The sequence below is a fragment of the Luteitalea sp. genome (assembly GCF_022842525.1).
GTDB lineage: Bacteria > Acidobacteriota > Vicinamibacteria > Vicinamibacterales > Vicinamibacteraceae > Luteitalea.
Window position 1 is genome coordinate 1 of record NZ_JALHPM010000029.1, and the last position, 49,189, is coordinate 49,189.

The window sequence follows — 49,189 nt, forward strand, 5'->3', positions numbered from 1 at the left end:
CCGTCACCACGTGTGCACCCCACGGGTCGCACGTCCCGCCCCTGTTCCGCGGCATCACCCTGATCCGCGCGAACGCACCCACGCCGTCGGTTTCCAATCCTCGGCGTTCACAGGAGAGCACCATGTCCAAGCACAGCTCAGCAGTGGTGTCCGTGAAGATCGTGCCCAGCACCGCGAGTACGCCCGCCGGGAAACTCGCCGATGCGGAGGTGGTCTTCGAAGCTGACGCGGGTCCATTCAAGGGACTCAAGCTCGTTGGCTTCGCCGTTTGGGAACGACGTGGCGGAGGGCGCAACGTGACGTTCCCGGCCCGCGTGTACTCGGTCAACGGAGAACGCCGGAGCTTCGCACTGCTTCGCCCCTCGAATGGAGAGGCGAGCACTCAGGAGGCGATTCGGGACCTGATCCTCGACGCGTACAGCGCCACCGAGGTTGTCCAGGCCTGACGTCTTCAGGCATCCCAGGTGACACGCCCACCAGCCTGTCACCTGGACCCTGCCGCCGCGTCCACGCCGCCGTTCACCGGACGGCTCGTGGACAGGCGGTCCTCGCATCCACAGTCAGCTAGCTGAGGACTACGCCATGGAGACCGCGTCACCCACCGTCATCCGTCGTCCTGAACTCGTGGCGTCGCAGACTGTCCCGACGCCGGAGGGCAACCGCACGCTGACGGTGGCCGCGGTGTACCACCTGTCGGAGGCCGGCAGGAAGGCGTCGCTGCTCCAGAGCGGCAATGGCCACACGGTGCAGCGGTTGCAGGTGTCGGTACCGGCGAACCGCCTGCACCTGGTCGCGGTGAGTGCCCGTGGCGAGGCGCGGCTCAGACTGAGCCCACGGTTCGAGGTCGATGAGGACCAGCGGATCCGACGCATCGAGGAACCGCCGTCCTACGATGCGCCGCCCACCATCGACCAACTGTTCAAGGACGCGGCCCGCAACCACGAGTTGGAGCGCGCCTATCTGGCCGAGCGCTCCGCTCGGCGGTCGACGCGTCGCGACGCCGAACGCACGTGGCGCAACGAGGTGGCGGCGGGGTTTCTGGCCGATCCGGCCCAGCGCGCCATGGTGCATCCTTCGCCCTCGCCGACGCGGTGCGTCCTGGTTACGTCCCAGGGCCGCGTGCAGTTCGATGCGCATGACGAGGACATTCCGGCGCGGGATGTGCCGGCCGAAGCGCACCGTCGTTTCCGCGCCGACCTGCAGCAGGCCCGCGTGCGCACGCAAACGGAGCGGACCGAGGGGCTGCGCCTTCACGACGCGCGCAAGGAGGCGATCGCGGCATGGGCGGCGGCTCATGGGTCACCCGAGCAACGCGCCCGGCACGCGGTCGGCCTGCTGCCCATGGACGAAGCTATCGAGGCGATGACCGACGAGGCTTTTGCGCCGCTCGCGGTGTATCAGCGCTACGTTCGGGACGGCGGGCTCTGCCTGCAAGTTTTCCTTCGGCAGTCGCCGAGCTACGCCGGCGCCGTGGTCACGCCGGCCGACTTCAGGTGCACCGGACGCAAGGCCGTGACCGCGACCGCCGCGCAATGGGGCCGTTTGCAGGAGATGCAGGCCGCCGTGCCAGCTGCGAGCATCACCTTGCACGTCCGCGAGCTGACCTGGCTGGCCGATCCGAAAGCGCCGCGCCTCATCCAGCACACGCTGGTCGTCACCCAGATCGCCGGCGCTCTGGTGCTTCGCCGCGAGTACCACGCGCCGAATACAGAGGAGACCTACTGACATGCAGCGCACCGCATGACCAACGCGTAAGAACAAGCTCTCACACCGTTCGGGTCTGTTGCTCTTCCTGTGGCTGCCCTGGCCACCCCTCCACGTGTCGTTCCGCGACGTGGAGCCCGTCTCCCCCTCAACCGCCCACCGGGCACTGACAAGGAGCACACCATGAACGGAGCATTCGTGTCGGCAGTTTCCGCGTACACCGCCCATCGGGAATGGGCCACCAGGCCTCCCGACGAACGGTACTCCAGCGTGTCGGCGCTCTATGACGCCGCACGCAGCCGCCGCGCCCGCATCGGCGCGCGCGCGGTCGACACGGCGAATCTCAGGACCGAGGCCGTGGCCACTGATGCGCTCGTCCTCAACGACGCATTCGGCGTGCGACTCGGCCTGACGCACTGGAGCTTCGAGCAACTCGCCGGCATCGCCGGAGCCCCGCCGAAGTACCTCCGCAGCCTGCCCGCGGCGATCGCCTCCGACGCGATCAACTACGGGCTCAGGCGTCAGGCCCGCGACGAGCATCAGCTCTTCGTCGAGCACGACGACCCGCGGACCGTGCATGCGATCACCTCCACGAGGTACGCACGCGTCCACCACGACGAGCTGGCCGGCCGGGTGCTCGACCTCATGTCCGCACATCCGGCTTGGCATCTGCCGCTCGGCTACAAGGACGGCGTCTTCGGTGCCGAACGGGTTCCGTCCGGTGCCTATCTGGGAGATCGGGACATGTTTCTCTTCCTCGTCGACGGCAATCGCGACCTCGAGGACCCGAGCGACTCCACCCAGGCCGGCCTGTTCCGCGGGTTCATCCTTCGGAACAGCGACGTGGGCGCCGCCGCCTTGACCCTCGATCTGTTCCTGTTTCGTGCCGTGTGCGCGAATCATCTGATCTGGGGATTCCAGCACGTGGCCGGCTTCCGGCGCCGGCACGTGGGTGCGTCGATCCAGGAAGCGTGGACGTCCTCGCTGGAGGAGGTCCGTGCGGCACTCGACGCCGACCCGTCCGCCGATCGCACCCTGCTCCTGCGGGCCACGACCCAGGAGCTCGGTCCGACGCGCGAGGCGGTGATCGACACCGTCGCCCAGCGGGTCGACTTGTCGGTCAAGCAGGCCACCGAGGCGTACCTCGTGGCGGAGCAGTACGAGTCGAACCCCCGCTCGGTCTGGGGCTACGTCCAGGGGCTGACGCGTGTCAGCCAGCGGACGCCCTGGCAGGATGGACGCTTCGCACTCGACCGCGCCGCCGGCCGCCTCCTGGCGCTCGCGCACTGAACTGGTTGTCGCCGTGCGGGGATCCCCCGCACGGCTGTCGCCAGACGCCACACGTTCGATCCCGTCGAACGCCCTCGCACGCGGCCTCGCCGCATGCCGTGACCTCCGCTCACCAGAGCCAGGTGTTCCCCAAACGCCCGAGGTGTCGCCATGCGTCAGGTCACTCGTCCTGCATTCACGTCCACGTCATCCCGTGACGACGGTCCCCGTCGTCACGGGTGCGGCCCTCGCGCGTCCAGCGGACCGCGAGGCGCTGCGTCTGCGAAAGGAACCTGCCATGACTGCACGAGCACTCGCCGCACCGGCTGCGGCGCCCACCCATCGTGTCCGCGAACTGATCTGCACGTACCGTCCGCTCCGGGATGCCGAGGGGCGTGTCGTCGGGACCTCCACGCGCATCTTGAGCGCCCCCAGCATGGCGGCCACGGCCTTGGCGCCCCTGATCGCCGACCAGGTCGTCGAGGTGTTCGGGGTGGCGTGCCTCTCCGCGCGCTTCAGGCTACTGGCGTGGCACCTCGTCTCACGGGGCACGCGGTCGAGCACGCCGGTCTCGCTCCCGGACGTCTTCGTGCCGGCGTGTCTCACACCAGGCACGACGTGCCTGATCGTGGTGCACAACCATCCGAGCGGGGACCCGACGCCGAGTTGGGACGACGTGGCGCTCACCAAGCGACTGCAGGCCGCCGGCGACATCCTCGACCTGCCACTGCTGGATCACCTGATCGTCGGCGACGGCGACCGCTACTACAGCTTCCGCGAGGCCGGGCAGATCGATGCCCGCCCCTTGTGGCCGCTCACACCCTGACGCCGGAGTTCACCGGCCATCACGTCTCGCGATCGTACGGCGCCGCTCGGCCCCGTCAAGCCTCGGCGCGATGCGCCGACCCCGTTGGGGCTATCGGGCTTGACGAGCGCCTGCGCGTCGCCAGCCCTGGCACTTACGTGATGGCAGGCAGAACTGCTCAGCACACGCACACCGAAAGGAGAGACTCCATGCGCACGACCGCAATCACGCCGCACATCACCGTGGCTATCGGCCAGCAGGTGCGGCAGTACCACGCCTACATCACGGCCGCGCCCGCCACGCTCGACGCACCCGCGACGATGACGCTCTATCGGTCCTCGGTCAGCGACCTGGCGGGTTTCGCCAACGACCCGGAGGCGTTCGGGTCACGTCGCTCGACCGCCAGCGCGCGCCTGGTCCTCATCGACGCCATCGAACTCGCCTGGCAGCGCGCTCGCTACACCGAAGCCGGGCACCAGCTCACGACGCCTGACGAGGTCCTCGTCAGCCTCAGCACGCTGCAGCTCTGGCTGTGGCAGCGCCTCAAGGCGCCGCTCGTTCCGGATCCCGACCTCGCCCGCGCCAGTTGATTCACCGCTCCGTCCGGACTGACGGCATCGCAAGGAGAAGACTCACATGGAAAGCACAGTGCGCACCACCGTCCGCATCCTGCCGAACGATCGCAACGTCCCGCCTGGGAAGCTCGCCGACGCCGAAGTGCATTTCACCGGCGGCGAGCTGGATGGCCTGAAGCTGATTGGCTTCGCTGTCTGGCAGCGGCGCGACGGGAACGGCCGCAATGTCACGTTCCCCGCGCGCCAGTTCACCGTTCACGGCGAGCGTCGCAGCTTCTCGCTGCTACGCCCCGTTATGGACCCCAACGCACAGAACCGCATCCGCGATGCCGTGCTGCGCGCCTACGGGGAGCTGGAAGGAGAGGTCAGCGAGGCCAACGCCTCGTAGGCCGTTTCAGCCACACGGTCCCAGACGCTGCCTCTTGGCAGCGTCTGGGCAGCGGTTCTCATCGTCAACGAGGAGTCAGAGCCATGAGAGTGAGGAGCATTAGGAATATGGGCCAAGCGCCTGCACCATCACTGGCGCTGCCAGAGACCAGCATCCTGCCCGCGAGCCTGTCGGAGCGAGATGCGGCACGCTACATCGGCATGAGCGCCGCCTGGCTGAAGAAGTCTAGGACGCGTCGTTTTCGATCTAGGGCCGACGCACCGCGGTACGTAAAAGCGGGTGCGCGACGAATTGTCTATCGCCGTGTTGACCTGGACGAGTGGCAACTCTGCCACACGACATCCGTTGGTAGCAGCGCTGCGAGTTAATGCCCTGGCGACATACATTGTGAGGGCAGTCATGCCACGCGCCATGCAGCCGGCGGCTCCAGATTGCGCCAGCGGGTCGCGTCGTGCGGCAGCCGGCGTGGACACCCCGGACGATTTTGACGAGCGCGGCCGCAATCGACGGCAGCGAGAGCACGTAGTCCACGACTCCCGTGTCGATCGCGGACTGTCGGCGGTCCACTCCAGGACCACGGCTCCGGTCTTACGGGGCGGCCGGGGGCGGCGACTCCGTCATTCCGTAGCGCACCACGATCCCGAGGCGCTTCAGGCGCCGCGCTAGCGCAAGCCGATCCTCTTCCGTCGTAGACAAGCCAACAAGAACGTTGCGGAAGTCGCGCAGGTCGATGCGATGTCCGTGCCTGTTCACCCACTCGATCGTGATGCCGATATCTCCGGTGCCCTCAAGGAACACCGGCATTCGAGGCCATCGTCCACGAAGGGGTATACGTCTGGATGTGACTGCGTGTGGTACCGCACACGACGTTGTCAGGTTCCCGTCCGAGTTCCGACCTATATCTGCAGCCTTTAGGACCACTCGCGTCCGAATATGGGGGATGTTCAAAGGCTCCGGCCCCAACTCAGCTACGAACCTACCTCGGGAAATGGCGTCGTTCAGGATCGCCACGAGCACGTTCTTGTCCTTCTCGTCGAACCACGGCTGGGCCACGCCGACGAACTGGCGGAGCAAGTTCGTGTCTGTCTGCCGGGACCGTATCGAGAAATGTGACGGCTCGTTGAGGATTCGTGCCCACTTCGCAATGGTCCGCCGGGCTCGCACCAACTTGCGAACTCTACTGCCGCGTTGAGCTGCGGCAGCCCAGTACGTCAAGCCAGTGGGCTGCACGCGGCCGTCCAAGGCTCTCAGCAACTCGCCAGAAGTACGGAGTTGTCCATGGGCTCGCAGGTAGCGGTTACGAGGCATGCCCGAGAAGAAGCAAACGATCAACAAGACCTGCTCGATCGTCTGTCGGCACAGATTACCTGCAGCAAGCTCGAACGCACCTGGGAACACCTCAAGTGAGGAGTTGTCGAGGTACCACGCGGCCTGCCTCAGTGCAGCTACCGGATCTTGCAGCATGGACATCCGAACACCTCAGGGCGACTCAGCACGAACGCGGCATTTTCAGGGCGAATGGGAGCGGCGCTACCTGAGGCCGTCGTCCTGTGAAGCCGCGACACTCAGAGTTAGAACAGGTCGGTAGACTCGTGCGGGTTCGTCTCCACGCTTGTCGGCGCACCCGGATTGCCTCCCTCGACGGTGCTGTCTGGAAGTCCGCGAGGCATGGGAGGTCACGCCACAATTCATCGGCGCTGGCGGTTCGGAGCGCCGCGTGTCGTCGGAGAACCTGCCCGAGCCGAACTTTCTGGCCGAGGAAATCGCCGACCACTTGCGGAGCGCCCGGAGCAGACTGAGAGTCCTGGCTGACCTGCAACAGCGAATGAGACCCGGCTAGTTGGCACCCCCTCTATCGCTTGTGGCCATTCGAAGTAGCCCTGCTCCGCCGCCTCAGCGTCCGCGGGAAGAGGCACCCAACACGGTCCCGACATCGGCTCACTCGGCGCAGTTCGCCCGCTCGTCGCGATCGCCCTCAGGGCGCCCGGCCAGCCGGCGCCGCCGTTGAAGGCACCAGACACCGTCATCGCGCAGAGCGCCCAGGAAATGGAAGCAGGCTCAGTCCTTGAATCCAAGGTTCGAGCCCGTGCCCGATACCGCACGCGGCTGGTTTCCGAACACCGCGTCGGAGGGGGCACAGCTCCGGAATGAGCCGAGTCACAAGGAGGTATCAGCGATTACCTACAAAGAGCGTAGTCCCGAGATCTTCTGCTGCGCCCGACCCGGCGTGCGGCTTCCTCCTCCGCACCCCTAATGCACCCCCAAGCGTCGAGGCCTTCCTAGCCTCGCCTGTTGATAGTCCATAACTTATTGTATTATAAGAACTTAAATGGTACGCCCGGCAGGGCTCGAACCTGCGACCCCCGGCTTAGAAGGCCGGTGCTCTATCCAGCTGAGCTACGGGCGCGCGCTTGCCGATTATCGCACCGCCGCCGGGCCGCCGCGACGTCGGCCCGGCGCGGGCGAGCTGACGCTGACGGCCCGTTCGGAGAACGGGCCCTACCCCGTGTCCCTTGTCCGTTCGAATCCCCGTCCCCCGTCCCTCGCCGCCCTTGTGACTTCTCCCCTTGTCCCTCGTCCCCTGACTAGATGGACCCGGCTTCCACCATGTAGTTGTTCGCGGTGCACATCGCCGAGTCGTCCGACGCGAGGAACAGCGCCATCCGCGCCACGTACACCGGCTCCAGCGGGTCGGGCAGGCACTGCGCCGCGAGCTGCGCCGCCAGCTTCTCCGGCGTCACCCACAGCTGCTGCTGCCGTTCGGTCATCGTCCAGCCCGGCACCACTGTGTTGACGCGGATGCGATGTGGGCCGAGATCGCGCGCCATGCCGCGCGTCAGGCCGTGTACGGCCGCCTTGGCCGTGGTGTAGACGGGGAAGCCGCCGCCGGCGCGCCACCACGAGTCCGATCCGAGGTTGATGATCGACCCGCCGCCCGCGGCAATCATGCCGGGCGCCACCGCCTGGATGGCGAAGAACATGTGCCGCAGGTTGGTGGCGATGCGCTCGTCGTAGAACGCCGGCGTGACGTCTTCCCACCGATGCCGGTCGTCACGCGCGGCGTTGTTGACCAGCACGCGCGCCGGGCCGTGCGCCTCGGCCACCGCGGCGACGGCACGTCGCAGCGCGTCGATGTCGCGAAGGTCGCAGGGCTCGAACCGGACCTGCGCGCCGGTCGCCTGCAGGTCGGCGGCGAGACGAGCGCCGTGCGCCTCGTCGAAATCGAGGAAGGCGACGCGCGAGCCCTGGCCGGCAAAGGCCCGCACGATCTCCATGCCGATGCCGGACGCGCCGCCGGTGACGAGGACGGCGGCATCCCGCAGGCTGGGATAGGTGGCAAACGCAGAAGGCGAAGACGGCATCATCGTCCTAGTGTGACGCCAACCTCGAGCGTCGTGCCCCACGGGTCCTGGACGGCGATGCCGTCCTCGAGGGCCGTGACAGGGTGGCCAGCGGCATCGAGCCTGGCCGCGAGCGCGCCCAGGCTGGCGGCATCGGGAAGTTCCAGCGTCCACGCGAGCAACTGCGCGTCGTCGGGCCGCGGTGGGTCGGCCGTCGGTCCGGCCCACGTATTGGTGCCGAGATGGTGGTGGTAGCCGCCGGCCGCGAGAAAGAGTGCGCCCGGGTAGCGGCGTGTGGTGCGATCGAACCCGACCGCCTCGGCGTAGAACGCGTCGGCTCGCGCGAGGTCGCCGACGTGCAGGTGCACGTGTCCCATCACGGTGCCCGGGGGCAGGCCCGTCCACGCGGCGCCGCCGGCCTCGCGAACGAGTCCCCTGACGTCGACCGGGTCGGTGGCCATGCGCAGCTCGCGCCCGAGCCGCGTCCACGTCTCGCGCGGCCGATCGGCGTAGACCTCGATGCCCAGGCCATCGGGGTCGGTCAGGTAGAACGCCTCGCTGACGAGATGGTCGCCCGCGCCCGCCCGCTCGCCCACCTCGGAGAGATGGCGAACGAACCCGCCGAGCGTCGCCCGCGTCGGCACCAGGATGGCGAAGTGGAACAACCCGAGATGGGCGCGGACGGTCGCCGGCACCGCCCCGCGCCGTTCACGCAATTCGATCAGGATCCGATCGTCGTCCTGCGGCGCCAGGGCCGCCGCCCGCATGGTCCTCGTCACGACGCGGAGCCCGAGGACGTCCCGATAGAAGGTGGTGGACCGGTCGATGTCGGCGACCTGCAGCCGCACGGGGCCGAGCCGCGTGGCCTCCGGCAACCGCTCGCCCGCGGGCGGCAGTCCGTAGCTGCCCGGCGTGGCCGGGTGCACGCCTTCGGTGTCGCCGTGCGGACCGTCGTTGGTGGCGCCCATGCTCGAATCGTAGCGCACGGTGCACGGCCGGTTCCGCCTTCGCGAACGCTTCGGCGGACAGGTCGGAGCGCCGGCCCTGCCGTTCAGAGAACCGGCCCTACCCGTCGGCGGTGGCGTCCGCGAGAAACCTGGTGCAGTGCGCGCGCAGCGCGGGGAAGAACTCGGCGACATCCTCCGACAGCGCGTCGTAGTCGCGGGCCAGCTCCTCGGCAGCCGTCCCGATGCCGGCGGCCACCCGCGCCCGTCGCGCGAGGCCCCGCAGGGCGCGCTCGATGTTGGCGATGTCGGCATAGCCGGCCAGCCAGTCGCCGCGCGTCATGGCCCGCACCAGCGGGTGCACATCGGCGGGCAGGCGCGCCAGGTGACGGTCGAGCGTGTCGTAGACGTCCTCGGCGAATGCCGGCAACGTGCCCTGCCCATGCGTGGCCCACTCCCGGGCCAGCACGTGGTCGTAGTAGACGTCGACGATGACGCCCGACAGTCGCCCGTAGCGTGCCGCGATCCGCTGCTTGCTCCGCCGGACCACGGCGTGGCTGTCGGAGAACGAGTCGATGGTGCGATGCAGGCGGATGCCGGTCCGCAGGCGTGGCGTCACGCCCGGATGATCGTAGCGTTCCACTCGCCCCTTCACCACGTCGCCCAGCAGGTTGCCGAGGCGAAGGTCGTCCTCGTTGTCCGAGAGCAGGAAGTGGGCGAGGAAGTTCATCTAGGGTCGGACGGCCGGTCGGCGCAGGACGTCCCGCACGGTGCGCAGCAGGAGGCGTCCCTTGAACGGCTTCTGCAGGAAGGCGATGCCATCGCGCATGATGCCCTGCCGCAGGACGGTGTCGGCAGTGTAGCCCGACATGAACAGCGCCCGGACGTCCGGCCGCACGGCCCCGACCCGCTGCACGAGCTCGCGCCCGCCCAGTCGCGGCATGACGACGTCGGTGAGGACGAGGTCGATCTGTCCCTCGTGCGCGGCGGCGATCTCCAGCGCCTCCTCGCCGTCGAACGCGGCCAGCACCGTGTAGCCGTGCTGCTCGAGCAGCGTGCGGGTGAGGCTGCGCACCGCCTCCTCGTCCTCGGCCAGCAGGACCACACGCGGTGCCTCGGCGCGGAGGTCCTCGTCGTCGGCCTCGCGTCCCCACGAGAAGGGTTCGTCGTCCACGTTGCTGACGCGCGGAAAGTAGAGCTTGAACGACGAGCCATGCCCGGGCTCGCTGTAGAGCAGCACCTGGCCGCCCGCGGCGCGCACCATGTCGCGCACGACCGACAGGCCGAGGCCGGTGCCGTGCCCGTCGGCCTTGGTGGAGAAGAACGGCTCGAAGATGCGCTGGCTGATCTCGGGCGGAATGCCGGAGCCGGTGTCGGTGACCGTGACGAGCACGTAGTCGCCCGCCGGCAACTGCTCGTGGTCGTCGGCATGCCAGCCGGCATCGAGCGACGAGACGGTGGTCTCGATGGTCAGCGTGCCGCCCCGCGGCATGGCGTCGCGGGCGTTGAGCACCAGGTTGAGCAGGATCTGCTCGAACTGGCCGGTGTCGACGCGAATCTGGGCGCGGCTGACGTGCGTCAGCCGACGCAACGTGATGTTGGGCGGCAGCACCTGCGACAGCAGGGCTTCGATGCTCGTGAGCAGATCACTGACGTTGGCGGCCTGCGGGCGCGGCACACGGTTCCGGCTGAAGGAGAGCAGTTGCCGGGTGATGCCCGCGGTGCGGTCCCCGGCCTGCTTCAACTCCTCGACCAGGCCGCGGTTGGGATCGCTGGCCGGCAGCTGCGACAGCAGCAACTCGGCGTACCCGGTCACCACCGTCATCATGTTGTTGACGTCGTGCGCCACGCCACCGGCCAGACGTCCGACCGCCTCCAGCTTCTGCGCCTGCTGCGACCGCAACTCGGCCTCGCGTGCCGCATCCTCCTGCTCGCGGCGCTGTGACACGTCGCGGAACACCAGCACGGCGCCCCGCACGTCGGCGCCATCGGCGATGGGCGCGGCGCTGTGTTCCACCAGCCGCGTCTGCCCCGATCGCGTGAGCAGCAGCACGGGCTCGGGCATCACCTCGACGCCATGGCTCTGCAACACGCGCAGCGCCGGCTGCAGCACCGTGGCACGGTCGTGCTCGGTGACCACCGGAAACACCTCGGTGACCGCCCGCCCCTCGGCCTCCTTGCGGGACCAGCCGGTGATCTGCTCCGCGATCGGATTGACGAAGGTGACACGCCCGACCACATCGGTGGCGATGACGGCGTCGCCGATGCTGCTCAGCGTCGTCAGGAAGCGCTGCTCGCTGGCGCGCAGCTCTCGCTCGAGTTGACAGCGGTGCATGGCGAGGCTCAGCGTCACGCGCAGCTCGTGCTCCTGCAGCGGCTTGAGGATGTAGCCGTAGGGGCTCGCCGCCTTGGCGCGCTCGACCGTCATCTGGTCGGAATGCGCCGTCAGGAAGACGATCGGCGTGCCCAGCGCGCGTGAAATCCATGTGCCGGCGTCGATGCCATCCATGTCGCCCTTGAGGCGGATGTCCATCAACACCAGATCCGGGCGCAGCTGCTTGGCCAGGGTGACGGCCTGCGTGCCGGTCACGGCGGCGCCGACGACCGTCGCGCCGATGCTGACGAGGCGCTCGCGCAACTCCTCGGCGAGCAGGCGCTCGTCCTCCACGATCAGGATGCGGATGTCGAAACCGGTGGCGGTGGTGTCGGGCAGTGTGGAGATCATGATGCGGTGGCCACGTCAGGCATCGGCGTGCCGACGGAGGTACCCACGATGAGCGGAAAGGTGAGGGTCGTGCGCGTGCCGCGTGCCTGCCGCGCGGTGAGGATGGTGCCGTCGAGCTGTTCGGTCAGGGCCTGCATCAGCCGCAGGCCCAGGGTCTGGGTCCGGTCCGGCGCGTGGTCGTCGGGAATGCCGACGCCGTTGTCGATGACCTCGATGCGCACCTCGCCGTTGCGGGCGCGCGCCAGCACGTGCAGCACCGGCGGCGCGCCATCGACGAAGGCGTGCTTGAAGGCATTGGTCAGCACTTCGTTGAGCAGCAGACCGCACGGGACGGCCTGCTCGATCGACAGCCGGATCGGTTCGAGGTCCAGCTCGAGCCGCAGCCCCGGCAGCGTGCCGCGGTAGACGTTGGCCAGGTGCTCGACCAGCGACTCGAGATACCGGCTGAAGTCGACGGCCGACAGGTCGCTCGATCGATAGAGGACCTCGTGCACCATCGCCATGCTCCGGACGCGCGACTCGCTCTCGCGGAACACGCGAATCGTGTCGGGGTCCCTGGCGTAGCGCTGCTGCAGATAGAACAGGCTCGACATCACCGCCATGTTGTTCTTGACGCGGTGATGCACCTCGCGCAGCAGCACTTCCTTCTCGCGCAGGGACGTCTCCATGCGGCGTTCGGCGGCCCGCTGCTCGGTGACGTCGCGCACCGTCGCGATGATGCGCAACTCGTCGCCCAGCCGGTACGGACTCAGCCCGACCTGCGCCGGGAACGTCTTGCCGTCGCTGCGCAACGCCTGCAGGTCCGGCCCCGGGCCGCGCGTGAGCATCTCTTCCGGAGTCGCGACATACCGCACGCGATAGGCCTGCACCATGTCGCGGTCAGGCTCGGCCACCAGCATGTCGCTCGGCTGCCCGAGCAACTGCCCGCGGGTATAGCCGAACATCCACTCGAGCGCGCTGTTGACCTCGACGACCATGCCCTCGTGATCGACGACGACGATGCCCTCGGGGGTCGCGTCGAGGAGCATGCGCAAGGACAGGGCCGCGCGTTCGCGTTCGCCGATCTCGTGCACGAGCACGCCGTTGGCCTCAGCCAGCGCTTCGTTGAGCAGCCGCGTCTGGAATTCCTGCCAGCGCGCCTGTTCCATTGCCAGCGCGAGCAACACGCTCACCAGCGTCAGCGTGGCCGTGAACCACTGCGTGACGATGACGCGGTCGCCGAGGGCCGGGTGGGTCAGGCGGAACGCGCCCCCGCCCGCCGCGGTGCCCGCCACCGCGACCAGCGCCATGAGCACCATGCCGAACACGGCGCCCCGCACCCCGAACCGCACGGCGATCAGGATGGCGAACGGGAGGACCTCGTAGGGCAACGACAGCAGCAGCGGGGCCGCGACGTCGCCGACGCCGTTGAAGAAGACCAGGCTCGTCACCGCCAGCAACAGCCCGAAGGCGAGAACGCCTTCGGTGATCCGCGTGGCGCGGACCGGCGTGAACTGGGGCACCCGCTGCCGGTTCCAGGTCAGGCACAGCGGCGCGAAGAGGATGATGCCCACCGCATGGCCGGAGGCCCACACCGTCCACATGTGCTGCGCCGTCTCGGTGGAGACGCCCGTCGTCCACACCAGGAGCGCCCCGAGCGCACCGGCCACCGCGGTGACCACCGCGCCGATCGAGGCCAGGGCGAACATGTCGCCCATGGTCGAGAACTGGGTGATGCTGGGGCGCCAGCGCCAGAGCAGCGACGCCGTGACGACGGTCTCGGCCACGCCGATGGCGGCCAGCGGCGTCGCCACCGCCGGCGAGACGCCCAGCCAGACCTGCAGACTCGCGGTAGCGGCCCAGGACGCGGCCAGCGTCGGCGCCCAGGCGCGGCGCGGCAGCAGCAGCAGCGCCCCGACCAGCAGGCCGGCGCCCGGCCAGATGATGGCACTCGACCCCGGCACGCTGAGCAGGCGGAACCCGGCCCACGCCGCACCCGCGTAGGCGGTGGCGACGAGCAGGACGTGCGCGACGAGCAGACGAGTCGGTGGCGGTGGCGTGAACGGCACGACGGAGGCGCTGGACCTCAGCCGATGCAAGACGGGCTCCAGCCTGACGCCGGCGGACCACGCGCGGCGCGCCGGGGCCGCCACGGGCCGTCGTCACGACAGACGTCGCGGAAAGCAGGGAAAACGGCCGGGATGCTGAGGAATCGCCCCGCCAACCGACCGCGGGGGGCGGTCGGGCGCCGGTGGCGCGGGGGGCGGGGATGTCGGCAGGCCGATGGACGGGTCGGCCCGCCGCCTACGACACGCTGGCCGTGCCGGGGGAGAACGACGGCGGGTCGCTGGCGGGGAACGACTCGTCGGAGGCCTCGTCGATCCGGGCGTCGCGCGCGTCCTGCGCGCCGGGCTTCAACCACCCGCGCACCCGCTCCACGTCGTCGTGCCCCATCAGCGCACGTGTCAGCAGGATGCCGACGCCGATGCCGACGAGGCTGATGCCCACCCAGGTCAGCGTCTGGCGCTCGCCGGTGGCGTCGAGGCCGGGGCGGTCACCGAGCCACGCGCCGCTGTGTGGCGCGTCCTCGGCCAGGCCTTCACCGAAGGCATCCACCGGATAGCCGCGATCGGTGCGGTCCCGCTTCCACAACTTGGGTTCGAACATGCGCGGCCTCCTCGCCGGTTGACGTCGGTGCAGGGTCTGATCGAAATCGTCTCATACAAGAGGACGCCGCGAGCCCGACGGCGGTTGGGTGCGGCCTGCGCACGCGGGGCCGACCCGGTACACTCCAGTCGTGCATCGACGACGATTTCTGATGGCGGGCGGCGTGTCGGCGCTGGTCGGCGGGGCGGTCCTCGCGCGGTCGGCGCGTGCGAGGCAAGGGCGTCGGGCCGAGGTGGTGGTCCGCGGCGGGCTCATCCACGACGGCTCGCTGCAGCCGCCGCGGCGCGGCGACGTCGCCATCGGGCAGGGGCGCATCCTGGCGGTCGGGGATCTGTCGGGCTGGACCGCGAGCCGAACGGTCGAGGCGGCGGGCCGCATCATCGCGCCCGGATTCATCGACACGCATTCGCACGCCGCCGAGAGCCTCGCGCGCCAGGGCTTGCACTCGGCCGAGGCCCTGCTGGCCCAGGGCATCACGACGGTCGTGGTGAACCCCGACGGCGGCGGGCCCGTCGACCTCGACGCCCAGCGCGCCCGGCTGCAGACCCTCGGGCTCGGGGTCAACGTCGCGCCACTCGTCGGGCATGGCGCGGTGCGCGGCAGCGTCCTCGGCGGGGAGCCCCGGGCCCCGTCCACGGCCGAGCGGGATCGGATGCGCGACACGGTGCGCGCCGCCGCGCGCGCCGGCGCCTTCGGCCTCTCGAGCGGCTTGTTCTACACGCCGGGTGCCTACGCCGTCACCGAGGAAGTCACCGATCTGATGCGCACGGCCGCCGAGGCGATCGGGCCCACGGCGTTCCACACCAGCCACATTCGCGACGAAGGCACCTACTCGGTCGGCGTGGTCGCGGCCGTGGACGAGATCATCGCGATTGCGGCAGGGTCTGGCACCATCGGCATCGTCACGCACATGAAGGCGCTCGGACCGGACGCCTGGGGGCGCACGCGCGAGTGTGCCGCGCACATCGAGGCCGCGCGGGCGCGGGGCGTCGCCGTGTGGGCCGATCAGTATCCGTACGAGGCCTCGGGCACCAGCCTGTTCGCGGCGCTGGTGCCGCGCGAGGCGCAGCGCGGCGGACGCACCGCGTTCGCCGCCCTCGTGAGCGATCCGGCGCGGCGTGCCGAGCTGCTGCCGCAGATCCGGGAGAACATCCGTCGCCGCGGCGGCGCCGCGTCCCTGATGGTCGCGTTCCATCCGCCGGACCGCCGCATCGAGGGCCTGTCGCTCGAGCAGATTGCCCGCGCGCGGGGCGTGTCGCCGGAAGACGCGGCCATCGCGCTCGTCGCGCTGCACGACACCTCCACCGTGTCGTTCAACATGTCGATGGACGACATCGAGTTCCTGATGCGACAGCCGTGGATGATGACGTGCAGCGACGGCGCCACCTACATGGCCGGCGAAGGCAAGCCGCATCCGCGGGGCCATGGCGCGTTCACGCGCAAGCTGACGACCTTCGTCCGCGACCGCAAGACCCTGTCGCTCGGGCAGGCGCTGCACTCGATGACCGGGCTGCCAGCCCAGGTGTGTGCGATCGCGAATCGCGGCGTGCTGGTCGAGGGCGCGCACGCCGACCTCGTGGTGTTCGACCTCGCGGCGCTGCGCGACGAGGCCACGTATCAGGAGCCACACCGTCACGCCGCCGGGATGCACGCCGTGTTCGTCAACGGCACGCTGGCCGTCGACGAGGGACGGCCCACGCACGCGCTGGCGGGAACGGTGCTGCGTCGCGAGGCGCGTCGCTCGTGAACGTCGCCGTGCCGGACCCGCTGCAGGCGGCCATCGACGCCGAACTCGCCGGAGCCGCACCGGGCGCCCTCGCGTCGGCCGCCGCGGCGCTGATCGAGCACTACGCCCACGAACGGCCCTCGGCGGTGACCGACGACTCGTGGCACGCGGCCTATCTCGCCATCCGGTTGCCCGCGACCTACGCAGCCGTGGTCGCGGCGCTGGCGCGCGTCCCGGACGCCCGGCTGTCGACCATCGGCAGCCTGCTCGATCTCGGCGCCGGACCGGGCACGGCGACCTGGGCTGCGCTGCGCCACTGCGACGCGGTGACGACGGCGACGCTGGTCGATCGCCATCCGACGCTGCTCGCGATCGCCGGGCGGCTGGCCGCCGGCGCGGCCGCCGGACGGTCCGTGACCATGACCCCGCAGGTGGCCGATATCGGCCTCGCGCGTGACTGGTCGTCGGCCGACCTCGTGCTGGCCGCCTATGCCCTGGCCGAACTGGCGCCGGCCGCTCGCGCCGCGCTGATCGCGTCGGCGTGGCAGGCGACGACGCAACTGCTCGTGTTGGTGGAACCAGGCACCTCGGCCGGCTTCAGCCACATCCACGAGGCGCGACGGGCGTTGCTGGCCGCGGACGCGCACCTCGTGGCGCCGTGTCCGCATCACGGCCCGTGCCCGATTCACGAGGGCGAACGCACCGACGACTGGTGTCATTTCAGCGTGCGTGTGCCTCGCACGCGGCGGCATCGGCAACTGAAGGGGGGCACGCTCGGCTACGAGGACGAGAAGTTCGCCTATCTCGTCGCGTCGCGGGTGGGGGTGCCTGCGGCCGCGTCAGGCCGCATCCTGCGGCATCCCCGCGTGGAGAAGGGCCGCATCGCGCTGACGCTCTGCACGGCCGAGGGCGTGGCCCGGGAGGTGGTGACCCGCCGCGATGCCGACGCCTGGCGCACGGCGCGGAAGGTGGAGTGGGGCGATGCCTGGGGCATCGCCCGTGCGCCGGACGAACCCTAGCGTCCCTCGCTCGAGGGCGGCACGATGCCCTTGAGGCGCATGTAGGTGACCAGGTTGCCGTAGTGCTCCATGTTGTGGGAGTTGTTGAAGGCGAAGATGCCGAGCCGCGGTGTCGGGCCCGTGAAGAACTTCACCTCTTCCAGCATCGACGTGGCCGTCAGCTTCGTGATGGCGGTATCGCAGTACGCCAGGGCGTCGCCGAGGGCCTTCTCCAGGCCGGCCTTGCCGGTCACCGTCTTCTCGATGTTGCCCGCGGCGGGATTCTTCTCGCCGAGCGCGGTCGAGCAGATCATGTAGTTGGCGTTGGCCACATGGCCGACCAGCTCGCCGAAGCTGCGCACCTCCGGCGTCGGCTTGAACGCATAGTCGGCCTCGCTCACCTTCGCCGCCGACTTGACCAGGTTGCCCTTGATCATCGCCTGCTGCGCCTTGATGGTCGCCACCATCGGGTTGTCCTGGGCCGCTGCGAGCCCGGCCGTACACACCACCGCCATCATCACCATCGCCGTACGCATCATGCCGATCCTCCCGTCACCCGCCCGACATGGACGAGACCGACCCGCATTCTACCGTCGAGTGCTCACGGCCTCTTGCGGCACCGACATCGCTCGCGCGGTCTCACGGGCGCCGCGGCCGGGCTTCGACGGCCAGATTTCGGGATACCCTCGATGAGGCCGTGCGCGCACGCGCCCGCCGTCAGTCTTCATCGCCTTTCGAAAGGACGCCTGCATGACCCGTGGGACCAGGGCCGCTCTCCTCACTGCCGTCATCGTCACCGCCGTCGCCAGCCCTGGCGTCGCTGCCGGGACGGATGAACGGCAGGTCCCTGCGGCCAGCCTGCCCACCGAGCGCCGGCCTGACGTGATCTTCGTGCCAACGCGCGAACTGGTCATCGACGCCATGCTCAAGGCCGCGAAGGTCGGCCCCACCGACGTGGTGTACGACCTCGGCTGCGGCGACGGCCGCATCGTCGTCGCGGCGGCCAAACTCGGCGCCCGGGCGATCGGCATCGACATCGACCCGCAGCGCATCGCCGAGGCCAACGAGAACGCCGCGAAGAATGGCGTGACGGGCAAGGCGACGTTTCGACAGGAAGACCTGTTCGAGGCCGACATCCGCGATGCGACGGTGGTGACGCTGTACCTCTTGCCCAGCCTCAACGTGAAGCTGCGGCCGCGGCTGATGGATCAGCTCAAGCCAGGCACGCGTGTGGTGTCGCACGATTTCGACATGGGCGACTGGGTGCCGGACGAGACCATCGAGGTGGACGGCAAGACCGTGTACCTCTGGACGATCCCCGCCAAGTGAGTGGGCGGCCGGGCCGGTCAGCGCGGTGACGGATCGGCGGCGACGCTGACGAACCCGTCGGCGACACCGGCGATCGTCGTCACGAGCACGTCCGGCTCCACGGGCTTGGCCAGATGCGAAGAGAAACCGGCCGCCAGTGCGCGTTGGCGGTCATCGGCGCGCGCCAGGCCGCTGAGCGCGATGGCCGGCACGCCGGGACCGAGCGCGAGGGCCGCCAGCAGCGCGAACCCGTCCATGCCCGGCATGCTGAGGTCGCTGATCAGCACCTGACCGGGCCGCGTCTGCCACGCGGCCATCGCCTCGCGAGCCGACAGCGCCGTCCGCACGACGGCGCCCTCCCGCTCGAGCACGAAGGCGATCAATTCCACCGTGTCCCGGTGGTCGTCCACCACCAGCACATCGAGATCGGCCAGCCGACCTGTCGTCGTCGGCGCCGTCGCGGGACGAGCCCGATCGAGCGGCGCGGCCATGGCGACCTCGGCGCGTGTGCCCTCGAGGCGCCGGGCGCCTGCCAGGGGCAGGCGCATCGAGAAGCAGGCCCCCTTGCCAGGCCCGTCACTGCACGCCTCGATCGTGCCGCCGAGGTGGTCGACGATGTACTTGGTGATCGAGAGCCCGAGTCCGAGCCCTTCGTGCTGCCGTGTGGAACTCGTATCGGCTTGACGGAACCGCTCGAAGATCGTCGGCAGCAGCGACGCGTCGATGCCATCGCCCGTGTCCCTGACGTCGAGCTGCACCATCCCGTCGCGCTCGGCACAGGTCAGGCGCACGGATCCGCCCGACGGGGTGAACTTCACCGCGTTGGTGAAGAGGTTCGACACCACCTGTCGCACGCGCTCGCGGTCGGCCACGACGAGCAGGTCGGCGTCGATGGCCAGGTGCACGTCGAGGCCCTTGGCCTGTGCCTGGGGCCGCAGTTCGTCGATCGTCTCGCGCACGACGCTGCCGAGCGGCAGCGTCGTCAGGTGGAAGACGAGCTTGCCCGTGACGATGCGCGACACGTCGAGCATGTCGTTGATCAACTGGGTCTGCTGACGCAGGTTGCGCTCGATGGTGTCGAGGGCGCGGCGGGCGGGCTCGGCGTCGAGGGGGGTGTTGCGCAGCACCTGCACCCAGCCGAGCACGGACTGCATCGGTGAACGCAGTTCGTGCGACAGCACCGCCAGGAATTCGTCCTTGGCCCGGCTCGAGCGCTCGGCGGCTTCGCGCGAGGCCTCTGCGGCTTCGAGCAAGGTCTGTCGTTCGGCGATGCGCTCGTGCAGGTCTTCGTTCAGGGCCTGGATGCGCTCTTCGGTGGCGCGCTCTGCCGTGACGTCCTGCAGCACACCCTGGACGAGCGTCAGGCCACCGACCGCATCGAACAGCATGCGGCCGCGGTCTTCCAGCCATACGGGACCTGGACGCCCGAACAGGTAGGCGTCCGCCAACCGGTACTGGGAGCGGTACTGGCCGTCGGCGGAGCGGGCCGCGGTGCGTACGCGCGCGACGTGCGCCTCGCGGTCGTCGGGATGGATCATCGCCGTGCCCGACTCGCGGTCGGTCGGCAGCTGATCCACGGGAATGCCCAGCACATCGGACGCCGACGCGCTGTAGGTGACCGTGTTGGCACGCGGGTCGTACTCCCACGCCGCCATGTGCGCGGCTTCGAGGGCGCGATGCAGGCGCTCCTGGTGCCGCAGGATGGTGTTCTGCAGGCGCCGCTCCTCGGTCGTGTCCCGAAAGACGACGGAGATGCCTTCGGCCGTCGGGGACACCAGCATCTGGACCCAGCGTCCGGGCTTGAGCGCGGACGGCAACTCGATGCTGACCCGCTCCCGGTCGGCCATCACCTGGCGGTAGTACGCCTCGAGGGGCGATCCGAGCGCCTCGGGAAACACCTCCCAGCACACGCGACCGATGAGGTCGCGTTCGGCCTTGCCGAAGTAGGCCTGCGCGGCCTCGTTCACGTAGGTGTAGCGCCAGTGGAAGTCCACCGCGACGAAGGCATCGCTGATGCTGTCGAGCACGGTCTGCACGCGGTGCTCGGCCCGCTCGGCGCGCAGCCGGGCCATGCGGGTGAGGTGCGAGAGCCAGATGATCAGGCCGCCGACGACGAGGAACACGACGATCGACCCGGGCGTGACGGCGTACGCGGCCGGGTTGACGGCCCACAGGGCCAGGGTGGCCACGGCCGAGAACACGAGGGCGAGCGCCCCGGCCCCGAAGCCGCCGTTCAGCACGCTGAAGACCGTGGCGACGTAGAACGGCGCGAAGGCCGTGTTGGCACCGATGTCCAGCGTCAGCAGGGCAAGACGGCACAGCGTCGCCACCAGCACGGCAAGTGCGGGGAGGCCATAGCGACCGGCCGGGGAGTGGAGACGCCAGATGTTCACGGTGAACCTGGGGCGGGAGCGCCCCACTCCGGAGTTGACCTGAGCGGGCGCGGCCAGGTCAAGCTCAACGATCAGGTCAGGAGCGTGTCTGGCTGTCGAGAGGGGCGTCGATCGCGGGTGCCCTGCTGCCGGTCGGCACCGGGACCCGAACGAGGGCCTGCCTGAGGTCGGTCAACTGGACGGGCTTGGAGACGAAGTCGTTCATGCCGGCCGCCAGGCACTGCTGGCGGTGCCGGCGACGAGGACGACGATCGCGACGCGAACGGTGCGGGGAATCGTGTGCATGCGCGCAGCGAGGCCAGGCCGACCCGGCAGCGCGCCGGGTCGTCCCGGAAATCGGCCGCGCCCCGCGGAACTCGATTCGTGGCTCGCCGAGCGGCGGCGGCGCTATCGGCCGGTAGCGCGCAGGTGCGTGCGGGGCCTAGTGCGGCTCGGCTGGGCGGAGCGCTCGCGCCGTGGTCGCCATCAGGACGAGACCGCCGCCGATGCTGCCGACGAGACCGGGCGTTTCGCCGTGCACGAGGAAGGTCCACAGCGGGTTCAGGGCCGGTTCCAGCAACAGCAGCAGCGAGGCTTCGAGCGCTGGCAGTTTGCCGATGCCCCGCGTGAGCAACACGTACGCCAGGCCCAGCTGGAAGCAGCCCAGGTAGCCGATGACGGCCCAGTCCACCGGGCGGGAATCGATCACCGGGAACGCGAAGGGCAGGCACAACAGGAAGGCGAACACGTTGCCGTAGAACGTCGCGGTCATCGCGCCGCGCAGGCCGCTCTCGCGGGAGATGTAGCGGACGCCGACCAGCACCAGCGCCCACGTGACGCCGCTGGCCGTGCCGATGATGTTGCCCAGCACCGGATTGGGGGCGGTCGCCGTCGGGGTGACCGAGCCGGCAAACAGCAGCACGAGCCCGATCAGCACCACGCCGAGGAACGGCAGGTCGCGTATGTGCACGCGCTCGCCGAGCAGCCACGGGCCGAGCAGGACCAGGTAGAGCGGCGCCGCGGCCTGCAGGAACACCGCATGCGCGGCCGTCGTCAGCTTGTTGGCGACGATGAAGGTGATGAACGTGACGGCGATGATCAGGCCGACCCCGAGCGTCCGCCAGGTCGGCTTGAGGGGAATGCGCGCCACGAGGAGCAGGAACACCGCCGCCACCGCCGAGCGGAAGCCGGCCACCTGCCACGACGACAAGGTCGTCGCCTTGACGACCACGCCCGCGGTGGAGAACAGCACCGCGGCAATCAGGACCTGGAGGCGTCCGCTCATCGGGGCGCATTGTACTGGTGTAGGCGGTGGCCTACAGGATTCGCGCACCTGACCGTGCTGGCCCACCTGTGGTGAAATGGCGCCATGTCGCAGCAATCCTCGACCTCATCCCGCGTCACGCGCCGTGCCTTCGTGGTGCGCACGCTGGCCACGACCGGTGCACTCGGCCTGGTGCCGCTGGCGGGCTCGGCGGCCGCGCTCGGGATGCGGGCCTCCGCTGGCGGGGCGAGGCAGGGTGCCAACGACAGTGTCGGGGTGGGCGTCATCGGCGCCGGCATCCGCGGCGAGATCCTGATTCGTGCCACCAAGTCGATCCCCGGCACCCGCATCGTCGGCGTCGCGGACATCTACGACGGGCACTTCGCGCGCAGCAAGGAGATCCTCGGAGACGGGATCGTCGTCACGCGCGACTACAAGCAGTTGCTCGACCACAAGGACATCCAGGCCATCGTGATCGTCACGCCCGATCACTGGCACAAGACGATGGCGCTCGAGGCGATGGCGGCCGGCAAGGACGTCTACATCGAGAAGCCGATGACCCACAGCTGGCAGGAAGGCGAGGCCATCATCGCCGCGGCGGCGAAGCACCGGCGGATCGTGCAGGTGGGCAGTCAGTGGTCCAGCATGCCGGGCAACGCCAGGGCGATGGAGATCCTCAAGAGCGGTCGGCTCGGCACGATCACCCTGATCAACGGCGGCTTCAACCGCAACACCGGCACCGGCGCCTGGTACTACCCGGTGCCGCCCGATGCGTCAGCCTCGACGATCGACTGGCCGCGGTTCATCGGGCCCGCGAAGGCGCGTCCCTTCGACGCCGAGCGCTTCTTCCGGTGGCGGCTGTACTGGGATTATTCGGGCGGCCTGCCGACGGACCTGTTCGTGCACCTGATCACGGCGACGCACACGCTGACCGGCGTGACGATGCCCAGCAAGGTGATGGGCATCGGGGGCATCTACCGCTGGAAGGATCGCGAGGTGCCCGACCAGATGTCGGCGGTCATCCAGTACCCCGAGGGCTTCACGCTCAACCTGACGGCGACGGCCAACAACGGTCACCCGCAGCCGCCGCTGACCATCATGGGCACGGAAGGCACGCTCGAGTACTACGCCAACCGACTCGTGCTGCACAGCGAGCCGATGCTCGAGAACTACACCTACTCGACCAACCACTTCCCGGCCGCGCAGAAGGACCAGTTCGCCGTCAATCAGAGCCTCGATCGCGCCACGATGCGACCGAAGGCGACCGCCACGACGAAGCTCGCCCCGCCGGAAGAAATCAAGATCGAGGGCGGCGACGCCACGGTGCCGCACATGGCGGCGTTCTACGACAGCGTGCGCACGCGCAAGGAACCGTTCCAGAATGCTCTGATGGGCCACCAGTGCGCCACCGTCGGCCACATGGTCAACATCAGTCACCGCAACGGCACCCTGGTGAAGTGGGATGGGAAGCGGGTCGTCGGGTAGCGACGAACGCCGAACCACGAACGACCAACGCAGAAGCACGACACGCCCGACATCGAACGCAGGGCGCCGTCGCCGACGGCGCAAGGAGATATCGCATGCGATTGCCACACGTCCTGACCACCGCCGCCCTCTGTCTGTCCGTCGCCCTCACGGCGTCGGCCCAATCGGTCCCCGAGGTCAAGCTGCCGCCGTCGCCGCCGGGACAGGCGGCCATTCAGGTCGGCGGCACCTGGGTCAAGACCGACAACGGCGGGCAGCGCTATGACGGCGGCAAGTGGATCGTCGTCGACTACAGCCGTCCGTTGCTGCGCGGCAGGAAGAACATCTTCGGGACAGGTGCGGACTACGGCAAGGTGGTCAACGACGGCGCGCCGGTGTGGCGTGCGGGGGCCAACGCCACGACGACGCTGACCACGCAGGCGCCGCTGATGGTGGCGGGCAAGCGCCTCGAGCCGGGCGTCTACAACGTCTTCGTCGAGCTCAAGCCCGGCGCGTGGACGCTGATCCTCAGCACCCAGCCGCGCCAGCCGAAGTACGACCCGAAGGACAAGGTCAACCTGTACGGCACCTACAACTACGACCCGAAGTTCGACGTGGCGCGTGTGGTGATGCGCGTCGAAGAGCAGGCCGACGCCGTCCGCATGGAGCACCCAGTCGAGCAGTTCACTATCGCGTTCCTCACTGCCAGCCCAAAAATGGTGATGCTGCGGATGGAGTGGGAGAAGACGGTCGCGACCGCTCCTATCGAGTTCCAGCAGTAGCCAGGTAGGCGCCGGACGTGTCCGGCGCTCTCGTGCCTGGAGCGTCGAGAGATCAGGCGCTGACGGCTTCGACGTACAGCGAATACAGCGACTGGCTGCCGGTCATGAACAGGCGGTTGCCCTTGGCACCGCCGAAGCACAGGTTGCTGCACACCTCGGGCAGGTCGATCTGGCCGATGTGCGTGCCATCCGGCGCAATGACCCGCACGCCGTCGTACCCGGCGCCGGCCCATCCGGCGCTGGCCCAGACGTTGCCGTCGGCATCGCACCGGATGCCGTCGGCGCCCCCCTTCCCCATGTCGTGGAACAGGCGTCCCGGCCCGAGGCGTGTGCCGCCGCTCGTCACGTCGAAGACATGGATGCCGCGCGGGCGGTCCGGCGTCGGGTTCTCCGTGTCGGCCACGTACAGCTTCGCGTAGTCGGGCGAGAAGCACAGCCCGTTGGGACGGCGGATCGCCTCGGTCATCGGCGTCGCCGTCTTCGTAGCCGGATCCCAGCGGTAGACGCGCGTCGGGAGCTTGAATTCCTCGAGCACGCCTTCGTAGCGGGAGAGCAGGCCGTAGCCAGGATCGGTGAACCACAGCGACCCGTCCGGGTGCGCGACGACGTCGTTGGGGGAGTTCAGCGGTGCGCCGCCGACGTTGTCCACCAGCACCGTGATGGTGCCGTTCGGCTCGGTCCGGACGACGCGTCGCCGCTCGCAGGTGACGAGCCGACCCTGCAGGTCGCGGGTGTTGCCGTTGCAGTTGTTGGCCGGCTGGCGGAAGACGCTGACCTCGCCGGTCTCCTCGGTCCAGCGCAGCATGCGGTCGTTCGGGATGTCACTCCAGAGCAGGCAGCGCAGGTCGCCGAACCACACGGGGCCCTCGGCCCAGCGACATCCGGTGTACAACCGTTCGACGACGGCGGCGCCGACGCGATACTTGTGGAAGCGCGGGTCGAGGGCACGGACCGCCGGGTCCGGATAGCGGACCAGGGCCGGAGGTTGTGGCGACGACTGGGCGACGAGGTCGCGCGGGCTCAGCGCGACGGCCGCGGCGGGCAACGACAGAAATGCACGACGATCCATCCGGCCTCTCCTGGAACTGGCTCCTGCGTGTGCGCAGACTCTACATGACCACCCCCGCATGTCTCCACTGCTGATCGCGCTGCGCCGGTTCGTGCTCGTCGTCCTGGTGCTGCTGCTGCTGGCGGCGGTGGCGGTCGTGGTGCGGTCGGCCCAGGTCCGCGGTCGCACCTGGGAGGGCGTGGTCGCGGCGACGTGGCCGGGTGTGGTGCCGTCCGATGCCGCGTCCGTGGCCGAAGGCGCGCGTCTGGCGCGCGTCCTCGGCTGCGCGGACTGCCACGGCGAGCGCCTGCAGGGGCGGGCGCTGCCCGAGGCCCTGCCGTTCGCGGAGGTGATCGCCCCGAACCTGACACGCGTGGTCCCCGGCTACGGCGACCCCGAACTGGTGCGTCTGCTCCGGCACGGGGTGCGCCGCAATGGCACCGGCGTCTTCGTGATGCCCGCGACGGCGTTCTTCCACCTCTCGGATGCCGATGTCGGCCTCGTCCTCGCCTACCTCCGGCGCCTGCCGCGCGAGGAGGGACACGAGCAGGCGACGTCGTTCACGCCGCGGGCGCATGCGGCCATCGCCGCGGGACGGCTGCGCCCGGTCCCGGACGCCATGGACCACGGCGCGACGCGGGTCGACCCGGGCACGCCTGACGACACCGCGGCGCGTGGACGCTACCTCGCGCACGTGGCCTGCTCGGAGTGCCACGGCACGTCGTTCGAGGGCGGCATGGCGGGGAAGGCACCGCCACTCGCCATCGCCCAGACGTACACCGACGAGGGCTTCCGTCACCTCATGCGCACGGGAGAGACACCGGGGCGGCGTGATCTGTTCGTCATGGACGACACCGCCCGCGCCCGCTTCGCGCACTTCACGGACGCCGAGATCCAGGCGCTGCTGACGTTCCTGCGGACGCTGGGCCGGTAGCGCGCCTCGCCTCCTGAGGCGTGGGTCACAGGCGGAACATCTCGCGCAGCGGCACCTGGACGGGCGACGCGTCTGCGTGGGTGTCCATGAGGTCGGCCATCATCGCCCACCAGCGCTGCATGATCGGATGCTGCGGCAGGGCCTCCAGTCCGTGGTCCACACGCCGCGTCAGCACTGCGAACAACGCCCCACTCTCGTCATCCAGGAAGATGCGGTAGTCCTCGACGCCCGACGCCCGGAGCAGGGCGACGAGCTCGGGCCAGATGGCGTCGTGGCGGCGTCGATACTCGTCGGCCTGCCCTTCGTGCAGGCGCATGCGGAAGGCAACCGTCTCGGTCTGAGCCATGCGCCAGAGCGTACAGGGGGGCTGGAGCCCCGGCCAAGGGACACGGGACAAGGGGACAAGTCACAAGGGCTGCAAGGGACGAGGGACAAGGACCTCGAGAGACAAGAGAGACAAGGGAGACGCTCGTCGCTGGTCCCTTGCACGTCTTGCCCCTTGTCTCTTGACTCCCTCGTGACTTGCTCCCTTGTCCCTGTTCCCTTGGGCACGCTCGTGATACAACCCCGCCATGGCTGGTCTTGCCTTCGAGCATCTGGCAATCAACGTCGCCGATCCCGTGGCGGTTGCGGCATGGTACGTGGAGCATCTGGGCATGGAGGTCGTGCGGCGTGGTGATGCGCCGGTGCACATGCACTTCCTCGCCGATGCCGCGCGTCGCACCATGATCGAGATCTACTGCAACGCGTCAGCCTCGACCGACCTGTACAAGGACCTGCATCCCGCGCAGTTGCATCTGGCATTCACCTCGGCGGATCCGGATGCCGACACCGCACGCCTCGTGGCCGCCGGTGCCGTGCTGGTGGAGCATCTCCACAACCCCGATGGCTCGCATCTGACGATGCTGCGTGATCCGTGGGGGCTGGCCATCCAGTTGGCGAAGCGTGCCGTGCCCATGATCTAGGGCCGGGAACCGGAAACCGGAAACCGGAAACCGGAGACCGGAGACCGGAGACCGGAGACCGGAGACCGGAAACCGGGAATCGGGAATCGGGAGTCGACGATCTGGCGTCGGGAACCCGCGGCGGTACCATGGGCCGCGTGACCGACTCCTCTCGACCTTCACCGGCGCCGACCGTGGTGGCGCCGGGCCGACGCACCTTCCTCGAGACCGTGCTGGCCGCAGGCGCGCTGCCCCTGCTGCGTGGGCGGCTGCGGGCGCAGGGCCCCGAGGCGGCGGCGCCGCCGCTGCAGTTGACCTACGCACGCGCGGCACGGCAGTGGGTGGAGGCCTTGCCGCTCGGCAACGGCCGGATGGGGGCGATGGTCTTCGGCGGCATCAACGCCGAGCGTCTGCAGCTCAACGACGACACCCTGTGGTCCGGCGGACCGTCGGACTGGAACAACCCTGGCGCGCGCGCGGTGCTGCCGGAGATTCGCGCCCTCGTGGCGGCGGGTCGCTTCGCCGAGGCCGACGCTGCCGCCAAGCGGATGATGGGCCCGTACACGCAGTCGTATCTGCCGCTTGGCGATCTGCACGTGATGTTCGACCACGGCGACCTCGCAAGGCAGTACGCTCGGACGCTGGACCTGGCGACGGGCGAGGCCACCGTGCGTTATCGGCTGGGGCCCGCCACCTTCACGCGTTACGTCGTCGCCAGCCATCCCGACCAGGTGATCGCCATGCAACTGGCGTGCGATAGGCCGGGGCTGCTGCGGTTCTCGGCGCGGCTGTCGAGCCCGCTGCGCGCCGCCACGCGCAACGAGGGGGACGCTCTCGTCCTGCGCGGGCGTGCGCCTGCCCATGTGGAGCCCAACTACGAGGACGTCGCCGACCCGGTGAGATACGCCGACGACCGCGGCATGCACTTCGAGGCTCGCCTGGTGGTGGTCACCGACGGGCGGGTCGAGACGAGCGTCGGAGACCTTCGCGTCACCGACGCCTCGCGGGCCACGCTGCTGGTGGCGATGGCCACCAGCTTCAATGGCCCGGAGCGCCTGGCCGTGCGCGATGGACGTGACCCCGCGGCGCAGACCACGGCGCAGATCACGGCGGCGCGCGCGCACGACTGGGAGACGTTGCGAACCCGGCAGCGGGAGGATCACGCGAGGCTGATGTCGCGCGTCACGATCGATCTCGGGACCACGACGGCCGCTGCCGCGGCGCGTCCGCTCGACGTGCGCCTGGCCGACGGACCTGCCGACGATCCGACGCTGGCCACGCTGCTGTTCCAGTACGGCCGCTATCTGCTCATCGCCTGCAGCCGCCCGGGCACGCAGGCGGCCAACCTGCAGGGCCTGTGGAACGACCAGGTGCGCGCGCCGTGGAGCAGCAACTACACGGTCAACATCAACACCGAGATGAACTACTGGCCGGCCGAGCCGGCCAACCTGGCCGAGTGTCACGCGCCCCTCCTCGCGATGGTGGGCGAGCTGGCGACGCCGGGCGCCGAGACCGCCCGTATCAACTACGGTGCCGGCGGCTGGACGACCCACCACAACACGGACCTCTGGCGGCAGACCGCCCCCGTGGGGCGATTCGGAGAGGGCGATCCGGTGTGGGCCTCGTGGCCGATGGGCGGCGCGTGGCTCGCGCAGCACCTGTGGGAGCACTACGCCTTTGGTGGCGATGCCGACTGGCTCCGGCGCACGGCGTACCCGCTCATGGCCGGGGCCGCGCAGTTCACACTCGATCTGCTGGTGACCGACGCCGACGGCTTCCTGGTGCCGTCGCCATCCACGTCGCCCGAACACAAGTTCCAGTTGCCCGATGGCCGTCTCGCCGCCGTCAGCGCCGGCAGTGCGATGGACCTCGGCATCACGTGGGACGTGTGCACCAACGTGCGGCAGGCCGCGCAGGTGCTCGGCATCAGCGACGCGATCACGGCGCGCATCGCGCAGGTCCTGCCGAGGCTGCGTCCCTATCGCATCACCGGCGAAGGCGCCCTGCTCGAGTGGGGCGTCGACCGTCCTCCGCAGGATCCCCACCACCGCCACTTCTCGCACCTGTTCGCGCTCCATCCGGGACGGCAGATCACGCCGTCCTCGTCACCGGCACTGTTCGCGGCCGCACGACGCTCGCTCGATCTGCGCGGTGATGACGGCACCGGCTGGTCGCTGGCCTGGAAGATCAATGCGTGGGCGCGGCTGCGCGACGGCGACCGCGCGCATCGGCTGCTCGTGCGGCTGTTGCGACTCGTGGACGAGACGGGTGTGCGGATGAGCGGTGGGGGAGGCGTCTACGCCAACCTGTTCGACGCCCATCCCCCCTTCCAGATCGACGGCAACTTCGGCGCGACGTCGGGCGTCTGCGAGATGCTCGTGCAGAGCCACGACGGCGCCCTCGACCTGCTGCCCGCGCTGCCCGCCGCCTGGCCGCGCGGCCGGGTGACCGGCCTGCGCGCGCGTGGCGGATTCGAGGTGGACCTCGCGTGGGAGGGCGGCCGCCTCACCACGGCGCACATCCGCTCGAGGCTCGGCGGCGTCTGCCGCGTCCGCACGGCCGTCCCGGTGACGGTGGCCGGCGGCGCGTCCGGCCGCGTCGCCTCGGGGGCCAATCCCAATCCGTTCTACGCCACCCATCCGGTGGCCGAACCCCTGGGCACGTCCGGCACAACGCGGCCGCCCCTGCCGTCCGGGCCCACGCACATGACCGACGTCGACACTCGGCCCGGCACGGCGGTCACCCTCAGGACATGAGGTGCTGGAGGCGCCTGCACCGATGCCCCGCTGCGCCGGCCGTCAGCCCTGGCCGATGCGGTCGATGAGACGTTCGATGTCGGCGGTGTCCACCGGCTTGACGCGATGGTGGTCGAAGCCGGCCTCACGCGCCTTGCGTCGGTCGTCGGGCTGTCCCCAACCCGTGACGGCCACCAGCAGGATACCCGCCAGCGAACCGTCGTCGCGGATGGCGCGTGCCACGTCGTAGCCACTCATGCCCGGCAGGCCGATGTCCAGCAGCACGGCATGCGGCCTGAAGGTGCGCACGAGGTCCAGGGCGGAGCCTCCGCTGTACGCCGCCTCCACCTCGTGGCCGGCCAGCACCAGACTCGAGGCCAGCGCGTCGGCCGCATCGCGATTGTCATCGACGACTACGACCCGTCGCGGCAGGGCGCCGTCGCCGGGGCGCCGACTGGCGGCCGCGGCCGGTCGATCGGCCGGCGCGTCGAGTGGCCCGCCATCGGCCGGGAGACGAACGACGAAGGTACATCCGCAGCCGGGGCCGTCGCTGTCGACGTGAATCGTGCCGTCGTGTCGCTGCACCAGTGCTCGCGCGAGGGTGAGCCCGATGCCTAGCCCGCCGTACCCGCGATCACGATCCAGCTGCGTGAACAGGTCGAAGATCCGCTCTCGATGCTCGAGTGCGAGCCCCTGGCCGTTGTCGGACACCCAGAGCTCGATGGTGTCGGCGAGGCGACGGACGCCGACCTCGATGCGCCCCTGCTCCGGCGTGTACTTCGCGGCGTTGTGCAGCAGATTGGACAGCACCTGCGCCAGACGGGCCGGGTCGCCATGGACCGGCAGCGGAGTGCCAGGCAGTGCCCGTCGCAGTTCGTGCCCCCGCGCGGCGATGAGCGGCTCGATCGACTCGACCGCCTGCTCGACGATTGTCGACAGGTCGATCCGCTGTCGGCGCAACTCCACCTGGCCGCGCGTGATGCGCGAGACGTCGAGCAGGTCGTCGACCAGGCGCGTCAGTTGTTCGACCTGCCGTTCGATGATGTCGATGGCCCGTCGGGCCTGCGGGTGCTCGCCGGTCGTGCGGTGCAGCATCTGGGCGGCGGTCCGGATGGGCGCCAGCGGATTGCGCAACTCGTGGCCCAGCGTGGCCAGGAACTCGTCCTTGCGACGGTCGGCGACCAGCAGCGCCGCCTGCGCCTGCTTGCGGACGTCGATGTCGCGCGACAGCACCGCGATCCCGTCACCCGAGGGGAAGACATGGGACTCGAACCAGCGACCCGACCGGATCGACGCGGTCTCGAAGAGCTCCGGCGTCCGGGTGGCCATCACGCGCTGCAGACCCTCGCCGAAGGACGACCCGATCGCCCACGGAAAGACGTCCCAGAAGACACGGCCGATGACCTCCGCCTCGGTCAGCCGCGCCCACGTCAGGCCGACCTGGTTCATGTAGGTGATCGCCCAGGACCCGTCGAGAGCCGTGAAGCTGTCTGTCAGGTGTTCGACCGTGTCGATGAACCGACGCAGGCCGTCGGCCTCACCGGCGGTCTGCCCGCCACGCTCGTCAGGCATGAGGATGAGCACGTCCCTGCACGAATCGAGTGTACCGGAACCGCCGCGCCTGGCCCTCGTATGTTCGAAAGGGAGAGCGCGCGACGCGCCGGACGACATGACTGCACGCACGCTGCGGACGCTGGGCCTGTTCATCGCCACCTTCTCGTCGGGCATCGGCCCTGTCGCCGCGCAGGGTCCCGCCGGCCACAGTCTCGCCCCCTCCATGACGGCCGCGACCTCCGCGGTCGCCGTCACGCCGAGCCGGGCCGCGGTCTATCGCTGGCTGGGCCGTGAAACCGAGATCGAGACGTTCCTCCGCACGGCGCCCATCACCCACATGAAGGACATCCCGGTGGGCATCACCAAGCCCCAGCGGGCGTACTTCGCCCCCGGCGGTCCTGCCGGCAGCATGGCGTGGAAGCCCCTCCGCGAGCAGGTGTTGCACGGCAAGGCCGAGAGCTATCGCTCGGAGATTGCCGCCTACCTGTTGAGTCGCCACCTCGGACTGGACATGGTGCCCCCGGTCGTCGAGCGGGAGATCGCCGGAACGAAGGGGGCCGGCGTGTTCTGGATCGATGGCGTGAAGCCCTGGGATCCGTCGGCGCCGCCGAAGGCGCCGGGCGCGAACTGGTCGACACAGACGAGCCGGATGTTCATGTTCGACCAGCTCATCGCCAACATCGATCGCAACCAGGGCAACCTGTTGTACGACGAGGCCGGACATCTCTTCCTGATCGATCACTCGCGGGCATTCACGCCGAGGACGAGCCTCGCCGGCTTGTCCACACCCCAGCAGTTCGACCGGGCGCTGTGGGCGCGCATGGCCTCGCTGACCCGCGCCGACCTCGACGCGCTGCTCGGCCCGTGGTTGACGCGTCCGCAGATCGCCGCCGTGCTGTCACGCCGCGACGAGATGCGTCGCCTCATCGACCGGCGGGTCCGGGAACGTGGCGACACGGTGACGTTCCTGCCCGACAGCGGAGCCGCACCGGTCGCCGGTTCGAACTGACGAGCTGTCGTCGCCACCCGTTCGTCACCGCGTCGTCGCCCTGCCGTTGCAGCGGCGTTCGCCCGCTTCGCGTATCCTTCCCGTCGTCACGCAGCCGCACAGGCACCGGCAGGCCCGTCGGCCTGGCGTGTGCGCGGCTGTCCGCTCCTCGGAAGGGTTCATGCGCCAACCTGTTCTCGCTCGCCTCCTTGCCGTGCTGTGTGCACTGCACCTCTGCACCGCCGCTGCATTTGCCCAGTTCGACAGCGCCACCGTCCTCGGCTTCATCAGCGACCAGTCTGGCGCGGCCATGCCCGGCGTCACCGTCACGCTGACCAACCCGGCCACCGGCATCTCGACGACGGCCGTCAGCGACGAGCGGGGCCAGTACCAGTTCCTCAACGTGCGCGTCGGCACCTACACCCTGAAGGCCGAACTCCAGGGGTTCACCACCGCCATCGCCGACCCGTTCACGGTCACGGTCAACGCCCGCCAGCGCGTCGACCTGGCCCTGGCCGTGGGGGGCATCGGTGAGACCGTGCAGGTCAGTGGCGCTGCCCGCCTGCTCGAAAGCGAGTCGAGCGACCGCGGCACCGTCATCAGCCGCGAGCAGATCATCAACCTGCCGCTCAACGGTCGCAACTACGCCGACCTGGCGCTGCTCAGCCCCGGCGTGCGCCGCTCCTCGATCTCGAACTCTCGTGACGCGTCGTTCAACGTCAACGGCCTGCGGAGTGCCCTCAACAACTTCATCCTCGATGGCGTCGACAACAACTCCTACGGCACCAGCAACCAGGGGTTCTCGAACCAGGTCGTCCAGGTGTCGCCCGATGCCGTCGAGGAGTTCAAGGTCCAGACCAACAACTTCAGCGCCGAGTTCGGCCGGGCCGGCGGCGCGGTGATCAACGCCACGTTCCGCAGCGGCACCAACCAGTTCCGCGGCGCGGCCTGGGAGTTCAACCGGAACACGAAGCTGAATGCCACGGGCTTCTTCAAGCCGTCCTCGGGCGTCAAGCCGGAGATGAACCGCAATCAGTTCGGTGGCGTGTTCGGCGGGCCGATCCTTCGGGACCGCGCCTTCTTCTTCTTCAACTACGAAGGCTTCCGCGAGGTGGCCAAGCAGCTCACCTTCGCCAGCATCCCGACGATGGAGCAGCGACAGGGCAACCTCGGCATCCCGGTGCGCAACGCCCTGACCGGCGAGGTCTATGCCAACGGCGTCGTGCCGCAGGCAGCGATCACCGATTTCGCCCGGCAGGTCCTGGCGGGGTTGCCGGCGCCGACGCGGGCGGGCCTCTCGAACAACTTCGACTCGCTGCCGCGGCAGGAGAGCTTCAACGACAAGTTCGACATCAAGTTCGACCAGAAGCTCAATGCCGCGACGACCACGTTCTTCCGCTTCAGTCACCGCAAGGTGAACAACTTCGAGCCGAGTCCCATCCCGGGTGAGACGAGTTCGCCAGCCAACAACTTCGTCGAGGTGCTCAACCAGCAGTACGCGGGTGGCCTGACGCGGACGCTCTCGACCAACTCGTTGCTCGAAGTGCGGATCGGGGTGTCGCGCACCGACGCCGGCAAGTCCGCGCTCGGGACCGGCGGCCCGAACATGCTCGAGGCGTACGGCATCACGGGGCTGCCCACCGACACGTACTTCGCGGGGGGCCTCACCCAGCAGTCGGTCAACGGCTGGACGGCCTGGGGGCGGCAGAGCAGCAATCCGCAGTTCCAGAACCCGTTCGTGGTCGACCTGCGGCTGAACTACTCGTGGATCAAGGGCGCGCACACGCTCAAGACCGGCTACGAGTACCAGCGCATCGACACCGAGGTCGACGACGTCAACCCCAAGTACGGCTCCGACAGCTACGGAGGCCAGTTCAGCCGGCCGACCGGCGCAGCGGCCAATGCCCCGATCTTCAACCTGGCCGACTTCCTAGTCGGCGCGCGCAGCTCGTACGACCTCGTCAACCCGTACGTCTTCAACCTGCGCCAGCGGATGCACTTCGGCTACCTGCAGGACGACTGGAAGGTGGCGCCGAACCTGACGGTGAACATGGGCGTGCGCTACGAGTTCGGCACCCCGCAGTGGGAGGACGACAACTTCCTCACCAACTTCGACCCGGCGACCAACACGCTGCTGCAGGCCACCGACGGGTCGATCTACGACCGCGCGCTCGTCAACCCGGATCGCAACAACATCGCGCCGCGCGTCGGCGTGGCGTGGAGCGTGACGCCGCGCACCGTCGTCCGCTCGGCGTACGGCATGAGCTACATCCACTTCAACCGGCTGGGCGGCGAGAATCTGCTGTCGTTCAACGGCCCGCACGTCGTTCCCGTGACGATCGCGCAGCAGCCGTCGCAGGGCCTGTGCGCGCCCGGGCAGGCACCGACGGCCTGCTTCCGGACGACGCAGCAGGGCTACCCCGAAGGCCTGAACGTGCCGGCCAACTTCAACCCGCTCAACGGCCGCGTCAACCACATCCCGAGCGACCTGAAGACCGGCTACGTGCAGAGCTGGCACGTCACCGTGCAGCGCGAGCTGCTCTCGAACCTGCTGGTGGACGTGGCCTACATCGGCAACAAGAGCGACCACCTGATGATCCTGGGCGACCTGAACCAGGCGCGCCCGAACAACGTGGGCGAGAACACGCTGCTGCAGTTGCGCCGGCCCATCCAGAACTATCAGTTCATCCAGACGGCGTTCGACGGCGGTCGCGCCGACTACCGCGCCCTGCAGGTCAAGGTGGAGCGCCGCTGGTCGGGCAGCCTGTATCTGCTGAACTCGTTCACGTGGTCGCGCGCCCGCGACAACGCCTCGGGGCATCTCGAGACGGCCAATGGCGACAACAGCCGCGTCAACTACGCCAACATCGAGGGCGAGTTCGGGCTGTCTGGCTACAACCAGCCGCTGAACAACACGACCTCGGTGGTGTGGGAACTGCCGTTCGGCACGGGACACCGCTGGGGCAACGACGCGCACGCGATTGTGAAGGCCGTGGCCGGCGGCTGGCGCCTGACGGCCATCAACACGATGACCAGTGGGTTGCCCGTCAACCTCACGTACGCGCCGTCGGCGCAGTTCTCCGTGAGTGGGGCGCCGACGTACCGGCCGAACATCTCGGGCGACATCTACGCGCCCGACGGGTCGCAGACCATCGACAACTGGTTCAATCGCGACAACGTCAGCGTCCCGACGGATCCGCGGCAGCCGTTCGGCAACGCCCCGCGCAACGTCGCGCGCGGACCGGCCATCTGGACGATGGACCTCGGTCTGCACAAGGGCTTCGGGCTGGGCCTCGGCCAGTCGCGCCTCGAAGTCCGCGTCGAGGCCTTCAACGTCCTGAACCGCACCAACTTCGGCGCCCCCAACGGCAACCGTTCGTCGACGGATTTCGGCACCATCCGCGGCCTGGCCACGACACCCCGCCAGATCCAGCTCGGCCTCCGGGTCAGCTTCTGACGAAAAGTCCTTAAGGGCGAAAAGGGCAAACAGGGCTAGAAGACAGAATCGAAGTTCGAAGGACTGAAGGTTCAAAAGTAGAAAGGGGGCGGCACACCGTGGTGTGCCGCCCCCTTTGTTCTTCAAGGCTTGCGGTTCCTTGACCCTTCAGTCTTCGGTGGTGTCGTTTTGCCCTTTTTGCCCTCTTCGCCCTTTTGACCTTTATCGAAGGCTGTTCATGTCAATGACGAAGCGGTACTTGACGTCGCTCTTGAGCATGCGCTCGTAGGCGTCGTTGATGTCCTGCATCTTGATGAGTTCGATGTCGCAGGTGATGTTGTGCTCGGCGCAGAAGTCGAGCATCTCCTGCGTCTCGGGCAGGCCGCCGATCAGCGAGCCGGCGATGGCGCGACGACGGAAGATGAGGTTCATGACGTTCGGCGACGGGTGCGGCTCGGCCGGCGCGCCGACGAGGACCATCGTGCCGTCGCGCTTGAGCAGGTTGGTGAACGCATCGAGGTCGTGCGACACGGACACCGTGTTGATGATCAGGTCGAAGCTGCCGGCGTGCTGCTGCATCGCCGCGGCGTCCTTCGAGATGACGACCGCGCTGGCGCCGAGGCGCAGGCCGTCGGCGACCTTGCCGGCCGACGTGGTGAACAGCACCGTCTCGGCGCCCATCGCATGCGCGAACTTGACGCCCATGTGCCCGAGGCCACCGAGGCCGACGATGCCGACCTTCTTGCCGGGGCCGGCGCCCCACTGGCGCAACGGCGAGTAGGTGGTGATGCCGGCGCAGAGCAGCGGCGCGGCCGCCGCCGGATCGAGGGAACTCGCCACGCGCAGGACGAAGTCCTCGGTCACCGTCACACTGGTGGAGTAACCACCGTGGGTCATCTGGCCTGGCAGGTGCGCGTCAGGGGCGCCGTAGGTGAAGACGAATCCGCCGACGTCGCAGTACTGCTCGAGCCCGGCCTTGCAGCTGGCGCATTCGCGGCACGAGTCCACGAGGCAGCCGACGGCGGCCGTGTCACCGACCGTGAACTTCGTCACGGCAGTTCCGACCGCGGTGACGCGGCCGAGGATCTCGTGACCGGGCACGACGGGGAAGACCGTCATCCCCCACTCGTTGCGGGCGGTATGGAGGTCGGAGTGGCACACGCCGCAGTAGAGGATGTCGATCTGGACATCCGTCGGACCGGGGTCGCGGCGGGTGATGGTGAGGGGGACGAGCGGGCTGGACGCATCCTGGGCCGCGTACGCGGCAACAGAGGTAGGCATCCTTCAAGGGTACTGCAGCGGCGACGAACCGCCGGGACGAGGGCCCGCGGGCCCCTCGTCCCGGTCGCCGGTGCCTACGCCAGCGTCCAGCCCTGCCGGTACGACGGGCGCTTGATGAAGCGCTCGGCGTCAGGCGCGTTGGTGATGCGCATGCCCTTGTGATCCCAGAGGATCTTCTTGCCGACGCGGTAGGCGACGTTGCCGAGGTGGTTGGCCTCGGTCAGCAGACCCGAGTACGCGAAGTTGCAGGTCGTCGGCGCGCCGGTCTTGCAGGCGTGGATGAACTCCTGGTGGTGCCCCAGCGACGGCGGGATCGACTGCGGCGGCGGCGTGTAGCCCACCCACTTCTCTTCCGGCAGCAGCACGAACTTCGAGTAGTCGGCCAGCAGCATGCCCTTGTCGCCGATGAAGAGCGCGCCGCCTTCCCACTTCGGGATGCCGCCCTGCGTCCAGATCGCCGGCTTGGACGTCCCCTGATGCCACGTCAGCGAGAGCGCCGGCTGATCGCCATCGGCCTCGTAGGTGTAGGTGGCCGACATCGACGCCGGTGCGAGCTCCGCGTTCACCGGCGGACCCGACGCCTCGACCGCCGACGGCCACTTCAGCTTGAGCGCCCAGAATGGCAGGTCGATCCAGTGGCTGCCGAGGTCACTCATCGTGCCATTCCCGAAATCCCACCAGCGGTACCACTTGGGCCCGGGCAGGTAGACGGAGTTGAAGGGACGCGCGGGGGCCGGACCGAGCCAGAGGTCCCAGTCGAGCGACGGCGGTACCGGATCGACCGTCGTCGGCCGATCCTGCACGAACACGATGTCCTTGGCCGCGGTCGCCTCGGCTTCGCTGGCGTGCCAGCCCCAGGCGCGCGACACCCACACGTGACACTCGGTGACCTTGCCGATGACGCCGGACTGGATGTGCTCGACGACGCGGCGATAGTTGTCGCCGGCGTGAATCTGCGTGCCCATCTGCGTGACGACGCCAGCCTTGGCCGCCGCCTCGCGGATGACGCGCGCCTCGTGGACGTTGTAGGTCAGCGGCTTCTCGCAGTAGACGTGCTTCTTCAGTTGCAGCGCCGGCAGCGTGGCGAACGCGTGGGTGTGTTCGGCGGTGCTGACGGCGACGGCGTCGAACTCGCTGGCGTGGTCGAAGACGCGACGGAAGTCCGTGAACTGTTTCGCCTGCGGGAACATCGCCCCGGCTCTGGCCAGGTTCTCGCCGTTGACGTCGCAGATGGCGACGATCTGCTCGCCCGACAGGCCCTTGAGCTGGGCGCCGCCCCGCCCCCCGACGCCGATGATGGCCACGCGGAGCTTGTCGGTCGATTGGGCGCGGCCCGGACGGGCCCCGACCGCGAGCGCGGCGGCGGTCGCTCCGGCGGTGGTGAGGAAGGTTCGACGATCAGGACGGGCAGGGACGGACATGTGCACGACTCCGGAGACAGAGGTGAGCTGACGCGGCCCATCTTGTCATGGAGTCGTCAGAGGGGGCGCACGCCGGCGAGCAAGGCGAGTTCCCGCCATTTCCAGTGGCAGTCCACCTCGGCGAACCCGATCTCGCGCAACCACTGCAGCTGCGTCTCCACCGCCGTCAGCTTGTTGGACGCATCGTCGTCCTCGGGCGCGACGCCGAGGGCGGCGAGGAACCAGTGATGGAGCGCTGGCGTGGGCGAGGCGACGTGTTCGAGGTTGAGAAAGACCCCGCCTGGCGCCAGCCGCGCATGGATCTCGGCGTACAGCGCGTGCTTGCGCGCATCGACCAGGTGGTGGATGGCAAAGCTCAAGACGATGGCATCGAAGGTGCCGAGGTCGGGCAGCGGCTGGTCGAGGTCGTGTCGGAGGACCTCGACGCGTGCGTCCCCGTCGAAACGCGCATGGAGGCGATCGAGCATCGTGTCGGAGAAGTCGACCGCGACGCCGGTGGCGTCGGGCAACCGCTCCAGCAACAGGCCGATGAGGCGTCCCTCGCCGCTGCCGAGATCGAGGATGCGTCCGGTGGCCGCCGGGATGCACTCGAGCAGCGACGCTTCGCCTTCCGTGCGCCGCGGGATCTGGTAGGCGATCTGCAGGTACCGCTCGGCGTGCCCGGGGTCGGTCCAGAGGTTGATCTCGTCGTTCACCATCGACTCCAGAAATGCGTGAACGAGGCGGCGTGCAGGAACGCGAACCGCAGGATCCACGGCGTCCACGCCATCTCGGCACCGGCCGCGATGCGCGGCCCGGCGACGAGCAGCGTAAAGGGGAACACGGTGGCGAGGACGGCAAACACCAACCGTAGCGACAGCAGGTCACTGGCGGTGGCGAGCCGGTCGGCCTCCGTGATCGCGAGCATGCCACCGCGGAAGATGGCGTCGCCCACGAGGGCCAGTGGCAGGGCGGCCGTCCGACGGAGCCAGCGCGGCACGGCAGGGCCGGGCCAGGGAGGCTCGTCCCCATCCGCGCGAGGCGGCATGCGGCCCAGTGCCGACTGGATGCCCGAGGCGACGAGCGCGTAGATCGACAGGAGAGGCAGCGCGAGCGCGAGCATGGGCCACCGGCGTCCGAGTGCCACGTCGCGGTCGGTATCCTCGGGGCCTCGGGTGAGCAACACGAACAGCCACAACCCCAGCAGGATCAGCAACCCCGGGGGCGCGGCCGCCAGCCAGGCCAGCCAGCCATCGGCCGGATGTGCGACGAGACCGGCCGTCGGGTCGTCCGCGCCGAGGGTGAGCAGGCGCACCGGATCGTCGACCCACCGCCGCAGTCCCTCCTCGAGGACGAGGATCCAGAGGGCGAGCAACAGGTCCTCGGCCTGCAGCACGTGACGGGGCGGGGTCGTCGGGACTCGTGTCATCACCTTCGTGCCCCTGTGCCCATCATCTGAGAAGGAAACGCCGACGGTGGGCCGGCTGAACGCCGCCTCACCGCCCCTCCCGACGCCCCGGCTCCCGGCTCCCGGCTCCCGGCTCCCGGCTCCCGGCTTCCGGCTCCCGGTTCCCGGCTCCCGGTTCCCGGTTCCCGGTTCCCCTTACCCGTTTCCCCGACTCTTCCCCTACCATGGGCCCATGCGCAAACTGCTTGCGGCGACGGGAGTCGCCCTGCTCGTGGCGGCCCTGACCCAGATGCACCCCGCGGCCCAGGACAGCGCCGCCGAGGCGGTGAAGGCCGCCGACACCGCCCGGTTCACGGCCCAGACCACCAACGACTTCGGCGCCCTCGGCCGCCTGCTCGGCGACGACCTCGTGTACACGCACTCGAGCGCGGCGGTCGATGGCAAGGCGAGCTTCATCGACAGCATGCGGAGCGGCACCGTCAAGTACGAGTCCATCGAGCCACGCGAGGTTCAGGTGCGCGTCTACGGCACGACCGCCGTCGTCACCGGCGCCGGGCGATTCCGTGTGACGGCGCGCGGACAGGCCCTCGACAACCAGTTGCGCTACACCGATGTGTGGGTGCTGCGCGACGGCCGCTGGCAGATGGTGAGCTGGCAGAGCACGCGGGTACCGTAGGGGCGAACGCCGAACGCCGAGCGCCGAAACGGCGAACGGCTCGCGGGCTCCCGCTCATCTGGGCGCGTCCAGCACCCGTCGCCGGCAGCCCGCTCGGCAAGCGCGCGGATCTCGAGCGCAGCCCCGGACGCTACACGCAGCCCTTGAACTCGGCCAGCATCTGCGGACCCAGGTAGCCGAGTTCCTGTCTCAATCCAATGGCGCTGCTGTAAAAGCCATCGATCGTGGCCTGCTTCACGCGCACGAAGGCCCTGACGGCGTCGGTGGCGGGGTGTGCTTCTTCCGCGCTGAGCGCGTCGAGCACCCGACGTCGGCCGTGGTCGGCAAGGGCCGTGAAATGAGTGCCTCCGGCCCGCCGGGCCTCGTCGTCCAGGGCCAGGAGTTCCCGACGCCAGGCCTGCTGGGTCTCGGGCGTGCTGTGCGCCACCACCAGGTCGACGAAATCGGCTACTCCGGCGGCGTGCGCGCCCGGTGAGCGCGGCGTCGCCGGCAGGATCAGCTCGGTGAGCACATCCAGCAGGTGATGCTCCGCAGCGGTGAAGAATGCGGGCACGTACGCGGCAGGTGCCTGGCGCCAGGCCAGCACGGCCGCCGCGGCGGCCTCCAGGTGCGTGTGCGCGATGCCGGCACTCAGCAGGGCGAGCACCGTCCGCCGGCTGATCGTGGTCATCCGATGTCTCCCGTGCGGAGCCCCTCGGCCAGGTACTCGCTCGCGCGCCAGGCCAGGGCCATGATCCAGGTGGTGATGCCATGCGTCCCGGGGCTGGTCACGAATCCGCTGGCGTCGGTGACGAACAGGTTCGGCACGTCATGCGCCTGGCCCCACCGGTTGAGGACGCTGGTCTTCGCATCGAGCCCCATGCGCGCGGTGCCGCACTCGTGCGTCGCGTCACCGAGCGGCTCCAGCCGCTTGCTGTACGGCAGGATCTCGGCGTCGCACGCGCGGAGGATACGCTCCATCCAGCCGTACATGTCCTCCATCATCCGCCGCTCGTTGTCGCCATGGCCGCACGCGAAGCGCACCTGCGGGATGCCGAAGGCGTCGGTGCGACCGGGATCGATGTCGAACCGGTTCTCGTACCGCGACAGGCTCTCGCCATAGCCGCGTAGCGAGAGCACGCTGCCATACCGGCTGTGGATCTCCTCTTTCAGCGATGCGCCGTAGCCCGGGATTCCGCTCGTCGCCGTGGCGCCCCGCCCGAAGCCGGTGCCGATGAGGATGAAGTAGCCCCCGTGATAGCCGTTGGTCCGGTCGTAGTTGAAGCGAGGAATCGTCGCGTGGCTGCCACCGGCGCCATCGTCGTTGACGCGCGGGCGATTTCTCCAGGAGGGCAGGATGCCCACCATCGGCCCGCTCTTGATCGTGTCCATCAGGTGATGGCCGATGCGACCACTGGAGTTGGCCAGTCCGGCGGGGTGCTGACGCGAGCGGGAGTTGAGCAGCAGCCGCCCGGTCTCGACCGTGCTGGCGGCCAGCACCACGGCCCGGCCGTGCACCTCTTCTTCCTTGCGTGTGACCGCGTCGATGAACGACACCCCGCGCGCATGCCCGCGATCGTCCACGAGCACCTCACGGGCGACGGCGTGCGTCCGCAGCGTGAAGGTGGGTCGTCCCTGGAGCTTCGGGATGATGGCATCGAGCGTGCTGAACCGCGCGCCCACCGGGCAGCCACGGCCGCAGCCGGAACAGTAGTGACACTTGGGACGGCCATCGTGTGGCACGCTCAGCGCCGCGGTGCGCTCGCCGAGCACGGGCACGCCGATACGGTCGCACGCGGCCTTCAGGTCGCGTTCCGTACACCGCCACGGATGGGGCGGACCGGCGTAGATGCCGTCCGGCATGTTCGGGTACCGATCTGACTGGCCGGCGAGGCCCACCAGCCGCTCCACCTTGTCGTAGTACGGCGCGAGTTCGTCGTAGTCGAGCGGCCAGTCGTCGCCGTAGCCCTGGCGCGACGCGGGCTTGAAGTCGAGGGGCCCGTGGCGGAAGCAGGAGCGGCCCCAGGTGTTGGTGCGGCCGCCCACCGCGCGCAGCCGCGTCCAGTGGAAGCGGTCGAGCGCGTCGTAGGTGTCCTCGCGCGGGTTCGTGTAGAGGTGCGCCGTGTACTCGTTGATCTTCCAGAGCCCGTCGTACGTCCCGGGCGGGCCCTCGCCACGGAACCTCAGGTCCCACGGCATCTCGTGCGACAGGAAGTCGGTGGCCGGCGTGAGCATGCGCCCGGCCTCGAGCAGCAGCACACGTGCGCCGGCATCGACCAGCACCAGCGCAGCGGTCGCCCCGCCCGCGCCCGAGCCCACCACGATCACGTCGTATGGCTGCTGCGGCATCGCCCTCACCTGGAATGTGCCCGGCCAGTCTATCGCCGAACCCGGCCACGCCGCCATTTCACACTTCGGTCACTTCGGATGGAAGATGTCAGCGTGATGCACCTGGGATTCGTCTCCGCCATCCTTCCTGAACTGTCGCTCGACGAGGTGCTGGCGTTTGCCGCGGCCGAGCGGTTCGCCTGTGTCGAGGTCATGTGCTGGCCGGTCGGGAAGGCCGAGCGCAAGTACGCCGGCGTGACGCACGTGGACGTCACCGACCTGACCAGGACGCGTGCCGACGACGTCCTCGCGCTCTGCGCGAGGCACGGCGTGTCGATCTCGGCGCTCGGCTACTACCCGAACCTGCTCGACCCCGACCCGGCCGTGGCCGAGGTGGCGCGGGCGCACCTCGTGCGGGTGATCACCGCGGCGCCGCTGCTGGGGCTGCGCACCGTCAACACGTTCGTGGGCCGCGACTGGACGCGCAGCGTCGACGACAACTGGCCGCGCTTCCTCGAGGTGTGGCGTCCGCTGCTGGCGCTGGCCGCCGACCACGGCGTGCGCATCGGCATCGAGAACTGCCCGATGTCGTTCACGAAGGACGAATGGCCGGGCGGCAAGAACCTGTTCACGACGCCCGTGATCTGGCGGCGCGCGTTCGACGACCTCGGCGCCGACCACCTCGGGCTCAACTACGACCCGTCGCACTTCGCGCTGCAGCACATGGACCCGTGCAGCCCGCTCCGGGAGTTCCAGGATCGGCTGTTCCACGTGCACGCCAAGGACATCCGCATCCGTCGGGACCGGATCCACGAGGTCGGCATCTTCGCCCACCCGCTCGAGTGGCACCAGCCGCGGCTGCCGGGCTACGGCGAGATCGACTGGGCGCGCTTCATGGGCGCGTTGATGGAGACCACCTACCGTGGTCCCGTGTGCATCGAGGTCGAGGATGCGACGTTCGGCACGACGCTCGACGGCCGCAAGCGCGCCCTGCGCGTGTCGCGCAACGTGCTGGAGCCGTACTTCGGGTGAACGGGCTTACGCGATCGCGGCCCTGAACTCGTCGAGGTAGCGCCGCACCTTCACCTTCGGGTCGCCCGGGCCGAGCGTCTCGATGGGCACGTAGCCGCGATAGCGTGCCTCCTTCAGGATGCGGGCGACCTGCGCCAGGTCGACCCGCTCCTCCTTGCCGTTGCGGTAGACCAGTTCCTTGATCTGCCACGTGCAGGCGTGCGGCGCCAGCGTCGCGATCTCGGCGTATGGGTCGCCGGTGGTGCGCAGGCTGCCGATGTCGACGTTGAGGCCGAACCAGGGCGACGGGATGCGCGTGCGGATCTCGAGGTAGTCGGTCGCCACCTTGAGCGCGTCGTTGTGGTTCTGCAGGACGATCATCACGCCCCGGGCTTCCCCGGCGGCGACGCAGCGCTGCAGGGCGTCGACGATCCAGTCCATCACCGTCGCCTTCGGCACGCCCTCGGGCATCACCCGGCCATCGAACACGCGCAGCACGGGCGCGCCGAGCCTGGCGGCCACGTCCACCCAGCGGCCGACGTGCGCCACGTCGGCGTCGCGCTTCGCGGCGTCGGGCACCGCGAAGTCGTTGCGCACCCCGGTGCCGCTGATGCCCAGGCCCAGGCTGAAGGCGAGGTGCTTGATGCGGTAGATGAGCTCGTCGGGCGGCGCCGTCGGGTAGCCCTTGAAGTAGTAGCCAGTCGGGTCCACCGCATCGAAGCCGATCTCGGCGCAGTACTCGATGACCTGCTCCAGCGTCATCGCGCCGCTGGCCAGGGGGCCGTTGAACGAGTACAGGTTGCAGCTCGTCTTGAGGCGGCTCGGGAAGCCCGGCACCACGGATGCCATGGCGCCTGCGGGAGTGGTGAGGCCAGGCAGTGCGACAGCCGACGCCGCAGCGCTGGCCAGGAACGATCGGCGGGTACACATCGGCAACACCTCTTCACCCTTCGCCCTTTCAACTTCGCCCTTTCAACTTCGCCCTTTGGCCTTCGGCCCTTCACTTCATTCAACATTCAACATTCGGCATTCGGCATTCGGCATTCTATAGTTGCTCCCCATGCGCGCCCTCCTCATCGCCTGCTGCTGTGCCCTCGTGCCGACGCTGGCTGCTGCCCAGGCCCGTCCCGAATGGACGCCCCTGTTCAACGGCACGGACCTGTCCGGCTGGACCAACATCAACACCGATCCCGACACCTGGTCGGTCGTGGACGGCATGCTCATGACCACCGGCAAGCCGCTCGGCGTGATGTGCAGCGACCGGATGTACGAGAACTTCGTCCTGCACATCGAGTGGATGCACCACGAGCCCGGCGGTAACTCCGGCGTGTTCATCTGGAGCGCGGCCAATCCCTCGCCGAAGGGACGACTCCCCGACGGACTCGAGGTCCAGATGCTGGAGCTCGACTGGCCGAAGCTGCACGTCAGGGACGGCGTGATGCCGACCGACGACTACGTGCATGGCGAGTTGTTCGGTGTCGGCGGCGTGCAGATCATCCCGGACAACCCGCGCGGGCCGCGCAGCAAGTCGATGGAGAAGCGCGCGCTCGGCCGCGGCAACTGGAACGTCTACGACCTGGTGGCCGTCGACGGCGTCGCCAAGCTCTCGGTCAACGGCAAGTTCGTCAACGGCATCCGCAACTCGTCACGGCGCAAGGGGTACCTGTGCATGGAGGCCGAGGGTGCCCGCATCCAGTGGCGCAACGCCTGGATCATGGAACTGCCGGCCGGGGTCACCACCCCCGACATGATCGCGCCGGAGCGTGCCAGGCCATGATGCGGCACCTGTGGCTGACGCTGCTGCTGGCCGCAGCCAGTGCTTCCGGGGCCGCGGGAGACGACCGGCTGGGACAGTCGGCCCTCCCCTCGACACAGCCCGCCGCGCCCGCGGCGGTGTCGGATCGCTGGGCGAAGGAGATCGCCGCCTTCGTGGCGCAGGACGCCGCCACGCCCTTCGCCCCGGGCGGCATCGTCTTCGTCGGCAGTTCGAGCATCCGGATGTGGGATGTCGCGGCTGCCTTCCCTGGCCGCCCGGTGCTCAATCGCGGCTTCGGCGGCACGCAGATCGACGATTCGGTGCGGCACGTGGACCGCCTCGTGATTCGTCACCGCCCGGCGACCGTGGTCTTCTATGCCGGCGACAACGACCTCTCCGCGGGACGCACGCCGCAACAGGTGCAGGCGGATTTCCGCACGTTCGTCAGCCGTGTGCACGCCACCCTGCCGGCCGCGCGCATCGCCTTCGTCGGCATCAAGCCAAGCCTGGCGCGCTGGGCCCTGATCGCCCAGGTCCGCGAGGCCAACGCGCTCGTGCGCGCCGACTGCGACCGCGACGATCGCCTCGGCTTCGTCGATGTCGATGGCCCGATGATCGGCTGGGACGGCAAGCCGCGCGCCGACCTGTTCATCAAGGACGGCCTGCACCTCTCGCCGAAGGGCTACGCGCTCTGGAACGTCCTGGTCGCCCCCTTTCTGGACTAGCGGCCGGCGTCCGGGCGGTCTCGCCCCTGTCATGACGGACCGCTCGGAGAGCGGTCCCTACCCCGCGATACCCGACAACAGATGAACGCTTCGAAATCCTACGGTGTGGCCATCCTCGGCCTCGGTCACTGGTACTCCGCCTTCGGGCTCGCCCGCGCGCTGCCCGAGTACCCTCACGCGCACCTCGTGGTCGTGGCCAGCCCGGACGACGCCCATCGCACGTCCTTCTGTGACACGTTCGGTGTCGAGGGCACGACCGACTACCACGAGGCGCTCGCCAGGCCCGACGTCGACATCGTGCACATCGCCACGCCGGTCTGTGACATCCCGGCGCTGACCATCGCGGCCGCCCGTGCCGGCAAGCACATGGTGATGGGCAAGCCGATGGCGATGACGATGGCGGAGGCCGACGCGATGGTGGAGGCCGTCGAGGCCGCCGGCGTGGTGTGCGTGCCGTTCCAGGGATTGATGCGGTTGCGCAACCGTGGTCTCAAGGCCCGCATCGATGCTGGCGAGATCGGCGACGTCGCGGTGCTGCACCAGGTCGGCCGCTGGTCCATCGCCGAGGACTGGTACAACTCAGGCACGCCCGGCTGGTTCGTCGACCCGGCGAAGGTGCCGGGCGGCGCCTTCATCGACGAGGGCATCTACTGGATCGATGCGTTGCGCTGGCTGGCCGGCAGCGAGGTCGTCCAGGTCGAGGCGCGCATGCGCAACATCGTCCACACCGAGCTTGCGGTCGAGGACTGGGGCCATGCGGTGCTCACCTTCGCCAACGGCATCGTCGCCACGATCGAGGCGGCGTGGACGATCAACGCCCCGCGCCGCACGGGCCCGTCGCCCAAGCACAACAGCGTCGTGCGCCTCGAAGTGGTGGGCACGCGGGGCGAGATCAGCGAGCAGTGGTTCCGGTCACCGGGCACCGCGGTGCTCGCCGCCGGGGCCAGCGACTGGGTATTCGAGCGCAGCGGCGAGGCCCCCTTCGGCCCGCCGTCGCCTGGACCCATGGCGCACCTGATCGACTGCCTCCGATCGGGCGAGGCGCCGATGGCGACCATCCGCGACGCCCGCGAGTCGTTCCGCATCGCCCTGGCGGCCTACGCGTCGGCGCGCGACGGCCGGGCGGTGCACCTGCCCGGTCGGTAGCGGCGTTCGGTCAGCGGCCGGCGGTCGTTTCCACAAGCACAGCCAGGTTCAGCTCTCGCGCGTGGTCCGTGCGCGAGAGCCGTGGGGAACAGCGGTGCCGCACGATGTGGCCCGTGGCGGGGAGCACCATGACGTGCGAAATCGCCTGCGTCGTCCGTCTCTGACAGACGTGCCTGCCGGAGTGACCTCATGAGCGCGATGCCGGAGTCGCGATCCGGCGTTCCTCAGGAGATGTCCATCACGCGCCAGTCGTTCGCGCTGCTGTTCGAGCGCGCGAAGCATGGCGACGCGTCGGCGTTGCACGTGCTGTTCTCCCGCCACGTCGATCCGCTGCGGCGGTGGGCGCGCGGGCGTCTGCCGCGCTGGGCCCGGACCATGGCCGATACGGCCGACCTCGTGCAGGAAGCCCTCGTCCAGACCCTCCGGCGGCTCGGCGACTTCGAGCCGCAGGGACATCATGCCCTGCAGGCGTACCTGCGCCGCGCCGTCGACAATCGCATCCACGACGAGTTTCGTCGCATCGGTCGCCGCGGGGTGGCCGCCGCGCTCGACGAGGCCCAGCCCGATGCGCGGCCCTCGCCGCTCGACGAGGCGGTCGCGCGGCAGACGGAGGGGCGCTATCGGGCGGCCCTCGCGCGCCTGCGGCCCGGCGATCGCCGTCTCGTGGTCGCCCGCGTCGAACTCGGCTACTCGCTCGAGCAACTCGCGCTGATGACCAATCGCCCTCGGGTCGACACCGCTCGCGTGGCGCTGCGCCGCGCTCTCGAACGCCTTGCGCTGGAGATGGCGCATGCGTGAGGCCGTCGTCGCTGCCGCGCGTCGCCGTGTTGGCGACGATGCCCCGAGTCTCCGCGTCGTCGTGGACGCGTTGGTCGATGGCCGGCCCGTCGCCTGGGATCGCGTCGATCGGGTGGGACGCACGGCGGGTGAGCGGCGCATGACGCGTGAGCTCGGGGCACTCATGGCGCTCGTGTCGCCGCCGCCACGGATCGCAGGTGTCGACCGCAGGTCGGCGGCCAGGGGGGGCATCGCGATCGCGGGCCTTGGTCGTGCTGTCGCGGCCGCCTGGGCGCGGCTGTGCCATCCCGTCGTCGCGACCATCGATCGCTTGCGGTCGCTGCCGGCGGTGCACTTCGCGGCACTCGCCGCCGACCTGCAGCGCGCCCGATCACCCCGCGAGGTCGCGGCTGCCCTGCTCGTTCATCTCGATCACGTCGTCGGCAGCGCCGCACACGTGGTCACTCCGGGCGATCGTGCCTGGGCCGTGCTGGTGGGGCATCTGCCGCACCTCGATGCGGAGTCCGGCGTGGCCTCGCTGCTGGCCTCGGCCGACGAGCCGATCCGCGTCGACCCGCGTGCCCGTCTGCATGCGCTGTTGCCGGATGCCGACCGGGCCTGGCTCGCCGTCACGGGCGTGTCCACCCTCGTGCGGATCGCCGGGCCGGACGGCGAGGTGCTGGCGGGCCTGCTGGTCGCCGGCCGCGCCGACGGGCGCCCGCACGATCCGCGTCAGCGCGCCTTCATCGCCG

The 49,189-nt window shown here is 69.4% G+C and carries 43 protein-coding genes and 1 tRNA gene; 23 read left to right on the top strand and 21 right to left on the bottom strand.

Translation table 11 applies throughout. The annotated features are described in order from the left end of the window. From Q0C41_RS08230 to Q0C41_RS08255, 6 genes are all read left to right on the top strand, one after another. Positions 1-446 (top strand): hypothetical protein (locus Q0C41_RS08230; protein WP_291982704.1); only part of this gene is annotated, 446 nt, incomplete at its 5' end. Positions 447-582: 136 nt separating this feature from the next. Next, positions 583-1,725: a hypothetical protein gene (locus Q0C41_RS08235; protein WP_291982705.1), complete on the top strand. Its 1,143-nt coding sequence runs from the start codon at positions 583-585 to the stop codon at positions 1,723-1,725. A 162-nt stretch (positions 1,726-1,887) separates the two neighbouring features. Further along, the gene (locus Q0C41_RS08240) at positions 1,888-2,994 is read left to right on the top strand and encodes a DUF932 domain-containing protein (RefSeq protein ID WP_291982707.1); all 1,107 of its coding nucleotides are present in this window, start codon (positions 1,888-1,890) and stop codon (positions 2,992-2,994) included. Positions 2,995-3,271: 277 nt separating this feature from the next. Continuing rightward, positions 3,272-3,799, top strand: coding sequence for a RadC family protein (locus Q0C41_RS08245; RefSeq protein WP_291982709.1), 528 nt, complete (start codon positions 3,272-3,274; stop codon positions 3,797-3,799). Between the two features lie 188 nt (positions 3,800-3,987). Further along, on the top strand, positions 3,988-4,368 hold the full coding sequence (locus tag Q0C41_RS08250; RefSeq protein WP_291982711.1) for a hypothetical protein: 381 nt from the start codon (positions 3,988-3,990) through the stop codon (positions 4,366-4,368). Between the two features lie 46 nt (positions 4,369-4,414). Further along, a complete protein-coding gene (locus Q0C41_RS08255; protein ID WP_291982713.1) occupies positions 4,415-4,741 on the top strand; it encodes a hypothetical protein in 327 nt (108 codons plus the stop codon). Between the two features lie 588 nt (positions 4,742-5,329). Here Q0C41_RS08255 and Q0C41_RS08260 read toward each other — a convergent pair. From Q0C41_RS08260 to Q0C41_RS08295, 8 genes are all read right to left on the bottom strand, one after another. Beyond that, on the bottom strand, positions 5,330-5,545 hold the full coding sequence (locus Q0C41_RS08260; RefSeq protein ID WP_291982715.1) for a hypothetical protein: 216 nt from the start codon (positions 5,543-5,545) through the stop codon (positions 5,330-5,332). Between the two features lie 1,526 nt (positions 5,546-7,071). Continuing rightward, positions 7,072-7,148: transfer RNA gene (locus Q0C41_RS08265), tRNA-Arg, on the bottom strand. A 178-nt stretch (positions 7,149-7,326) separates the two neighbouring features. Further along, a complete protein-coding gene (locus Q0C41_RS08270; protein WP_291982717.1) occupies positions 7,327-8,103 on the bottom strand; it encodes an SDR family oxidoreductase in 777 nt (258 codons plus the stop codon). Next, positions 8,103-9,050, bottom strand: coding sequence for a VOC family protein (locus Q0C41_RS08275; protein ID WP_291982719.1), 948 nt, complete (start codon positions 9,048-9,050; stop codon positions 8,103-8,105). The genes Q0C41_RS08270 and Q0C41_RS08275 overlap by 1 nt, the downstream gene beginning before the upstream one ends. 97 nt (positions 9,051-9,147) lie before the next feature. Next, complete coding sequence (locus Q0C41_RS08280; protein ID WP_291982721.1) at positions 9,148-9,756, bottom strand: ACP phosphodiesterase; 609 nt, start codon at positions 9,754-9,756, stop codon at positions 9,148-9,150. Next, entirely contained in the window at positions 9,757-11,751 is a 1,995-nt protein-coding gene (locus Q0C41_RS08285; protein WP_291982723.1) for a response regulator, read from the bottom strand. Beyond that, positions 11,748-13,829 (bottom strand): MASE1 domain-containing protein, encoded by a 2,082-nt coding sequence (locus tag Q0C41_RS08290; RefSeq protein ID WP_291982725.1) that lies wholly within the window; start codon positions 13,827-13,829, stop codon positions 11,748-11,750. The genes Q0C41_RS08285 and Q0C41_RS08290 overlap by 4 nt, the downstream gene beginning before the upstream one ends. A gap of 205 nt (positions 13,830-14,034) precedes the next feature. After that, entirely contained in the window at positions 14,035-14,397 is a 363-nt protein-coding gene (locus Q0C41_RS08295) for a hypothetical protein (protein WP_291982726.1), read from the bottom strand. A 130-nt stretch (positions 14,398-14,527) separates the two neighbouring features. Here Q0C41_RS08295 and Q0C41_RS08300 point away from each other — a divergent pair, with 130 nt between their 5' ends. Continuing rightward, entirely contained in the window at positions 14,528-16,144 is a 1,617-nt protein-coding gene (locus tag Q0C41_RS08300; protein ID WP_291982728.1) for an amidohydrolase family protein, read from the top strand. Then, entirely contained in the window at positions 16,141-17,142 is a 1,002-nt protein-coding gene (locus Q0C41_RS08305; RefSeq protein ID WP_291982730.1) for a small ribosomal subunit Rsm22 family protein, read from the top strand. Before Q0C41_RS08300 ends, Q0C41_RS08305 begins: the two co-directional genes overlap by 4 nt. On the opposite strand, the gene Q0C41_RS08310 is transcribed toward Q0C41_RS08305, so the two are convergent. Beyond that, positions 17,139-17,657 (bottom strand): DinB family protein, encoded by a 519-nt coding sequence (locus Q0C41_RS08310; RefSeq protein ID WP_291982732.1) that lies wholly within the window; start codon positions 17,655-17,657, stop codon positions 17,139-17,141. The genes Q0C41_RS08305 and Q0C41_RS08310 overlap by 4 nt on opposite strands. Positions 17,658-17,871: 214 nt before the next feature. Here Q0C41_RS08310 and Q0C41_RS08315 point away from each other — a divergent pair, with 214 nt between their 5' ends. Continuing rightward, positions 17,872-18,450 carry a class I SAM-dependent methyltransferase gene (locus Q0C41_RS08315; protein WP_291982734.1) on the top strand — a complete coding sequence of 193 codons (579 nt, stop codon included), beginning with the start codon at positions 17,872-17,874 and terminating at the stop codon, positions 18,448-18,450. A 17-nt stretch (positions 18,451-18,467) separates the two neighbouring features. On the opposite strand, the gene Q0C41_RS08320 is transcribed toward Q0C41_RS08315, so the two are convergent. After that, positions 18,468-20,822 carry an ATP-binding protein gene (locus Q0C41_RS08320; RefSeq protein WP_291982736.1) on the bottom strand — a complete coding sequence of 785 codons (2,355 nt, stop codon included), beginning with the start codon at positions 20,820-20,822 and terminating at the stop codon, positions 18,468-18,470. A gap of 421 nt (positions 20,823-21,243) precedes the next feature. Beyond that, positions 21,244-22,086: an EamA family transporter gene (locus Q0C41_RS08325; RefSeq protein ID WP_291982738.1), complete on the bottom strand. Its 843-nt coding sequence runs from the start codon at positions 22,084-22,086 to the stop codon at positions 21,244-21,246. Between the two features lie 84 nt (positions 22,087-22,170). Between Q0C41_RS08325 and Q0C41_RS08330 the strand changes: the two genes are divergently transcribed. Both Q0C41_RS08330 and Q0C41_RS08335 read left to right on the top strand, forming a co-directional pair. Beyond that, positions 22,171-23,550: a Gfo/Idh/MocA family oxidoreductase gene (locus tag Q0C41_RS08330; protein WP_291982739.1), complete on the top strand. Its 1,380-nt coding sequence runs from the start codon at positions 22,171-22,173 to the stop codon at positions 23,548-23,550. Between the two features lie 95 nt (positions 23,551-23,645). Beyond that, positions 23,646-24,311 (top strand): DUF2911 domain-containing protein, encoded by a 666-nt coding sequence (locus Q0C41_RS08335; protein ID WP_291982741.1) that lies wholly within the window; start codon positions 23,646-23,648, stop codon positions 24,309-24,311. 52 nt (positions 24,312-24,363) lie between these two features. On the opposite strand, the gene Q0C41_RS08340 is transcribed toward Q0C41_RS08335, so the two are convergent. Next, positions 24,364-25,380 (bottom strand): SMP-30/gluconolactonase/LRE family protein, encoded by a 1,017-nt coding sequence (locus Q0C41_RS08340; RefSeq protein WP_291982743.1) that lies wholly within the window; start codon positions 25,378-25,380, stop codon positions 24,364-24,366. A gap of 58 nt (positions 25,381-25,438) precedes the next feature. On the opposite strand from Q0C41_RS08340, the gene Q0C41_RS08345 reads away from it, so the two are divergent. After that, positions 25,439-26,293 (top strand): c-type cytochrome, encoded by an 855-nt coding sequence (locus Q0C41_RS08345; RefSeq protein ID WP_291982745.1) that lies wholly within the window; start codon positions 25,439-25,441, stop codon positions 26,291-26,293. Positions 26,294-26,318: 25 nt separating this feature from the next. Here the strand turns inward: Q0C41_RS08345 and Q0C41_RS08350 are convergent, their stop codons facing one another. Continuing rightward, positions 26,319-26,639, bottom strand: a complete 321-nt coding sequence (locus Q0C41_RS08350; protein ID WP_291982746.1) for an L-rhamnose mutarotase — start codon at positions 26,637-26,639, stop codon at positions 26,319-26,321. Positions 26,640-26,865: 226 nt separating this feature from the next. On the opposite strand from Q0C41_RS08350, the gene Q0C41_RS08355 reads away from it, so the two are divergent. Further along, on the top strand, positions 26,866-27,258 hold the full coding sequence (locus Q0C41_RS08355; protein WP_291982748.1) for a VOC family protein: 393 nt from the start codon (positions 26,866-26,868) through the stop codon (positions 27,256-27,258). A gap of 137 nt (positions 27,259-27,395) precedes the next feature. Then, positions 27,396-29,993 carry a glycoside hydrolase family 95 protein gene (locus Q0C41_RS08360; RefSeq protein WP_291982750.1) on the top strand — a complete coding sequence of 866 codons (2,598 nt, stop codon included), beginning with the start codon at positions 27,396-27,398 and terminating at the stop codon, positions 29,991-29,993. A 42-nt stretch (positions 29,994-30,035) separates the two neighbouring features. Here Q0C41_RS08360 and Q0C41_RS08365 read toward each other — a convergent pair whose 3' ends face one another. Then, on the bottom strand, positions 30,036-31,544 hold the full coding sequence (locus Q0C41_RS08365; RefSeq protein WP_291982752.1) for an ATP-binding protein: 1,509 nt from the start codon (positions 31,542-31,544) through the stop codon (positions 30,036-30,038). Between the two features lie 97 nt (positions 31,545-31,641). Between Q0C41_RS08365 and Q0C41_RS08370 the strand changes: the two genes are divergently transcribed. Further along, positions 31,642-32,535, top strand: a complete 894-nt coding sequence (locus Q0C41_RS08370; RefSeq protein ID WP_291982755.1) for a hypothetical protein — start codon at positions 31,642-31,644, stop codon at positions 32,533-32,535. 160 nt (positions 32,536-32,695) lie between these two features. Beyond that, positions 32,696-35,971 carry a TonB-dependent receptor gene (locus tag Q0C41_RS08375; protein WP_291982757.1) on the top strand — a complete coding sequence of 1,092 codons (3,276 nt, stop codon included), beginning with the start codon at positions 32,696-32,698 and terminating at the stop codon, positions 35,969-35,971. Between the two features lie 201 nt (positions 35,972-36,172). On the opposite strand, the gene Q0C41_RS08380 is transcribed toward Q0C41_RS08375, so the two are convergent. From Q0C41_RS08380 to Q0C41_RS08395, 4 genes are all read right to left on the bottom strand, one after another. After that, positions 36,173-37,231, bottom strand: coding sequence for an NAD(P)-dependent alcohol dehydrogenase (locus Q0C41_RS08380; protein WP_291982759.1), 1,059 nt, complete (start codon positions 37,229-37,231; stop codon positions 36,173-36,175). A gap of 74 nt (positions 37,232-37,305) precedes the next feature. Beyond that, complete coding sequence (locus Q0C41_RS08385) at positions 37,306-38,652, bottom strand: Gfo/Idh/MocA family oxidoreductase (protein ID WP_291982761.1); 1,347 nt, start codon at positions 38,650-38,652, stop codon at positions 37,306-37,308. Between the two features lie 56 nt (positions 38,653-38,708). After that, positions 38,709-39,347, bottom strand: coding sequence for a trans-aconitate 2-methyltransferase (locus Q0C41_RS08390; protein WP_291982763.1), 639 nt, complete (start codon positions 39,345-39,347; stop codon positions 38,709-38,711). Beyond that, positions 39,344-40,060 (bottom strand): hypothetical protein, encoded by a 717-nt coding sequence (locus Q0C41_RS08395; protein ID WP_291982765.1) that lies wholly within the window; start codon positions 40,058-40,060, stop codon positions 39,344-39,346. Before Q0C41_RS08395 ends, Q0C41_RS08390 begins: the two co-directional genes overlap by 4 nt. A gap of 211 nt (positions 40,061-40,271) precedes the next feature. Here Q0C41_RS08395 and Q0C41_RS08400 point away from each other — a divergent pair, with 211 nt between their 5' ends. Next, positions 40,272-40,715 (top strand): nuclear transport factor 2 family protein, encoded by a 444-nt coding sequence (locus Q0C41_RS08400; protein WP_291982767.1) that lies wholly within the window; start codon positions 40,272-40,274, stop codon positions 40,713-40,715. 130 nt (positions 40,716-40,845) lie between these two features. On the opposite strand, the gene Q0C41_RS08405 is transcribed toward Q0C41_RS08400, so the two are convergent. Both Q0C41_RS08405 and Q0C41_RS08410 read right to left on the bottom strand, forming a co-directional pair. Next, positions 40,846-41,361 (bottom strand): gluconate 2-dehydrogenase subunit 3 family protein, encoded by a 516-nt coding sequence (locus Q0C41_RS08405; RefSeq protein WP_291982769.1) that lies wholly within the window; start codon positions 41,359-41,361, stop codon positions 40,846-40,848. A gap of 20 nt (positions 41,362-41,381) precedes the next feature. Next, positions 41,382-43,043, bottom strand: coding sequence for a GMC family oxidoreductase (locus Q0C41_RS08410; RefSeq protein WP_291982771.1), 1,662 nt, complete (start codon positions 43,041-43,043; stop codon positions 41,382-41,384). Between the two features lie 96 nt (positions 43,044-43,139). Between Q0C41_RS08410 and Q0C41_RS08415 the strand changes: the two genes are divergently transcribed. Then, positions 43,140-44,054: a sugar phosphate isomerase/epimerase gene (locus Q0C41_RS08415; protein ID WP_291982786.1), complete on the top strand. Its 915-nt coding sequence runs from the start codon at positions 43,140-43,142 to the stop codon at positions 44,052-44,054. Positions 44,055-44,060: 6 nt separating this feature from the next. On the opposite strand, the gene Q0C41_RS08420 is transcribed toward Q0C41_RS08415, so the two are convergent. Then, the gene (locus tag Q0C41_RS08420; protein ID WP_291982773.1) at positions 44,061-44,963 is read right to left on the bottom strand and encodes a sugar phosphate isomerase/epimerase; all 903 of its coding nucleotides are present in this window, start codon (positions 44,961-44,963) and stop codon (positions 44,061-44,063) included. Between the two features lie 130 nt (positions 44,964-45,093). On the opposite strand from Q0C41_RS08420, the gene Q0C41_RS08425 reads away from it, so the two are divergent. The 5 genes from Q0C41_RS08425 to Q0C41_RS08445 form a co-directional block, all read left to right on the top strand. After that, the gene (locus tag Q0C41_RS08425) at positions 45,094-45,810 is read left to right on the top strand and encodes a DUF1080 domain-containing protein (protein ID WP_291982776.1); all 717 of its coding nucleotides are present in this window, start codon (positions 45,094-45,096) and stop codon (positions 45,808-45,810) included. After that, a complete protein-coding gene (locus Q0C41_RS08430; RefSeq protein WP_291982779.1) occupies positions 45,807-46,514 on the top strand; it encodes an SGNH/GDSL hydrolase family protein in 708 nt (235 codons plus the stop codon). Before Q0C41_RS08425 ends, Q0C41_RS08430 begins: the two co-directional genes overlap by 4 nt. Before the next feature lie 81 nt (positions 46,515-46,595). Continuing rightward, positions 46,596-47,660 (top strand): Gfo/Idh/MocA family oxidoreductase, encoded by a 1,065-nt coding sequence (locus Q0C41_RS08435; RefSeq protein ID WP_291982781.1) that lies wholly within the window; start codon positions 46,596-46,598, stop codon positions 47,658-47,660. A gap of 189 nt (positions 47,661-47,849) precedes the next feature. After that, positions 47,850-48,458, top strand: coding sequence for a sigma-70 family RNA polymerase sigma factor (locus Q0C41_RS08440; RefSeq protein ID WP_291982783.1), 609 nt, complete (start codon positions 47,850-47,852; stop codon positions 48,456-48,458). Next, on the top strand, positions 48,451-49,189 hold a 739-nt coding region (locus Q0C41_RS08445; RefSeq protein WP_291982785.1), incomplete at its 3' end, for a hypothetical protein. The genes Q0C41_RS08440 and Q0C41_RS08445, both read left to right, overlap by 8 nt.

Bases quoted from the DNA above. Each gene is read 5' to 3' on its own strand.
- Q0C41_RS08345 (WP_291982745.1), top strand. From the start codon at position 25,439: ATGTCTCCACTGCTGATCGCGCTGCGCCGGTTCGTGCTCGTCGTCCTG.
- Q0C41_RS08435 (WP_291982781.1), top strand. From the start codon at position 46,596: ATGAACGCTTCGAAATCCTACGGTGTGGCCATCCTCGGCCTCGGTCAC.
- Q0C41_RS08370 (WP_291982755.1), top strand. From the start codon at position 31,642: ATGACTGCACGCACGCTGCGGACGCTGGGCCTGTTCATCGCCACCTTC.
- Q0C41_RS08340 (WP_291982743.1), bottom strand. From the start codon at position 25,380: ATGGATCGTCGTGCATTTCTGTCGTTGCCCGCCGCGGCCGTCGCGCTG.
- Q0C41_RS08410 (WP_291982771.1), bottom strand. From the start codon at position 43,043: ATGCCGCAGCAGCCATACGACGTGATCGTGGTGGGCTCGGGCGCGGGC.
- Q0C41_RS08235 (WP_291982705.1), top strand. From the start codon at position 583: ATGGAGACCGCGTCACCCACCGTCATCCGTCGTCCTGAACTCGTGGCG.
- Q0C41_RS08425 (WP_291982776.1), top strand. From the start codon at position 45,094: ATGCGCGCCCTCCTCATCGCCTGCTGCTGTGCCCTCGTGCCGACGCTG.
- Q0C41_RS08325 (WP_291982738.1), bottom strand. From the start codon at position 22,086: ATGAGCGGACGCCTCCAGGTCCTGATTGCCGCGGTGCTGTTCTCCACC.
- Q0C41_RS08330 (WP_291982739.1), top strand. From the start codon at position 22,171: ATGTCGCAGCAATCCTCGACCTCATCCCGCGTCACGCGCCGTGCCTTC.
- Q0C41_RS08420 (WP_291982773.1), bottom strand. From the start codon at position 44,963: ATGTGTACCCGCCGATCGTTCCTGGCCAGCGCTGCGGCGTCGGCTGTC.
- Q0C41_RS08380 (WP_291982759.1), bottom strand. From the start codon at position 37,231: ATGCCTACCTCTGTTGCCGCGTACGCGGCCCAGGATGCGTCCAGCCCG.
- Q0C41_RS08295 (WP_291982726.1), bottom strand. From the start codon at position 14,397: ATGTTCGAACCCAAGTTGTGGAAGCGGGACCGCACCGATCGCGGCTAT.
- Q0C41_RS08280 (WP_291982721.1), bottom strand. From the start codon at position 9,756: ATGAACTTCCTCGCCCACTTCCTGCTCTCGGACAACGAGGACGACCTT.
- Q0C41_RS08310 (WP_291982732.1), bottom strand. From the start codon at position 17,657: ATGCGTACGGCGATGGTGATGATGGCGGTGGTGTGTACGGCCGGGCTC.
- Q0C41_RS08255 (WP_291982713.1), top strand. From the start codon at position 4,415: ATGGAAAGCACAGTGCGCACCACCGTCCGCATCCTGCCGAACGATCGC.
- Q0C41_RS08365 (WP_291982752.1), bottom strand. From the start codon at position 31,544: ATGCCTGACGAGCGTGGCGGGCAGACCGCCGGTGAGGCCGACGGCCTG.
- Q0C41_RS08250 (WP_291982711.1), top strand. From the start codon at position 3,988: ATGCGCACGACCGCAATCACGCCGCACATCACCGTGGCTATCGGCCAG.
- Q0C41_RS08350 (WP_291982746.1), bottom strand. From the start codon at position 26,639: ATGGCTCAGACCGAGACGGTTGCCTTCCGCATGCGCCTGCACGAAGGG.
- Q0C41_RS08335 (WP_291982741.1), top strand. From the start codon at position 23,646: ATGCGATTGCCACACGTCCTGACCACCGCCGCCCTCTGTCTGTCCGTC.
- Q0C41_RS08395 (WP_291982765.1), bottom strand. From the start codon at position 40,060: ATGACACGAGTCCCGACGACCCCGCCCCGTCACGTGCTGCAGGCCGAG.
- Q0C41_RS08260 (WP_291982715.1), bottom strand. From the start codon at position 5,545: ATGCCGGTGTTCCTTGAGGGCACCGGAGATATCGGCATCACGATCGAG.
- Q0C41_RS08245 (WP_291982709.1), top strand. From the start codon at position 3,272: ATGACTGCACGAGCACTCGCCGCACCGGCTGCGGCGCCCACCCATCGT.
- Q0C41_RS08375 (WP_291982757.1), top strand. From the start codon at position 32,696: ATGCGCCAACCTGTTCTCGCTCGCCTCCTTGCCGTGCTGTGTGCACTG.
- Q0C41_RS08400 (WP_291982767.1), top strand. From the start codon at position 40,272: ATGCGCAAACTGCTTGCGGCGACGGGAGTCGCCCTGCTCGTGGCGGCC.
- Q0C41_RS08270 (WP_291982717.1), bottom strand. From the start codon at position 8,103: ATGCCGTCTTCGCCTTCTGCGTTTGCCACCTATCCCAGCCTGCGGGAT.
- Q0C41_RS08430 (WP_291982779.1), top strand. From the start codon at position 45,807: ATGATGCGGCACCTGTGGCTGACGCTGCTGCTGGCCGCAGCCAGTGCT.
- Q0C41_RS08285 (WP_291982723.1), bottom strand. From the start codon at position 11,751: ATGATCTCCACACTGCCCGACACCACCGCCACCGGTTTCGACATCCGC.
- Q0C41_RS08440 (WP_291982783.1), top strand. From the start codon at position 47,850: ATGAGCGCGATGCCGGAGTCGCGATCCGGCGTTCCTCAGGAGATGTCC.
- Q0C41_RS08240 (WP_291982707.1), top strand. From the start codon at position 1,888: ATGAACGGAGCATTCGTGTCGGCAGTTTCCGCGTACACCGCCCATCGG.
- Q0C41_RS08415 (WP_291982786.1), top strand. From the start codon at position 43,140: ATGCACCTGGGATTCGTCTCCGCCATCCTTCCTGAACTGTCGCTCGAC.
- Q0C41_RS08315 (WP_291982734.1), top strand. From the start codon at position 17,872: ATGACCCGTGGGACCAGGGCCGCTCTCCTCACTGCCGTCATCGTCACC.
- Q0C41_RS08355 (WP_291982748.1), top strand. From the start codon at position 26,866: ATGGCTGGTCTTGCCTTCGAGCATCTGGCAATCAACGTCGCCGATCCC.
- Q0C41_RS08385 (WP_291982761.1), bottom strand. From the start codon at position 38,652: ATGTCCGTCCCTGCCCGTCCTGATCGTCGAACCTTCCTCACCACCGCC.
- Q0C41_RS08275 (WP_291982719.1), bottom strand. From the start codon at position 9,050: ATGGGCGCCACCAACGACGGTCCGCACGGCGACACCGAAGGCGTGCAC.